This window comes from Collinsella aerofaciens, assembly GCF_901212495.1.
GTDB classification, from domain to species: Bacteria; Actinomycetota; Coriobacteriia; order Coriobacteriales; family Coriobacteriaceae; genus Collinsella; species Collinsella aerofaciens_H.
In genome coordinates, this window is record NZ_CAAKNY010000026.1 from 27 (window position 1) to 56,977 (window position 56,951).

54 protein-coding genes and 2 pseudogenes (1 of these 56 only partly in view) are annotated in these 56,951 nt (G+C 59.1%); 50 read left to right on the top strand and 6 right to left on the bottom strand.

Features of this window, described 5'->3' with window-relative positions:
- Positions 1-85 precede the first annotated feature (85 nt).
- The 6 genes from SFLMC1_RS02590 to rpsJ all read left to right on the top strand — a co-directional run bounded on the left by SFLMC1_RS02590 (position 86) and on the right by rpsJ (position 5,692).
- Positions 86-691: an RNA polymerase sigma factor gene (locus SFLMC1_RS02590; protein WP_226814207.1), complete on the top strand. Its 606-nt coding sequence runs from the start codon at positions 86-88 to the stop codon at positions 689-691.
- Positions 642-1,718 carry a DUF4179 domain-containing protein gene (locus SFLMC1_RS02595; protein ID WP_152073473.1) on the top strand — a complete coding sequence of 359 codons (1,077 nt, stop codon included), beginning with the start codon at positions 642-644 and terminating at the stop codon, positions 1,716-1,718. Before SFLMC1_RS02590 ends, SFLMC1_RS02595 begins: the two co-directional genes overlap by 50 nt.
- A 560-nt stretch (positions 1,719-2,278) precedes the next feature.
- Entirely contained in the window at positions 2,279-2,656 is a 378-nt protein-coding gene (gene rpsL, locus SFLMC1_RS02600) for a 30S ribosomal protein S12 (protein WP_006235012.1), read from the top strand.
- Positions 2,657-2,729: 73 nt separating this feature from the next.
- Positions 2,730-3,203 carry a 30S ribosomal protein S7 gene (gene rpsG, locus SFLMC1_RS02605; protein WP_006235013.1) on the top strand — a complete coding sequence of 158 codons (474 nt, stop codon included), beginning with the start codon at positions 2,730-2,732 and terminating at the stop codon, positions 3,201-3,203.
- A 19-nt stretch (positions 3,204-3,222) separates the two neighbouring features.
- Positions 3,223-5,322, top strand: a complete 2,100-nt coding sequence (gene fusA, locus SFLMC1_RS02610) for an elongation factor G (protein WP_152073474.1) — start codon at positions 3,223-3,225, stop codon at positions 5,320-5,322.
- Positions 5,323-5,383: 61 nt separating this feature from the next.
- Positions 5,384-5,692, top strand: a complete 309-nt coding sequence (gene rpsJ, locus SFLMC1_RS02615; RefSeq protein ID WP_022094184.1) for a 30S ribosomal protein S10 — start codon at positions 5,384-5,386, stop codon at positions 5,690-5,692.
- Positions 5,693-5,808: 116 nt separating this feature from the next.
- Here rpsJ and SFLMC1_RS02620 read toward each other — a convergent pair whose 3' ends face one another.
- The gene (locus SFLMC1_RS02620; protein ID WP_187323832.1) at positions 5,809-6,585 is read right to left on the bottom strand and encodes a biotin--[acetyl-CoA-carboxylase] ligase; all 777 of its coding nucleotides are present in this window, start codon (positions 6,583-6,585) and stop codon (positions 5,809-5,811) included.
- 176 nt (positions 6,586-6,761) lie between these two features.
- On the opposite strand from SFLMC1_RS02620, the gene SFLMC1_RS02625 reads away from it, so the two are divergent.
- The 26 genes and pseudogenes from SFLMC1_RS02625 to SFLMC1_RS02750 all read left to right on the top strand — a co-directional run bounded on the left by SFLMC1_RS02625 (position 6,762) and on the right by SFLMC1_RS02750 (position 26,350).
- Positions 6,762-7,721, top strand: a complete 960-nt coding sequence (locus SFLMC1_RS02625) for a 3-oxoacyl-ACP synthase III family protein (RefSeq protein WP_152073476.1) — start codon at positions 6,762-6,764, stop codon at positions 7,719-7,721.
- A gap of 52 nt (positions 7,722-7,773) precedes the next feature.
- A complete protein-coding gene (locus SFLMC1_RS02630) occupies positions 7,774-8,010 on the top strand; it encodes an acyl carrier protein (protein ID WP_055285196.1) in 237 nt (78 codons plus the stop codon).
- A gap of 2 nt (positions 8,011-8,012) precedes the next feature.
- The gene (gene fabK / locus SFLMC1_RS02635; protein WP_152073477.1) at positions 8,013-8,957 is read left to right on the top strand and encodes an enoyl-[acyl-carrier-protein] reductase FabK; all 945 of its coding nucleotides are present in this window, start codon (positions 8,013-8,015) and stop codon (positions 8,955-8,957) included.
- Positions 8,945-9,871, top strand: coding sequence for an ACP S-malonyltransferase (locus SFLMC1_RS02640; protein WP_152073478.1), 927 nt, complete (start codon positions 8,945-8,947; stop codon positions 9,869-9,871). Before fabK ends, SFLMC1_RS02640 begins: the two co-directional genes overlap by 13 nt.
- A 30-nt stretch (positions 9,872-9,901) precedes the next feature.
- Positions 9,902-10,675 carry a 3-oxoacyl-[acyl-carrier-protein] reductase gene (gene fabG, locus SFLMC1_RS02645; RefSeq protein WP_152073479.1) on the top strand — a complete coding sequence of 258 codons (774 nt, stop codon included), beginning with the start codon at positions 9,902-9,904 and terminating at the stop codon, positions 10,673-10,675.
- Positions 10,676-10,714: 39 nt separating this feature from the next.
- Entirely contained in the window at positions 10,715-11,962 is a 1,248-nt protein-coding gene (gene fabF, locus SFLMC1_RS02650) for a beta-ketoacyl-ACP synthase II (RefSeq protein ID WP_152073480.1), read from the top strand.
- 3 nt (positions 11,963-11,965) lie between these two features.
- Positions 11,966-12,439 (top strand): acetyl-CoA carboxylase biotin carboxyl carrier protein, encoded by a 474-nt coding sequence (gene accB, locus SFLMC1_RS02655; RefSeq protein WP_152073481.1) that lies wholly within the window; start codon positions 11,966-11,968, stop codon positions 12,437-12,439.
- A gap of 9 nt (positions 12,440-12,448) precedes the next feature.
- A complete protein-coding gene (gene fabZ / locus SFLMC1_RS02660; protein WP_152073482.1) occupies positions 12,449-12,871 on the top strand; it encodes a 3-hydroxyacyl-ACP dehydratase FabZ in 423 nt (140 codons plus the stop codon).
- 10 nt (positions 12,872-12,881) lie between these two features.
- Positions 12,882-14,225, top strand: a complete 1,344-nt coding sequence (locus SFLMC1_RS02665; RefSeq protein ID WP_152073483.1) for an acetyl/propionyl/methylcrotonyl-CoA carboxylase subunit alpha — start codon at positions 12,882-12,884, stop codon at positions 14,223-14,225.
- Positions 14,212-15,936 (top strand): acetyl-CoA carboxylase, carboxyltransferase subunit beta, encoded by a 1,725-nt coding sequence (accD, locus tag SFLMC1_RS02670; RefSeq protein WP_152073484.1) that lies wholly within the window; start codon positions 14,212-14,214, stop codon positions 15,934-15,936. Before SFLMC1_RS02665 ends, accD begins: the two co-directional genes overlap by 14 nt.
- A 141-nt stretch (positions 15,937-16,077) precedes the next feature.
- On the top strand, positions 16,078-17,232 hold the full coding sequence (locus SFLMC1_RS02675) for a cation diffusion facilitator family transporter (protein WP_187323835.1): 1,155 nt from the start codon (positions 16,078-16,080) through the stop codon (positions 17,230-17,232).
- Positions 17,233-17,271: 39 nt separating this feature from the next.
- A complete protein-coding gene (locus tag SFLMC1_RS02680) occupies positions 17,272-17,898 on the top strand; it encodes a histidine phosphatase family protein (RefSeq protein ID WP_152073486.1) in 627 nt (208 codons plus the stop codon).
- 436 nt (positions 17,899-18,334) lie between these two features.
- On the top strand, positions 18,335-18,955 hold the full coding sequence (gene rplC, locus SFLMC1_RS02685; protein ID WP_035137484.1) for a 50S ribosomal protein L3: 621 nt from the start codon (positions 18,335-18,337) through the stop codon (positions 18,953-18,955).
- A gap of 46 nt (positions 18,956-19,001) precedes the next feature.
- On the top strand, positions 19,002-19,628 hold the full coding sequence (gene rplD / locus SFLMC1_RS02690; RefSeq protein ID WP_117820811.1) for a 50S ribosomal protein L4: 627 nt from the start codon (positions 19,002-19,004) through the stop codon (positions 19,626-19,628).
- Entirely contained in the window at positions 19,629-19,916 is a 288-nt protein-coding gene (gene rplW / locus SFLMC1_RS02695; RefSeq protein WP_006235033.1) for a 50S ribosomal protein L23, read from the top strand.
- Between the two features lie 179 nt (positions 19,917-20,095).
- On the top strand, positions 20,096-20,926 hold the full coding sequence (rplB, locus tag SFLMC1_RS02700; protein ID WP_117583062.1) for a 50S ribosomal protein L2: 831 nt from the start codon (positions 20,096-20,098) through the stop codon (positions 20,924-20,926).
- Positions 20,927-20,958: 32 nt separating this feature from the next.
- A complete protein-coding gene (rpsS, locus tag SFLMC1_RS02705; RefSeq protein WP_006235035.1) occupies positions 20,959-21,219 on the top strand; it encodes a 30S ribosomal protein S19 in 261 nt (86 codons plus the stop codon).
- A gap of 14 nt (positions 21,220-21,233) precedes the next feature.
- On the top strand, positions 21,234-21,605 hold the full coding sequence (gene rplV / locus SFLMC1_RS02710; RefSeq protein ID WP_152073487.1) for a 50S ribosomal protein L22: 372 nt from the start codon (positions 21,234-21,236) through the stop codon (positions 21,603-21,605).
- Positions 21,606-21,611: 6 nt separating this feature from the next.
- Complete coding sequence (rpsC, locus tag SFLMC1_RS02715; protein WP_006235037.1) at positions 21,612-22,322, top strand: 30S ribosomal protein S3; 711 nt, start codon at positions 21,612-21,614, stop codon at positions 22,320-22,322.
- Positions 22,322-22,717, top strand: a pseudogene (gene rplP, locus SFLMC1_RS02720) (50S ribosomal protein L16); the annotation flags it as partial. The gene rpsC and the pseudogene rplP, both read left to right, overlap by 1 nt.
- Positions 22,718-22,824: 107 nt before the next feature.
- The gene (gene rpmC / locus SFLMC1_RS02725) at positions 22,825-23,040 is read left to right on the top strand and encodes a 50S ribosomal protein L29 (RefSeq protein WP_006235039.1); all 216 of its coding nucleotides are present in this window, start codon (positions 22,825-22,827) and stop codon (positions 23,038-23,040) included.
- Positions 23,041-23,056: 16 nt separating this feature from the next.
- Complete coding sequence (gene rpsQ / locus SFLMC1_RS02730; RefSeq protein ID WP_152073488.1) at positions 23,057-23,317, top strand: 30S ribosomal protein S17; 261 nt, start codon at positions 23,057-23,059, stop codon at positions 23,315-23,317.
- Positions 23,318-23,434: 117 nt separating this feature from the next.
- Positions 23,435-23,803 (top strand): 50S ribosomal protein L14, encoded by a 369-nt coding sequence (gene rplN, locus SFLMC1_RS02735; protein WP_006235041.1) that lies wholly within the window; start codon positions 23,435-23,437, stop codon positions 23,801-23,803.
- A gap of 13 nt (positions 23,804-23,816) precedes the next feature.
- Positions 23,817-24,122: a 50S ribosomal protein L24 gene (gene rplX / locus SFLMC1_RS02740; protein ID WP_099432059.1), complete on the top strand. Its 306-nt coding sequence runs from the start codon at positions 23,817-23,819 to the stop codon at positions 24,120-24,122.
- Positions 24,123-24,520: 398 nt separating this feature from the next.
- A complete protein-coding gene (locus SFLMC1_RS02745; protein WP_152073489.1) occupies positions 24,521-25,600 on the top strand; it encodes a Gfo/Idh/MocA family protein in 1,080 nt (359 codons plus the stop codon).
- A gap of 3 nt (positions 25,601-25,603) precedes the next feature.
- Positions 25,604-26,350 (top strand): DeoR/GlpR family DNA-binding transcription regulator, encoded by a 747-nt coding sequence (locus SFLMC1_RS02750; protein ID WP_152073490.1) that lies wholly within the window; start codon positions 25,604-25,606, stop codon positions 26,348-26,350.
- A gap of 419 nt (positions 26,351-26,769) precedes the next feature.
- Here the strand turns inward: SFLMC1_RS02750 and SFLMC1_RS02755 are convergent, their stop codons facing one another.
- Positions 26,770-27,429, bottom strand: a complete 660-nt coding sequence (locus tag SFLMC1_RS02755; protein ID WP_226814208.1) for an RluA family pseudouridine synthase — start codon at positions 27,427-27,429, stop codon at positions 26,770-26,772.
- Positions 27,430-27,444: 15 nt separating this feature from the next.
- Positions 27,445-29,946: a U32 family peptidase gene (locus tag SFLMC1_RS02760; RefSeq protein ID WP_152073491.1), complete on the bottom strand. Its 2,502-nt coding sequence runs from the start codon at positions 29,944-29,946 to the stop codon at positions 27,445-27,447.
- A 210-nt stretch (positions 29,947-30,156) separates the two neighbouring features.
- Here SFLMC1_RS02760 and SFLMC1_RS11405 point away from each other — a divergent pair.
- From SFLMC1_RS11405 to SFLMC1_RS02810, 10 genes and pseudogenes are all read left to right on the top strand, one after another.
- Positions 30,157-30,285, top strand: a pseudogene (locus SFLMC1_RS11405) (Rid family hydrolase); the annotation flags it as partial.
- Between the two features lie 88 nt (positions 30,286-30,373).
- Positions 30,374-31,351 (top strand): uracil-xanthine permease family protein, encoded by a 978-nt coding sequence (locus tag SFLMC1_RS02770; RefSeq protein ID WP_226814223.1) that lies wholly within the window; start codon positions 30,374-30,376, stop codon positions 31,349-31,351.
- Between the two features lie 144 nt (positions 31,352-31,495).
- Positions 31,496-31,633: a hypothetical protein gene (locus SFLMC1_RS02775; RefSeq protein ID WP_156064337.1), complete on the top strand. Its 138-nt coding sequence runs from the start codon at positions 31,496-31,498 to the stop codon at positions 31,631-31,633.
- Between the two features lie 485 nt (positions 31,634-32,118).
- On the top strand, positions 32,119-33,462 hold the full coding sequence (locus SFLMC1_RS02780; RefSeq protein ID WP_152073493.1) for an ABC transporter substrate-binding protein: 1,344 nt from the start codon (positions 32,119-32,121) through the stop codon (positions 33,460-33,462).
- Positions 33,463-33,464: 2 nt separating this feature from the next.
- Positions 33,465-34,925 (top strand): CehA/McbA family metallohydrolase, encoded by a 1,461-nt coding sequence (locus SFLMC1_RS02785; protein ID WP_152073494.1) that lies wholly within the window; start codon positions 33,465-33,467, stop codon positions 34,923-34,925.
- A complete protein-coding gene (locus tag SFLMC1_RS02790; RefSeq protein WP_152073495.1) occupies positions 34,912-35,628 on the top strand; it encodes an HAD family hydrolase in 717 nt (238 codons plus the stop codon). The genes SFLMC1_RS02785 and SFLMC1_RS02790 overlap by 14 nt, the downstream gene beginning before the upstream one ends.
- Positions 35,625-36,722, top strand: coding sequence for an ABC transporter ATP-binding protein (locus SFLMC1_RS02795; RefSeq protein WP_152073496.1), 1,098 nt, complete (start codon positions 35,625-35,627; stop codon positions 36,720-36,722). Before SFLMC1_RS02790 ends, SFLMC1_RS02795 begins: the two co-directional genes overlap by 4 nt.
- A 251-nt stretch (positions 36,723-36,973) precedes the next feature.
- Positions 36,974-37,855, top strand: a complete 882-nt coding sequence (locus SFLMC1_RS02800) for a carbohydrate ABC transporter permease (RefSeq protein ID WP_152073497.1) — start codon at positions 36,974-36,976, stop codon at positions 37,853-37,855.
- 124 nt (positions 37,856-37,979) lie between these two features.
- Positions 37,980-38,693, top strand: a complete 714-nt coding sequence (locus SFLMC1_RS02805; protein WP_222838017.1) for a carbohydrate ABC transporter permease — start codon at positions 37,980-37,982, stop codon at positions 38,691-38,693.
- A gap of 475 nt (positions 38,694-39,168) precedes the next feature.
- A complete protein-coding gene (locus tag SFLMC1_RS02810) occupies positions 39,169-39,546 on the top strand; it encodes a RidA family protein (protein WP_089572469.1) in 378 nt (125 codons plus the stop codon).
- A gap of 213 nt (positions 39,547-39,759) precedes the next feature.
- Here SFLMC1_RS02810 and SFLMC1_RS02815 read toward each other — a convergent pair whose 3' ends face one another.
- Positions 39,760-40,416 carry a transcriptional regulator gene (locus tag SFLMC1_RS02815; protein ID WP_226814209.1) on the bottom strand — a complete coding sequence of 219 codons (657 nt, stop codon included), beginning with the start codon at positions 40,414-40,416 and terminating at the stop codon, positions 39,760-39,762.
- A gap of 351 nt (positions 40,417-40,767) precedes the next feature.
- On the opposite strand from SFLMC1_RS02815, the gene SFLMC1_RS02820 reads away from it, so the two are divergent.
- From SFLMC1_RS02820 to xdh, 5 genes are all read left to right on the top strand, one after another.
- Positions 40,768-42,162, top strand: coding sequence for a uracil-xanthine permease family protein (locus SFLMC1_RS02820; protein ID WP_152073499.1), 1,395 nt, complete (start codon positions 40,768-40,770; stop codon positions 42,160-42,162).
- A 196-nt stretch (positions 42,163-42,358) separates the two neighbouring features.
- Complete coding sequence (gene ssnA / locus SFLMC1_RS02825; protein ID WP_152073500.1) at positions 42,359-43,714, top strand: putative aminohydrolase SsnA; 1,356 nt, start codon at positions 42,359-42,361, stop codon at positions 43,712-43,714.
- A gap of 149 nt (positions 43,715-43,863) precedes the next feature.
- Positions 43,864-46,863, top strand: coding sequence for a putative selenate reductase subunit YgfK (ygfK, locus tag SFLMC1_RS02830; RefSeq protein ID WP_152073501.1), 3,000 nt, complete (start codon positions 43,864-43,866; stop codon positions 46,861-46,863).
- Between the two features lie 10 nt (positions 46,864-46,873).
- Positions 46,874-47,353, top strand: coding sequence for a 4Fe-4S binding protein (locus SFLMC1_RS02835; protein ID WP_152073502.1), 480 nt, complete (start codon positions 46,874-46,876; stop codon positions 47,351-47,353).
- A 12-nt stretch (positions 47,354-47,365) separates the two neighbouring features.
- Entirely contained in the window at positions 47,366-50,143 is a 2,778-nt protein-coding gene (gene xdh / locus SFLMC1_RS02840) for a selenium-dependent xanthine dehydrogenase (protein WP_152073503.1), read from the top strand.
- Between the two features lie 345 nt (positions 50,144-50,488).
- Here the strand turns inward: xdh and SFLMC1_RS02845 are convergent, their stop codons facing one another.
- Complete coding sequence (locus SFLMC1_RS02845) at positions 50,489-51,487, bottom strand: hypothetical protein (protein WP_152073504.1); 999 nt, start codon at positions 51,485-51,487, stop codon at positions 50,489-50,491.
- Positions 51,488-52,204: 717 nt separating this feature from the next.
- Between SFLMC1_RS02845 and SFLMC1_RS02850 the strand changes: the two genes are divergently transcribed.
- Positions 52,205-53,584 carry an ATP-binding protein gene (locus SFLMC1_RS02850; protein WP_152073505.1) on the top strand — a complete coding sequence of 460 codons (1,380 nt, stop codon included), beginning with the start codon at positions 52,205-52,207 and terminating at the stop codon, positions 53,582-53,584.
- A gap of 512 nt (positions 53,585-54,096) precedes the next feature.
- Here the strand turns inward: SFLMC1_RS02850 and SFLMC1_RS11230 are convergent.
- Entirely contained in the window at positions 54,097-54,222 is a 126-nt protein-coding gene (locus SFLMC1_RS11230) for a hypothetical protein (protein ID WP_255412934.1), read from the bottom strand.
- 462 nt (positions 54,223-54,684) lie between these two features.
- Here SFLMC1_RS11230 and SFLMC1_RS02855 point away from each other — a divergent pair, with 462 nt between their 5' ends.
- The gene (locus SFLMC1_RS02855; RefSeq protein WP_152073506.1) at positions 54,685-55,452 is read left to right on the top strand and encodes a 3'-5' exonuclease; all 768 of its coding nucleotides are present in this window, start codon (positions 54,685-54,687) and stop codon (positions 55,450-55,452) included.
- Positions 55,453-55,770: 318 nt separating this feature from the next.
- Positions 55,771-56,951, top strand: partial view of a DEAD/DEAH box helicase family protein gene (locus SFLMC1_RS02860; RefSeq protein ID WP_152073507.1) — the start only. It continues 1,582 nt past the right edge of the window; the window shows 1,181 of its 2,763 coding nt (coding positions 1-1,181); its start codon is at positions 55,771-55,773; its stop codon lies beyond the right edge, outside the window.

Genomic DNA, 56,951 nt, shown 5'->3' on the forward strand with positions numbered 1-56,951 from the left:
GCCCGGGCAGGAAATCCGCCCTTGTTCACAGGAAGTAATTCCTTTCGTGTCAAAAAGTGACAGGTAAATTGATTGGCGGGTTTTCATGCTGAATTTGAAACAATTCATTCGGTCAAAGCGTATCTATGATGAGGGCCTCATCGAGAACCATTACCGTCACCGGGAGGTGATTATGGAAGAACAAGCTTTTAGACAGGCGGTCGAAGATCACCGGGATGTCGTGTTTCGGATCGCATTGACGTATCTGCGCGATCGCGCCGATGCCGACGATGTCGCTCAAGACGTCTTTCTTAAGTTGCTTAAAAGCGATGGACACTTTGAAAGTTGGGAACATCTTCGTCGCTGGCTTATCCGGGTCACGATCAATGAATGCAAATCGCTCTTTCGAAAGCCGTGGAGACGCGTGGAAGATATTGAGAATCTGACCGATTCACTTTCGACAGCGCAGGATGAGACCAAGGCCGTCCTGTCAGATGTCATGCGGCTTCCGGAGCGATTCCGTGTTCCTATCGTGCTCTATTACTATCTGGGTTTTTCGACCTCAGAGATTGCCGAGTTACTGCATGTGCCAGCCTCGACCGTTCGAACGCGTTTAGCTCGCGGTCGATCGAAGCTCAAGTTCATCCTAGAGGAGGGCGACCGTGAAATCCAACCAAATCAAGCAGGCCTTCGAGTCCGTCCAAGCCGATAGCGATCTTGCCGACCGTGTTATTGATGCCGCTGCTGGTGAGCCGCTTCGCCGAAGGGGTCACGCGAAGCCTCTGTATGTTGCCGTGATCGGATGCCTTGCCGGAGTGCTGGCGACCGGAGGGGTCGCCTACGCCGTCGTCAATTCCAGTTATTTTGCCTCTGCCTGGGGAAACCATGGTAATGGAGAGTCCATTACCTGGACTCAAGGTGGCTCGGCGGGGACTAAATATACCTACACCAGAGAGTTTGGTGACGGTATCGCGCCCCAAAGCTTGGAGGGTTCAGTACAGAAGGTCAATCTGTCCGTCGAGGGCAACGGCTATACACTCGACATTCATGATATGGCTATCGATAAAAACGGTTGCGGTGCCGTGACGTTTACGTTGTCCAATCCAAATGGTGTTAACTACTACAAGCCGGCAGCAGAGACTGGCGAACTTGTTCTCTATGGTGAAGAAGAACAAGGCATCGGCACGCCCAGCATGAACTTCGGCGAGGAATGGGCTGACACGCGCTGCACAATCGATAAGGACACATCAAGCGACACGGTCATTAATGGCACGATGTACTTTGCCTCAGGGGATCGCAATCGAGATTTGCAACATGCTGTCACCTGGAATATCCAGTGGACCGAGGGCGAAGGCGAGGATGCGAAACTGTTCGAGGCGTCGACGCCCGAGTTTAGCGTCGGAGAGCACGTCGAGACTAAGGAACTTCACTCTGATGACTCGTCTCTCGAGATCAGTCCGTTTTCCATCCAGACGCACATCGATGATCTGGGCTATGAAGCAGTTGATCATAAACTGACCGTCAGCTACAAGGATGGATCGGAACAGGTTATCAAAGATGACGCCGCAGGGGCGTACAATTTCTATGTTTCGATGGCACGCAATAGCGGAGAGAACATTTGGGTGCCAACGAAGTTGATTGATGTCGACCAAGTGGTTTCAGTAACGCTCGAAGGCACACGCTGCACTTCAACAGGGGGCGCTGAAACGTCGGAACCCTTTACCATCGTCTATTCGTAAGATTTGGGGCCGTTTCCTACGAGGGGAAGCGGCCCATTTTGTGTTAAATGGAGGGCTGAATAGGACGCTATTCGTCTGATTATCGGAAGTGCGGTGAAAAACTCAGAACTTGCGACCACACTCATAATCTAACCCCCTACTGAACTGCGGTTTTGTTGTCAATAATGTCGGTCTGCTTAGAGGTTTACGATTTTTCCCCGCACTTCCGAACACGTTGTTGATCCACATGCTGCAAAAGGAAGCAGATCATCGTGAAGGGTGACGTTTCCCCAGATAAAACCGACCAAAATAAACCTGTCCCTTTTTAGTAGGTAACGTTGCCCCGACGAGCACGTCGGATTCCCAGACCGGGCCGCCCTCGCGCACAGGAGGGGATTCCTTTTGTGTAGGCTTTGCGGAAATGTGCCCATTTTGGGATACGCCCGGCGGCGTGGTCTGTTGACGGCACAGCTAACGCCACGTATCCTATCGAACTGCGTGTTTCGTAGGGGGATGCTGACCCCTCGATTCAAGCCGTTGCACTTTACAGAAAGCTGGAATCACTCGAGAAGGAGTACGCTTTGCCTACTATTAACCAGCTGGTTCGCCAGGGCCGTCGTTCCGTGCCCAAGAAGTCCAAGAACGCTGCTCTGCAGCACAACTCCCAGAAGCGCGGCGTGTGCACCCGCGTCTTCACCACGAGCCCCAAGAAGCCGAACTCGGCTCTTCGTAAGGTTGCCCGTGTTCGCCTCGTCAACGGCATCGAAGTTACTGCTTACATCCCGGGTGAGGGCCACAACCTGCAGGAGCACTCCATCGTGCTCGTCCGCGGCGGTCGTGTCCGTGACCTCCCTGGTGTCCGTTATCACGTCATCCGTGGCGCCTACGACGCTGCTCCGGTCCAGAACCGTATGCAGGCCCGTTCCAAGTACGGTGCTAAGCGCCCCAAGGCTAAATAAGCCAGATAACGTTTTGATACTTTCGCCGTGTGCCGCCTAAGCGCCGCACGGTAGACACTTAAGGAGATTTCACATGCCGCGTCGTGCAGCAGCTAATCGTCGTGAGGTTCAGCCTGACGCCGTTTACAACAACCGCCTGGTGACTCAGCTCATCAACAAGGTCCTTCTTGACGGCAAGAAGGCCACCGCTGAGCGCATCGTTTACACCGCTTTCGAGATCGTTGCCGAGAAGTCCGAGGGTGGCGACGCTCTCGCTACCTTCAAGAAGGCTATGGACAACGTCAAGCCCACGCTCGAGGTTAAGCCCAAGCGTGTCGGTGGCGCTACCTATCAGGTCCCGATGGAGGTCAACTCCCGTCGTTCCACCGCTCTGGGCATCCGCTGGATCGTCAACTTCTCCCGCGCTCGCAAGGAGAAGACCATGGCCGAGCGTCTCGCCAACGAGATCCTCGACGCTTCCAACGGCCTGGGCGCTTCCGTCAAGAAGCGTGAGGACGTCTTCAAGATGGCCGAGGCCAACCGCGCGTTCTCTCACTATCGTTGGTAAGTTAAGGTAAGGAACTAACATGGCTAAGCCTAAGTACAAGCTTTCCGATACCCGTAACATCGGCATCATGGCCCACATCGATGCCGGTAAGACCACCACGACCGAGCGTATTCTTTACTACACCGGTAAGACCCACAAGATCGGTGAGGTCCATGAGGGCGCTGCCACCATGGACTGGATGGTTCAGGAGCAGGAGCGCGGCGTAACCATTACCTCCGCTGCTACCACGTGCTTTTGGAAGAAGGACGGTAAGGACTACCGCATCCAGATCATCGACACCCCGGGCCACGTTGACTTCACCGCCGAGGTCGAGCGCTGCCTGCGCGTCCTCGATGGTGCTGTCGCCGTCTTCGACGCCGTTGCCGGCGTTCAGCCGCAGTCTGAGACCGTTTGGCGTCAGGCTTCTACCTTCAACGTTCCCCGCATCGCCTTCATCAACAAGTATGACCGCGTGGGCGCTGACTTCTTCAACGCTATCGAGACCATGAAGGATCGTCTCGACGCTAACGCCGTGGCCGCTCAGGTCCCGATGGGCGCCGAGGACAACTTCTGGGGCGTCATCGACCTCGTCACCATGACTGCATGGGACTTCAAGGCCGACGAGAAGGGCATGACCTACCCCGAGCCGATGGACGAGATCCCGGCTGAGTTTGCCGACATCGCTGCCACCAAGCGCGAGGAGCTCCTCGACGCTGCTGCCAGCTTTGACGACGAGCTCATGGAGAAGATCCTCATGGAGGAGGACTTCACCGTCGAGGAGCTCAAGGCTGCTCTGCGCAAGGGCGTTCTGGCCAACGAGCTCAACCTCGTCTTCGTGGGCTCCGCCTACAAGAACAAGGGCGTTCAGGAGCTGCTCGACGCTGTCGTCGACTACCTGCCCAGCCCGATTGACGTCGAGGCCGTCACCGGTACCGATCCGGACACCGGCGAGGAGATCGAGCGTCATCCTTCCTTCGACGAGCCCTTCTCCGGCCTGGTCTTCAAGATCATGACCGACCCGTTCGTCGGTAAGCTCACCTACGTCCGCGTTTACTCCGGCCGTGCCGAGTCCGGCTCCTACGTGATCAACGCTTCCAACGGTCAGCGCGAGCGCCTCGGCCGCATCCTCGAGATGAACGCAGCCGAGCGTATCGACCGTGACGACGCTGCCGCCGGCGACATCGTCGCTTGCGTCGGTTTCAAGAACTCCACCACCGGTGACACCCTGTGCACCGAGGGCAAGGAGATCGTCCTCGAGAAGATCGAGTTCGCTAAGCCCGTTATCGACGTTGCCATCGAGCCCAAGACCAAGGCCGAGCAGGACAAGATGTCCCTGGCTCTGACCAAGCTCGCCGAGGAGGACCCGACCTTCACGGTGTCCACCAACCACGAGACTGGCCAGACCATCATCGCCGGCATGGGCGAGCTGCACCTCGAGATTATCGTCGACCGTCTGCTCCGCGAGTTCAAGGTTGACGCTAACGTTGGTAAGCCCCAGGTTGCCTACCGCGAGACCGCTGGTCACGACGTCGAGAAGGCTGAGGGCAAGTTCGTCCGTCAGTCCGGCGGTCGCGGTCAGTACGGCCACGCCGTCATTAAGCTCGAGAAGATGGAGGAGGGCTTCGGCTACGAGTTCGTCAACGCTATCGTCGGCGGCGTCGTGCCCAAGGAGTACATCCCGTCCATCGACAAGGGCATCCAGGAGGCCCTGAACACCGGTGTTATCGCCGGCTTCCCGGTCCTCGACGTTAAGGTCACCCTGTTCGACGGTTCTTACCACGAGGTCGACTCCTCCGAGGCCGCCTTTAAGATCGCCGGTTCCATGGCTATCAAGGACGCCCTCAAGAAGTCCGATCCGCAGCTGCTCGAGCCGATCATGGCTGTCGAGGTCGAGACCCCCGAGCAGTACATGGGCGACGTTATGGGCAACCTCTCCGGTCGCCGCGGCAAGATCGAGGGCATGGAGGATCGCAAGAACAGCAAGCTCATCCGTGCCAAGGTGCCGCTGGGCGAGATGTTCGGTTACGCTACCGACCTTCGCTCCCAGACCCAGGGCCGTGCATCCTACACGATGCAGTTCGACTCTTATGAGCCCGCGCCCAAGTCCATCGTGGACGAGGTCATGAGCAAGAACGCCTAAGTTCGAGCTCCCTGTTACGTAATCCTGCGAGAACATCTCTCGCACTCTTTGGAGGTTTAAGTTGGCTACCCAGAAGATCCGCATTCGCCTCAAGGGCTATGATCACGAGGTCGTCGATCAGTCCGCGAAGCTCATCGTCGAGACCGCTCAGAAGACCGGTGCTCGCGTTTCCGGCCCTGTCCCCCTGCCCACCGAGCGCAACCTGTACACGGTTATCCGCTCGCCGCACGTGAACAAGGACTCCCGTGAGCAGTTCGAGATGCGCACCCACAAGCGCCTCATCGACATTCTCGACCCCACCTCGGGCACCGTTGATTCGCTCATGCGTCTCGACCTCCCCGCTGGCGTCGACATCGACATCAAGCTCTAAGCGATACCGCTCATAGCTTACAGAGCCCCGCTGCCATTACGGTAGCGGGGCTCTTTTGTTTTGCATGATGGCCTTGGAGGACCGGCTAATACTGTCGAGCGGGTGGCTGTGGCGCCTTATGTGCCCAAGGGGCGCAGGGATGCCTCCTCAAAATGGAAGGATCGCAAGCCGTCTTCCGTCTCGATGCACGCGCGACCACAGTCATCGACGGTTTGAAAGATGCCTCGCGCCAGTTCGTCTCCAGCGGGGGAGCGGGCGATAACGTGCTCCCCAATCCAATTGAGGTGAGCGACATATTCGCCGTGGGCGGGCGCGAGCGCCCCGGCATTTTCTTCCATGGCGTTGAGGCGTTCTGCCCAGGCATCTACAGCGCCTATAACGGCGTGATAGACCTCCTTGAGCAGCACATCGACGGCGGGAACATTCTCGTTGAGGTCTGAGAGGCCAATTGCCGCCAAGCCGCCATCGGGCACCTCTTGGGGCGTGTAGTTTACATTGACGCCAATGCCGCAGACGGCGAAGGGCTCGCCCTCGTTGTCGCGCGCCGCTTCGACCAGAATGCCGCCGAGCTTATGTCCCCGCGCGACGAGGTCGTTGGGCCATTTGAGGCCGATCTCGTTCGCAAGACCTTGCGCCCCGAGCGCCTCGAGCACCGCTAGGCCGCTGACGGCGGCAAGACCAGAGTACTTGGCGGGATCAACACGTGGACGTAGGACAATCGAGAGCAACAGGTTGCCGGCGGTTGAGTCCCACTTGTGGCCGCGTCGGCCGCGTCCTGCCGTTTGGGCTCGAGCGGCAAGTCCTGTGCCGTGCGGCGCACCCTGTTTTCCTGCTTCGAGCAGGTCATCATTGGTCGATCCGGTTACGTCGACTATCGTTAATTGGGCATCCATAGCGGCTGCTACCTCCTTAATGAATAAGTGAATGACGCAATGGTGTCGAGAGATAGACACAATGTGAAGCCTTTGTCGCATTTAGACAATTTAATGTTAACACGTCAACAAAGCGCAGAATGCGCTATCCTCTCTTGGTCGATGTAAACACATCAACAACTCAAAGGAGGCTAGTGATGGGTTTCACGATACTGGGAACGGGCTCGGCACTTCCTGAGCGCAGCGTTTCCAACGACGAGCTGTCCGAGTTCCTGGACACCTCGGATGAGTGGATTTTTACCCGCACGGGGATCAAGAGCCGCCATGTGTGCACCACCGAGTCGCTCGACGACCTTGCCGTGGCAGCGAGCGAGCAAGCGCTCCAGACGTCTGGAATCCATGCGAGCCAGCTGGATCTTATCGTCTGTTCGACGACGACGGGCGATCATCTCGTCCCCGCCGAAGCGTGCGCCGTTGCTGAGCGTCTGGGCGCCATATGTCCTGCCTTCGACGTTTCGGCGGCTTGTGCCGGTTTCGTATTTGCACTCGATGTCGCCGAGGGCTATATCGCCCGCGGTCGCGCCAAGCACGTGCTGGTCGTTGCCGCCGAGCAGATGACGCGGGCGCTCGATTGGACCGACCGTGCCACGTGCGTGCTCTTTGGCGATGGCGCGGGTGCTGCGGTCATAGAGGCTGGGGGAGAGAATCCCCTTGCTGTTGAGCTTTCGACGTCGCCTGACGTCGAAACACTGCGCGTCCCCGGAGTGGCAGGCTCCTCGCCGTATAAGACGGCGCAGGACCGCGAAAGCGTGCTTTCTATGAACGGCCGTCGCGTCTTCAAGTTTGGCGTCAATGCCATCTGCGACACGGTCAACAAGCTCGTCTGCGACGCGAGCATCGCGGTCGAGGACATCGACCACTTTGTATTCCATCAGGCTAACGAACGAATCTTGAGCCAGGCGGTCAAGCGCTTAGGTGTGCCGGACGACCGTGTGGTCCGAACGTTGCGTGAAACCGGCAACATCTCGAGCGCCTGCATTCCGCTTGCTCTCGATCGACTGGCAAATACCGGCGCGCTGCACGCGGGCGACACCATCGCCCTGGTCGGATTCGGCGCCGGCTTGGATGTAGGTGGCTATCTACTTCGCTGGAAGTAGTTGCACATAGGAAATGAAAACGCCCCCGGGGCACTAACAAAGGAGAACAACCATGGCAGATCAGAAGACCTTCGAGCGCGTTTGCGACGTTATCCGCGAAACCGCCGGCCTTGACGATGTCGAGATGAAGCCCGAGTCCACGCTCGAGGAGATTGGCCTCGACAGCCTGGGTACCGTCGAGATCCTCGTTGCCGTCGAGGACGAGTTTGGCATTGAGCTCGATACCGAGGAGAACCCCAAGACGGTCGGCGAGTTCGTCGATACGGTCGAGGCGGCATTGGAGAAGTAGTGATGCTCAAGTCTCCTCTCTGCGATCTGCTCGGTATCGAAAAGCCCGTGTTCCAGGGTGGCATGGCCTGGATTGCCGACGCCTCGCTGGCATCGGCCGTGTCCGAGGCAGGCGGCTTAGGCATTATCGCGGCCATGAATGCCGATGCCAACTGGCTGCGCGATCAGATTCACGAGCTGCGCGCCAAGACGGATAGGCCCTTTGGCGTCAACGTTATGCTCATGAGCCCGTTTGTCGACGAGGTCGCACAAGTGGTGATTGATGAGCGGGTGCCCGTTGTGGTGACCGGCGCCGGCAATCCCACCAAGTACATGAAGGCGTGGAACGAGGCGGGTATCAAGGTCATCCCGGTCGTTGCCTCGGTGGCGCTGGCGCGTCTCGTGGCGCGTCGCGGAGCCACTGCCGTGGTTGCCGAGGGCACCGAATCAGGCGGCCATATTGGCGAGACCTCGACGATGGCGCTGGTCCCGCAGGTTGTCGATGCGGTCGATATCCCCGTGGTGGCGGCCGGCGGCATCGCCGATGGTCGCGGCGTGGCGGCGGCCTTTATGCTCGGTGCCGCCGGCGTCCAGGTGGGTACACGCTTCCTCGTTGCAAACGAATGCACCGTTTCCGAGCAGTACAAGGAGCTGGTGCTCAAGGCAGGCGACACGTCGACGCGCGCGACTGGCCGTTCGACGGGACATCCGGTTCGCGCCCTCAAGAGCCCCTTCACTAACGCGTATGCCAAGAATGAGGCGGCGGGCGCAAGCCCCGAGGAGCTCGGGGCCATGGGCACGGGCGCACTTCGCAAGGCCGCAAAAGACGGTAATTACGAAGAGGGTTCGTATTTGTGCGGACAGATTGCCGGCATGGTCAACGAACGCCAGAGCGCACGCGAAATCGTCGACGATCTGGTCGATGGCGCCGAGCATATCCTGAAGGGTGCGTCCGCATGGGTAGCGTAGCGTTTCTGTTTGCCGGTCAGGGTGCCCAGCATCCCACGATGGGCGTCGACCTCATCGAAGCATCGCCGGCGGCTGCCGAGGTGTTCGCCATTGCCGATGAGGTGCGCCCGGGGACGAGCAGACAGTGCCGGAGCGCCTCCAAGGAGGAGCTCTCGCAGACCGAGAACACGCAGCCCTGCGTGTTCGTGCACGACTTGGCTGTCGCCGTCGCCCTGCGCGAGCGCGGCGTGGTGCCTGCCGCCTGTGCGGGATTCTCGCTGGGCGAGGTCGCTGCACTCACCTTTGCGGGGGCATTCGATACGCGAGCGGGTTTTGAGCTCGTATGTGAGCGCGCGGCATTGATGGCCGCGGCGGCCGAGCGTCACCCCGGCGGCATGCGTGCCGTCATGAAACTCGATGCGGCGCAGGTCGAGGGCTTGGCAAAACAGGCCGGCGAGGACTGCTGGCCGGTCAATTACAACAGCCCCCAGCAGACAGTCGTGGCCGGAGCACCCGAAGCGTTGCGGACCCTCGACGTCCTGGTGAAAGAGCCTGGCGGTCGCGCCATGAAGGTCGCGGTGTCGGGTGCATTCCATAGCCCCTATATGGCTGAGGCGACCTGTGGCCTTGCTGCATATATCGAGGCCTGTCACGCGCCGTCCCCGTTGTTCATTCCTGTTATGGCAAACATGACAGCGGCGCCCTATCCGGCCGACCCGCAGGCGGCATCGGAGGTGCTGGCCAACCAGGTGAGTCATGCCGTGCGCTGGGTCGACACGCTGCATGCTCTGCAGGATCAAGGCATCGACACGTTTATTGAGGTCGGCCCCGGCAAAACGCTGTCCGGCTTGGTCAAGCGTACGTTGAGCAACATCCGCGTGTATTCGTGCGAAACGGCCGAGCAGGTCGTAGCTATTGCCAACGAGCTCGCATAGCCCACAGGGCTGTAACCCGAAAGGAACGACATGGGCAATTTGAACAACGGCGCGCTCGAGCGCAACGACTCACGTCGCGCGGCGCTGGTCACGGGCGCCTCGCGCGGCATCGGTCGTGCTTGTGCCGTGGGCCTGGCGGAGGATGGCTACGATATCGCCGTCGTCTATGCCGGCAGCGTCGATGCGGCGCGCGAGACGTGCGAAGCCTGCGAGGCGGCTGGCGCCACGGCGCGCGCATATCAATGTGACGTGGCCGACCCCGATGCCGTCAACGCGTGCGTGGAGACGATCCTCAACGACTTCGGCTCGATCTGGGCGCTCGTCAACAATGCCGGCATCACCCGCGATGGCTTGCTCATGCGCATGGGCGACGATGCCTTCGACCGCGTGCTCGATGTCAATCTCAAGGGCACGTTCAATATGACGCGCGCGCTCACCAAGGCCTTTATGCGCCAGCGCGGTGGTTGCGTCGTCAACATGAGCTCGGTTGTGGGCCTGATGGGCAACGCCGGGCAGGCCAACTACGCTGCCTCCAAGGCGGGCGTGATAGGGCTTACCAAGGCGGTGGCGCGCGAGCTTGCGCCCCGCGGCGTACGAGTGAACGCGGTCGCCCCCGGGTTTGTCGAGACCGATATGACGGCAAAGCTATCGGATAAGGTACGCACGGCGTGCGAGGAGCAGATTCCCCTGAGGCGCATGGCGCGCCCCGAGGAAGTGGCCGGCGTGGTGCGCTTTTTGGCGAGCGATGCGGCTGCTTACATTACGGGTGAGGTCGTGCGCGTCGACGGCGGAATGGCGATGTAGAAACCAGGGCCGAAGAACGGCTTGAATGAGGAGACCAAGATGGAACAGAGAGTTGCAATCACCGGCATCGGTGCCGTATCGCCGCTCGGCAACACGGCGCTTGCCACCTGGGCGGCCATGTGTGCCGGGACCTGTGGCATCGGCCCGATTACGCACTTCGATACGGATGCATTCGCCGTTAAGGTGGCGGCCGAGGTCAAGGGCTTTGACGGCAACGACTACTTTGGCAAGCATGACGCCAAGCACCTGGACCCCTGCGTTCAGTTTGCGATGGCGGCTTCGGACGAGGCCATGCACGATGCGGGCTTTGATGTCGAAGGCGCCATCGATCGCGAGCGCCTGGGCGTTTACGTGGGTTCAGGCGTGGGCGGCATGCAGACACTCGTCGACAACGTCCACACGATCGCCGATCGGGGGCCTCGCCGTGCATCGCCCTATATGATTGCGATGATGATCCCCAATATGGCTTCGGGCAATATCGCGATCCGCCACAAGGCAAAGGGCCCGACCCTGCCCGTGGTGACCGCGTGCGCGACCTCGGCCCATGCCGTGGGCGAGGCGTTCCGCGCCATCAAGCATGGCTATGCCGATGCGATTCTCGCCGGCGGTGCCGAGGCGGCCATTATCCCCGATGCCGTTGCGGGCTTTACGTCCTGCCGTGCACTCACCACTAATCCTGACCCGTCGACGGCATGCCGTCCGTTCGATGCGAATCGCGACGGCTTTGTGATGGGCGAGGGCGCCTGCGTGCTGGTACTCGAGAGCATGGAACATGCGCAGGCGCGCGGTGCGCACATTTATGCCGAGGTCGTGGGCTACGGCAACACCGATGATGCCTATCACATCACGAGCCCCGATCCCGAGGCTGCCGGCATTGCCCGCGCGATATCGCTGGCGGTGGCCGAGGGCGACGTCAAGCCTTCCGAGGGCCTCTACATCAACGCTCACGGCACCTCGACTAAACTCAACGATTCGTCCGAGACGGCGGGCATTAAGCGGGCACTCGGCGAGGATGCGGCGCGCGCCGCACACGTCTCGTCGACCAAGTCGATGACCGGCCATATGATCGGCGCCACGGGTGCCATCGAGGTCATGGCCTGTGCCATGGCGCTCGAGCAGGGCGTGGTGCCGCCGACCATTAACTACCACACGCCCGATCCCGCCTGCGATCTTGATTACACGCCTAATCGCGCGGTTCGCGCCGACCTTACCTGGGCGCTTTCGACCAACCTGGGCTTTGGCGGGCACAACGCCGCCATCGCGCTGCGTAGATATGCAAGGAGCTAGAGCATGGATTCCAAAAGACTTGCCGAGATAGCCGATGTGATGGAGGACCGCGGCCTTACGCGCGTGCGTGTTGAGGAGCCCGATGGCACCGCGGTCGAACTCGAGCGCGCGAGCACCGCACAGCCGGTTGCCGTGCCCATGCCCATGCCGAGTGCCATGGCCGCTCAGGTTACGGCTCCCACAGTCGCGCCTGCCGCACCGGAACCCGCCACGCAGACACCTGACGCCGCGCCGGAGCCCAAGGGCACCGAGGTGACCGCTCCCATGGTCGGCGTTTTCTATGCTGCCCCGGCGCCGGGCGACGAGCCGTTTGTGCACGTGGGCTCCAAGGTCAAAGCCGGCGAGACCCTCTGCATCATCGAGGCCATGAAGGTTCTCAACGAGGTGACGGCAGAGGCGGATGGCGAGGTGCTCGAGATCTGCGTGGCCGACGGCGACCTCGTGGAGTTCGGCAGCTGCCTCATGAGGATCGAATAGGTGACATCCATGAACAAAGAAGAGCTTAAAGAACTGTTACCGCATCGCGAGCCGATGCTTTTGCTCGACGAAGCCGAGCTGGTGGGCGACGAGGCCCACGGCAATATCACGATTACGGGCGACGAGTACTTTTTGCAGGGGCATTTTCCGGGAAACCCGGTCGTTCCCGGCGTGATTCAGTGCGAAATGCTCGCCCAGAACTGCTGCGTGCTGCTGATGGGCGATGAGGAGGCGCGCGGCGCGACACCGTTCTACACGAGTCTGGGCAAGGTGCGCTTTAAGCGTCCGGTGCGCCCGGGCGACACGGTGGATCTGGTGTGCTCCATCACGCGTGCGCGCGGGCCGTTCCGCTTTGCGACGGGCACCGCGAGCGTCAACGGTGAGGTGTGCTGCCGCGCCGATATGTCCTTTGCACTCGTGCACGAAAGTTAAGGAAGGCTTCATGTTCGACAAAGTGCTCATCGCCAACCGCGGCGAGGTCGCGGTCCGTGTTATCCGCGCGTGCCGCGATATGGGCATCAAGACCGTCGCCGTCTACTCCACGGCCGATGCGGACGCGCTGCATGTGCAGCTTGCCGACGAGGCGTATTGCATCGGCGGCCCGCGTCTTGCCGAGAGCTACCTCAACGACGATGCCGTGCTCACCTGTGCCGTGAAGTCGGGGGCAAAGGCGATCCATCCTGGCTACGGTTTCTTTTCCGAGAAGGCGAGCTTCGTGCGCGACTGCAAAAAGTACGGTCTGGCGTTTGTCGGTCCCTCGGCCGAGGTCATCGACAGCATGGGCGACAAGGACGCCGCGCGCCGAACGGCTGCCGCGGCGGGCGTGCCCATCGTGCCGGGCTGCGATTTGCTCAAAAGCCCCGAGGAGGCGACGGCCGAGGCCGAGCGCATCGGCTGCCCCGTGCTCATCAAGGCGCGCGCGGGCGGCGGCGGTCGCGGTATTCGTAAGGTCGAGCGCGTGGAAGACGCGGCAAAGGCCTTTATTGAAGCACGTGCCGAGGGCGAGGCCGTTTTTGGCGACGGCGAGTGCTACATGGAGAAGTTCGTCGCGCCGGCGCACCACGTCGAGGTGCAGATTATGGCCGATAAGCAGGGCCATGTGTTTTCGCTCGGCGAGCGTGAGTGCTCGGTGCAGCGCCGCAACCAAAAGCTGATCGAGGAGAGCCCCGCGCCGTGCCTCGACGGACGGGATGATATTCGCGCGCGCATGCACAAGGCCGCGCGCGACTTGGCTCGTGCCGTTGGCTATGAGGGCGCCGGCACCATTGAGTTTCTGTACTCAGATGACGGCAATTATTACTTTATGGAAATGAACACGCGCCTGCAGGTGGAGCATCCGGTTACGGAGTTTGTGACCGATACCGACTTGGTCAAGTGGCAGCTGCGCGTGGCAGCTGGCCAGCCTCTGCCCTTTGAGCAGGAGGACATGCCGGTCCGCAATCACGCCATGGAGTGCCGCATCAATGCCGAAACGCCGGACTTTCTGCCGTCATGCGGAACGGTCACCGCGTTGCGTGTGCCGGGCGGTCCGCGCGTGCGTTGGGATTCCGCCATGTTTACCGGCGCGAACGTTCCGCCGTACTACGACTCTATGCTCGGCAAGCTCATCGTGTGTGCGCCCACGCGTGACGGCGCCATTCGCAAGATGCGCTCGGCTCTGGGCGAGCTCGTGATCGAGGGCGTGAGCGAGAACAGCGAGCTTCAGCTCGACGTACTGGCAAACGACGAGTTCTTGTCGGGCATGTATCACACCGATCTGATGGGGCATCTCTATGCTGATGAATAGAAAAGCGAAGGCGGTCAATGTTCTTGAGGGGCCGATGACCGAGTCGTGCGCCGAGTTTCCCGCGCGCCACGTGTTTATCAAGTGTCCGGAGTGCCGCCGTGTGATCGATGAGGCGCGTCTGCACGACAACCTCGAGGTGTGCCCCCGTTGCGGCAAACACTTTCGCGTGAGCGGTCGCGCGCGCATGCGCATGACGGTCGACGAGGGCACGTTTGAGGAATGGGATGCCAATCTGGCGTCGGAGGACTTCCTCTCGTTTCCCGGCTATGCCGATAAGCTCAAGGGCGCGGTCGAGCGTTCGGGCGAGCGCGATGCCGTTGTGTGCGGCAGGGGCAAGATCTGCGGTTGTGATTCGGCACTCTTCTTTATGGACGCCAACTTTATGATGGGCTCGATGGGTTCCGTGGTGGGCGAGAAGATCTGTCGCACATTTGAGCGTGCGACCGAGCTGGGATTGCCGGTTGTCGGCTTTACCGTTTCGGGTGGCGCGCGCATGCAAGAGGGCGTGACATCGCTGATGCAGATGGCCAAGATTTCTGCGGCGGTTAGGCGCCACAGCGAGGCGGGCGGTCTGTATATCACGGTGCTCACCGATCCCACGACCGGAGGTGTAACCGCGAGCTTTGCCATGGAGGGCGACATTATCCTGGCCGAGCCCGATGCCCTGACGGCATTTGCCGGCCCGCGCGTGATCGAGCAGAACATGCACAAGCGCCTGCCCAAGGGATTCCAGCGCTCCGAGTTTTTGCTGGAGCACGGCTTTTGCGATGCCGTTGTTCCGCGTGGCGAGATTGCGCTCACGGTAGGCGAGCTGCTGGCGCTGCACGAAGGGCACGCGCCCGGCCTGGGGGCACCGCATGAGATCGTGCATATGGGTCGCCGCGGCAAAAAGCTGGGACACTTGTTTAAGCGCTCGTCGGCACCAAAAACTGCGCTCGAGATTGTCAGGCAGACCCGCTCGGCAGATCGCGCCACGGCGGGCGAGATGATCTCGCTGGGCCTGGATGGATTTGTAGAGCTGCACGGCGACCGTTACTTTGGCGACGACGCCGCCGTGGTGGGTGGCATTGGTTGGAAAGACGGACGCCCCGTAACGGTCATCGCCATCGAGCGCGGCACCACGACCAAAGAGCGTATGCGCCGCAACTTTGGCATGGCGCATCCCGAGGGCTACCGCAAAGCGCGTCGCCTGATGCGCCAGGCCGAAAAGTTTGGTCGACCGGTTCTGTGCCTGGTCGATACTTCGGGCGCGTTTTGCGGCATCGGTGCCGAGGAGCGCGGCCAGGGCGAGGCGATTGCCCAGAACCTCATGGAGATGAGCGGCCTTAAGACGCCGATTGTCTCGGTGGTGACAGGCGAGGGCGGCTCCGGTGGCGCGCTGGCGCTGTCCGTGGCCGACCGCATCCTGATGCTCTCGAGCTCGGCCTATTCGGTCGTGAGCCCCGAGGCCTGTGCGTCGATCCTGTGGAAGGATACGGAGCGCGCGGATGAGGCCGCCGAGGCGCTGAAGCTCACGGCTCCCGATCTGTTGGCGCTCGGCATCATCGACGGCATTGTCGATGATAGGGGCCTGTCGCATGAGGAGATTGCCGGTGCCGTCATGTCCTCGGCATTTGATGCCTTCGATACGCTTGGGCAGCTCGACGACGCTGCCCTCACAAACCTCCGCTACGAAAAATACCGCGTAATCGGTCGGTACCGCACGATGTGACAAGGGGACAGTTCCGCATGGCACACTCCAAGGTCGTGGCCCGTGTGGGTTGCGGCCTTTTTGTATCTGGAGGACAAAGTGGCTACACTACAATCCGTTTGAGCAATAGATATATAGGTAGCACCGTGGGGGCTGATGAAGATGGTCGAGTGGATCGTTCGTCGTGCACAGGGCGACCGTGCGCGCGTGGGCACGTTGACGGGCGTGGTGTGTATTCTCGCCAATGTGGCACTATGCGCTGCGAAGGGTGCAATTGGCGTGCTGTCGGGATCGGTTTCGATCGTGGCGGACGCCATGAACAACCTGTCCGACGCAAGCTCAAACATCGTGAGCGTGCTTGGCTTTAAGCTGGCGAGCAAGCCGGCAGACCCCGAACATCCATACGGACATGGCCGCTACGAGTGTCTCTCGGGTCTGGTCGTGGCGGCGCTCGTGCTGCTGATCGGCCTTGAGCTTATCAAGTCCTCGGTTGAGCGCGTCATCCACCCCGAGCCTGTCGATTTCTCGCTTGCCCTGGTGGCGGTCCTTTCGCTTTCGATGGTCGTTAAGCTGTGGATGGCGGCCCTCAACCAAAAGCTCGGCGATCGCATTGAGTCCGAGACGATGCATGCGACCGCGCAGGATTCCAAGAATGATGTCCTTGCCACGGGTGCTGTGCTGGCGTGCGCGATTGTTTCCCAGGTGGCGCATGTCAATCTTGACGCTTGGGTTGGACTTGCCGTTGGCGCCTATATTGGCTGGAGCGGTTTTGAACTCATCCAAGATACGGTGAGCCCGCTTTTGGGCCAGGCGCCCGATCCTAAGCTGGTCAAGCACATTCGAGACAAGATCATGAGCTACCCCGGCGTTTTGGGCGTTCACGATTTGATGGTTCACGACTACGGCCCGGGCAGGAAGTTCGCAAGCGCTCACGCCGAGATGGCAGCCGAGACCAGCCCGCTGGATAGCCACGACACGCTTGACAACATTGAAAAGGCATTTAGGGACGACGATGGCATGATCGTCACGCTCCATTACGATCCCATCGTGACCGACGATCCAAAGGTGGCGAGCATGCGCCTGCGCATCAACGCAATGGCTCAACAGATCGATGGCCGCCTTTCGATTCACGATTTGCGTTGCGTGCCGGGCCCTACGCACACCAATGTGATTTTTGACTGCGTTCGACCCTCGGATTTGGCGATGAGCGCCGAGGATCTAAAGCGCGCGTTGGCGAAACGTGTCGAATCCGAATATCCCAAGTCAATTGCCAAGATCACGATCGACGAAGACTACGTAGGCCATACCCACGAGTAGGGCTGCGCCGGTACAGCAAGTTATACAGAAGGGGAGAGCATGAAACGTCTATATCTACTCCGCCACGGTCAGACAGAATTCAACGTAAAAAAGCTGGTCCAGGGTCGCTGCGATTCACCGTTGACCGACCTGGGCCGCCAGCAGGCGCGGGCAGCAGCTGCATGGCTCAAAGCCCACGGCGTCGTTCCCGACAAGGTGGTCTCTTCGCCCTTAGGCCGCGCCATGGACACGGCAAGTCTCGTCGCATGCGAGCTCCTCGGCCCGGACGCAGCAGTCGAGCCCTGCGAGGGCATCATCGAGCGCAGCTACGGCACCTTCGAAGAAGGCCCCCACGATGCCCTGCCCACCGACGTCTGGGATCCAGGCGAGGACTTAATCCCATTCGGAGGAGAAGGAAGCCACGCGCTACAAGAGCGCATGGTGGCCACCCTCACCAATCTCATGAGCGCTAAGGACACCGAAACCCTCCTAGCAGTAAGCCACGGCAGCGCCAGCCGCCAATTCATCAAGGCTGCAGCCCCAGAGGGCTTCGAGCTCCCAACAAAGCTTCCTAACTGCGCCATCATGATCTTCGATTTCGATGAGCAAAAGCCACAAGCAGAAGGCGAGCCAATGCAATGCAAGTTCACCCTTCAGCAAATAGTGGACCCCCAGCAAAGTAATTAGCTGAGCGAGCAGAGTTAAGCAGACATCAACGTGTCGTCTCCCGAGCCTGGCAGAGGGGCGGCGAAATATATTAAGTTTGTCGCGAGTTCCGCACGCAAAGGAAAGCACTTAATGTGCTTTCCGTCTTGCGCAGGACTGTAGAGCAGGGACCTTAGGGCGTAGGCCCGCTCCGAGACCGTCCCCACACTTTACCTGCGTAAACAATGTGAGTGAAATATGAATCTCGATGGATACGCCCGCAGCCGTGTATACTAAACAGCTGTGTGAAACCAGGGGAGTATTCTGGCTGGACAAAATACCTGCTTAATAGGGTTGTCAGGTAGTCCGGGCGCAATACAAGGCTGGGGAGCACGTCGTGTAAGTAGTGGTCCTCTAGGGGCGTACGCTCGGTGGTGTACGCATTGTCCCAAGACCACGCGAGAGTTGGGATCATATCTTGATCAGCATGATTCTCGGCCGCAAGATTGGCATGACCCAGGTTTGGGACGAGGACGACAACGTCGTTCCCGTCACGGTCATCCAGGCTGGCCCCTGCGCTGTCTCGCAGGTTAAAACTCAGGCAACCGACGGCTATGACGCCGTCCAGATCGGTTTCGGCGACATCAAGGCCAAGAACGTGAACAAGCCCATGGCTGGTCACTTCGCCAAGGCCGGCGTCGAGCCTGTCCGCTTCCTTCGTGAGGTCCGCGTCGAGAACGGCGAGGAGCACAAGGTCGGCGAGGTCGTCACCGTCGCTGATTTCGCTGATGTCGAGAAGGTCGACGTCATCGGTACCTCCAAGGGTAAGGGCTTCCAGGGTCGCATCAAGCGCTGGGGTCAGCGCCGCGGTCCTATGACGCATGGTTCTCACTTCCAGCGTCACCCCGGTTCTATCGGTCAGTGCGCCTATCCTGCGCGCGTCCTCAAGGGCGTCAAGATGGCCGGTCACATGGGTAACGAGCGCGTTACCGTCAAGAACCTTTCCGTTGTCCGCATCGATGCCGAGCAGAACCTCATCTTGGTCAAGGGCGCTGTCCCGGGTGCCAAGAATGGTCTCGTCGCCATCCGTATGGCCTAAGGGCCCAGCCCATTTAGCCCAGCGTCATACCAAGGAGAACACTTAAATGGCAAAGTTTGAAGTAAAGAACAGCGAGGGCAAGAAGGTCGCCGAGACCGAGCTCGCCGCTGAGGTGTACGGCATCGAGCCGAACATCCACGTTATGCACCACATCGTCAAGTGCCAGATGGCCTCTTGGCGTCAGGGCACCCAGTCTGCTAAGGGTCGCTCTGAGGTTTCCGGTGGCGGCAAGAAGCCTTGGCGTCAGAAGGGCACCGGTCGTGCCCGCCAGGGTTCCATCCGTGCTGCCCAGTGGCGTCACGGTGGCGTTGTCTTCGCCCCCAAGCCCCGTTCCTACGCTAAGCGTATGAACAACAAGGAGGTCAAGCTGGCTATGCGCTCCGCGCTGTCCGCCAAGCTGGCCGATGGCGAGCTCGTGCTCGTCGACGACTACGGCTTCGAGAAGCCTTCCACCAAGGCTGCCGTCGCCATGCTTAAGGCTCTCGGCCTTGAGGGCAAGCGTCTGACCATCATCGTTCGCGATGAGGACGTCAACGCCTACCTGTCGTTCCGCAACATTCCCAAGACGTTCATCATCACTGCCGACGAGGCCAACACCTACGATCTCGTCAACAACAACGCCGTGCTGATGCCCGCCGACATCGCCGCTCACTTCGGGGAGGTGCTTGCATAAATGACCGCCCACGAGATCATCATCCGTCCGATCGTGTCCGAGCGTTCCTTCTCCGGCATGGAGCAGAACAAGTACACGTTCGAGGTCGCCAAGGATGCTAACAAGTATCAGATCAAGGACGCTGTCGAGGAGATCTTCGGCGTCAAGGTCGTTCGCGTGAACACCCTGACGGTCAAGCCCAAGACCAAGCGCGTGCGCTATGTCGCCGGCAAGACCCGTTCTTGGAAGAAGGCCATCGTCACGCTGGCCGAGGGCGACACCATCGAGGTCTTTGGCAACCAGGCCTAAGACTCGCTGCTGTTGAGTGAGCTCATGCCTCCCAACTAGGGGAGGCGGGAGCTCAAGGTTTTGGGCGCATAAAATGGACACGCCCGGAACCGTGTATACGTCCGGTGTCATCGCACCCGAGGCAGAACCTCGAATCCCTGTCTGCGATGGCTAACGGATTCCTATTGAAAGGGATTGTAATGGCTGTAAAGCACCTTAAGCCGACCTCCGCTGGTAGGCGTTGGCAGACGATCTCCGATTTCTCCGAGATCACCTGCACCAAGCCCGAGAAGTCTCTTCTCGAGCCCCTGCCCAAGAAGGCCGGTCGTAACAACAACGGCCGCATCACCACCCGCCACCAGGGCGGCGGCGTGAAGCGTCGTTACCGCGTGATCGACTTCAAGCGCAACAAGGACGGCGTGCCCGCCAAGGTTGCCACGATCGAGTACGATCCGAACCGTTCCGCTCGCATCGCTCTGCTGCATTACGCTGACGGTGAGAAGCGCTACATCCTGGCCCCCAAGGGCCTCGAGGTCGGTCAGACCGTCATGTCCGGTTCTGACGCCGACATCAAGCCGGGCAACGCTCTGCCCCTCGCCGACATCCCCGTCGGTACGCTCATCCACGCCGTCGAGTTCCAGCCGGGCAAGGGCGCTGCTATCGCCCGTTCCGCCGGTAACTCCTGCCAGCTGATGGGTAAGGAGGGCAAGTACGCTATCGTCCGTATGCCTTCCTCCGAGATGCGCCGCATCCTCGTTACCTGCCGCGCCACCGTCGGTGAGGTCGGCAACGCCGATCACGCCAACATCGTCATCGGCAAGGCCGGCCGTAAGCGTCACATGAACGTGCGCCCGACCGTCCGCGGTACCGTCATGAACCCTGTCGACCACCCGCACGGCGGTGGCGAGGGCAAGAACCACACCTCTGGTCGTCCCTCTGTTACCCCCTGGGGTAAGCCGACGAAGGGCCTTCGTACGCGCAAGAAGAAGAAGGTCTCGAACCAGCACATCATTCGTCGCCGTAAGAAGTAATTTCGGATACCGAGTTTTAGGAGAAAGCACTTATGAGCAGAAGTCTCAAAAAGGGCCCGTTCGTGGAGACTCGCCTTCTCTCGCGTATCACCGCGATGAACGAGGCTGGCAAGAAGGACGTCGTGAAGACCTGGTCCCGCGCGTCCACCATCTTCCCCGAGATGGTTGGTCACACCATCGCCGTCCACGACGGCCGCAAGCATGTGCCCGTGTATGTTACCGAGTCCATGGTTGGTCACAAGCTCGGCGAGTTCGCGCCGACTCGTACGTTCCGTGGCCACAAGGCCAAATAGGGGGTTAACCGTAAATGGCAACTAAGTCTATTGAAACTGAGGCCACCGAGGTTCGCGCCGTCGCTAAGTACGTGCGTGTTTCCCCCAGCAAGGCCCGCCTGGTGGTCGATCTGATCCGCCGCAAGCCTGTCGCTCAGGCCTTCGACATCCTCCACTTCTGCGACCGCGCCGTCGCCGTGGATGTCGAGAAGGTTCTCCGTTCCGCCGTCGCGAACGCCGAGAACAACAACGGTCTGCGTGCCGACAACCTGGTTGTCGCCGCTGCCTATGTTGACGAGGGTCCGACGCTTAAGCGCATCCGTCCCCGCGCCAAGGGTTCCGCTTCTCGCATTCTGAAGCGTACTGCCCACATCACCGTCGTCGTTGCTCCTCGAAAGGAGGCGTAAAGCTGTATGGGTCAGAAAGTCTACCCCACCGGCTTCCGTCTTGGCATCACCGAGAACTGGCGCTCCCGCTGGTTCGCAGAGAAGGATTACGCTAAGACCCTCGGTAACGATCTCGAGATCCGCAAGTATCTCGAGAAGCGTCTTTCCCGCGCAGCTGTTTCCCGCGTCGAGATCGAGCGCGCTGGCGACAAGGTGAAGGTCATCATCCTCACCGCTCGCCCCGGCGTTGTCATCGGTAAGAAGGGTGCCGAGATCGATACCCTCCGCACCGAGCTCGAGAAGGTCGCTGGCGTCTCCAAGGGCCAGCTCTCCGTCGACGTTGTCGAGATCAAGCGCCCCGAGCTCGACGCCAACCTCGTTGCTCAGTCTATTGCCGAGCAGCTCGAGGGCCGCGTTGCCTTCCGTCGCGCTATGCGCAAGGCTGTCCAGTCTGCCCGCAAGGCCGGCGCTAAGGGCATCCGTATCCAGTGCTCCGGTCGTCTCGGCGGTGCCGAGATGGGCCGTCGTGAGTGGTACCGCGAGGGTCGCGTGCCTCTGCACACCCTCCGTGCCAAGATCGACTACGGCACGGCTGTCGCCAGCACCACCATGGGCGCTTGCGGCGTGAAGGTCTGGATCTACCTGGGTGAGAAGCTCCCGGGCCAGCCTGTTCCCAACCCTGCACTCGAGGGCTCTTCCCGTCCTCGTCGTCGTAACTCCGAGAGGAGGGGTCAGTAGTGCTTGCCCCTAAGCGTATTCTTCACCGCAAGGTGCAGCGTGGCTCCATGAAGGGCCAGGCCAAGGGTAATACCGAGCTGCATTTCGGCGAGTTTGGTATCCAGGCTCTCGAGGCCCATTGGATTACCAACCGTCAGATCGAGGCCGCTCGTATTGCCATGACCCGCTATATGAAGCGTGGCGGTCGTGTCTACATCACGATCTTCCCCGATAAGCCCATCACCAAGAAGCCTGCCGAGACTCGCATGGGTTCTGGTAAGGGTAACCCCGAGGAGTGGGTGGCCGTCGTCAAGCCCGGCCGCATCATGTTCGAGGTCAAGGGCGTGCCCGAGGAGGTAGCTCGCGAGGCTCTGCGTCTTGCTCAGCACAAGCTCCCCATCAAGACCAAGATTGTGGTTGCCAAGAACGCTGAGCAGCGCATCGAGAAGGAAATGGCTGAGGAGGCCGCTCTCGAGGCCAAGTGGGCTGCTGAGGACGCCGCCGCCGCCAAGGAGGAGAACTAATGAAGCCCGCAGAGATTCGTGAGCTCTCGGACGCTCAGCTCGTTGAGAAGCTGAAGGAAATGCGCGCCGAGCTCTTTAACCTTCGTTTCCAGATGGCCACCAGCCAGCTGGACAACACCGCTCGCGTCAACACCGTGAAGAAGGACATCGCTCGCGTCCTCACGGAGCAGCGCGCCCGCGAGATCGCAGCGGAGAAGTCCGCTGTCGCCGAGTAGGACCTAAGGAGAGAACATGACTGATTCGCGTAACTCGCGTAAGGTCCGTACGGGTGTCGTTACCTCCGTCTCCGGTGCCAAGACCATCGTTGTCACCGTCACCGAGCGCAAGCGTCACGCCAAGTACGGCAAGATGATGACCAGCTCCAAGAAGCTGCACGCTCACGACGAGGAGTGCACGGCTGGCGTGGGCGATACCGTCCGCGTTATGGAGACCCGTCCTATGTCCAAGATGAAGCGTTGGCGCCTCATCGAGGTCGTCGAGCGCGCTAAATAAGCAGTCGCTCTTACGACTTGTACGTTTCCGAAGATGTGCGTATGCCTGGCTTGCATACCACGGCCGTATAAAGGCTGCGCACCTCTCTTCGGTTCTTAGTTCGGAGGAACATCTACCATGATTCAGATGCAAACCATGCTGAACGTCGCCGACAACTCCGGCGCTCGCAAGATTCGCTGCATCAAGGTGCTTGGCGGTTCCAAGCGTCGTTATGCAGGCATCGGCGATGTGTTCATCGGTGCTGTCCAGGAGGCTACCCCTGGCGCCAACGTCAAGAAGAAGGACGTTGTCCGTTGCGTCGTCGTTCGCACCGTTAAGGAGATCCGCCGCAAGGATGGCTCCTACATTCGCTTTGATGAGAACGCCTGCGTTGTCATCAACAACGATGGTTCGCCCGTCGGCACCCGTATCTTCGGGCCCGTCGCTCGCGAGCTTCGTGACAAGAAGTACATGAAGATCGTCTCGCTCGCTCCCGAGACCCTGTAGTTAGGGGAGATATATGTATATCAAGAAGGGCGATAAGGTCCAGGTTCTCTCTGGTAAGGATCGCGGCAAGCAGGGCGTTATCCTGCGTGCTCTCCCCGCCGAGAACAAGGTCGTTGTCGAGGGCGTTTCGGTCGTCAAGAAGGCCGTCAAGCCCAACGCTGCCAACCAGCAAGGTGGTATCGTTTCGCAGGAGGCTCCCATCGATGCCTCCAACGTCAATCTCGTTTGCCCCGAGTGCGGTAAGGTTACCCGCGTCGGTCACGAGAAGGACGGTAAGAACAAGCTGCGCGTCTGCAAGAAGTGCGGCCACAAGTTCTAAGCTGCCCGCAACATCAAGTTGCTAGTAAAGGCCCGGATGCCCCCACGGCACCCGGGCCTTTTTCTATCCCCACTCATTGGGGACAGACATAAATGAGTAGTCGTTTGGGACGTTCTTAAACGACTAGCCTATGGGGACAGTCTTTAGATCAAAAATACTCATTGAGGACAGACATAAATGAGTAGCATAAATAATGCGTTGTTCTCCATTAATTGTTTTCGTGCGTATTGATGCGCGTTCTTTTGCGTTTAATTGCTCACTAATACGTATATACGCGTTGAGTGCGTAAAAATGTTGACCATTTGACGGAGGGATACGCAAAAACACGCACATACACGCGTATTTGTGCGAATATAGAGCTGTTAGAAAAAGACTTTTCACGACGCAGGAGGCACATAATGGCAGATTCTAAACAGGCTCCGCTCGACGCCGAAGCAGCCGCTAAGGCGGCGTTTGCCTCGGTCCAGGACAAGCCGTTCCCCGACGATATCTTTACGGCTCCTGAGCTTCGCTGGGCTGTGATCGGTTGCGGCGTTATCGCCAACCAAATGGCCCAGTCCCTCGCTCTGGCCGGCCGCAAGCTTGCGGGCGTCGCCAACCGCACGCTGGCCAAGGCCCAGGCTTTTGCCGAACAGTATGGCGTCGAGAAAGTGTACGAAACGGTCGAGGACCTCTACGCCGACCCAGATATCGACGCCGTCTATATCACAACGCCGCACAACACGCATATCACCTATCTGCGTGCTGCTCTGGTAGCTGGCAAGCACGTGCTCTGCGAGAAAGCCATTACGCTCAACTCCGCCGAACTCGATGAGGCCCGTGCCATTGCCGACGAGCATAACGTGGTCCTCATGGATGCCACTACGGTGCTCCACATGCCCCTGTATCAAGAGCTGCGGCGTCGCATGGATGCGGGTGACTTTGGCCGCATGAACCTCGCCCAGCTCAATTTCGGTAGCTATAAGGAGTACGGCGACCTGACCAACCGCTTCTACAACCGTAGTCTTGCCGGCGGCGCCATGCTCGACATTGGCGTGTATGCCCTGTCCGTCATGCGCCTGTTTATGGCCAGCCAGCCCGCTGAGGCCGTGTCTCTGGGCAATACCTGCGAGACTGGTGTCGACGTTGCGGGCGGTATTGTATGCCGCAATGCCGAGCAGCAGCTGGGTATTGTGAGCCTTACGCTCCACTCCAAGCAGCCCAAGCGCTCGGTCATCAGCTTCGATAAGTGCTATATCGAGGTCAACGAGTATCCGCGTGCCGACCATGCGACCATCGTGTGGACTGAAGACGGTCGCCGCGAGGAGGTTCACGCCGGCAACGAGGCATACGCTTTGTGCTACGAGATGGCCGACCTGGAGAAGGCCGTTGCCGGCGATGATTCGAAGCGCGAGCTTCTGGGCTATGCTTCTGATGTTATGGAGCTGATGACCAAGCTCCGCGCCGATTGGGGAGTCGTGTACCCCGAGGAGGAGTAAGCGATGCTTGCGGAAGATAGGCTCAACGCGATCGTGTCGATGGTGCAGCAGGCCGGTTCGGTTACCGTGCCGGAGCTTGCCGAAGCCTTGGGCGTGACGGCGTCTACCATTCGGCGCGACCTGCAGACGCTCGACCGCGCACACCGTATCGCCAAGGTGCACGGAGGCGCGACGAGTCTGGAGCGCGCGCACGTGACGCGCGACCTGACGATCAGCGAGCGCAGCGATCTCCATAACGACGACAAGGAGCGCATCTGCGCTCGTGCCGCGGCCCTGGTGGAGCCCGATAGCTTTGTGTATATCGATTCGGGCTCCACGACCCTCAAGCTCATCGAGCATCTTCCGCGCCTTGAGGGTGTCACCTATGTGACCGACTCCGTGCTTCACGCTCAGCATCTCGCTTTACGCGGCATGCGCACCGTGGTACTGGGCGGCGAGCTCAAGCCCGAGACCGAGGCACTCGTCGGTCCCGATGCCTTGGCGACCCTGGACCGCTATAACTTCAACTGCGGCTTTTGGGGTTCCAATGGCATCGCCGCCGACCAAGGTCTCACCACACCGGATATCGAGGAAGCGCAGGTTAAGCGTATCTCGATGCGCCATACCGCCAAGCGCTTCGTAATCTCGGACGCCAGTAAATTTGGCATGGTGGCGCCCGTCAAGTTCGCGGACTTTCGCGATGCAACGATCATCACTGCGGGCGAGGTACCCGCCAAGTACCAGTCGATGGACAACGTCATCACGGTCTAGCGACGGGACAAGGCCATAACCACCGTGACGGGGCAGGAACCGTTGCGGTGGATCAATGGAAAAGCGGCAACGTCCATTTCGGGCGTTGCCGCTTTTGTTGTTTACCGGGTTTGTCTAAGTCTGTAACAACTAGACCACTAAAAGTGGGTTAGATGTTATAGATTGAGATACTTCCGAACCGCGCCGTCCCTTTGTCTCGATCTGTAACATCTGGGACCAATTTTGCCGAGTTATTGTTACAGATTGAGATTTTCCCTTGAGGGGGATTTGAATGTCTCGATCTGTAACAGATAGACCGAAAAATGGGTTCTAACTGTTACAGATCGAGACGTTTTGGCGCCGCGGCTGAGCCATCGTGGCGGCTTGACGTTTGCCTAGATAAAACCTACCAAAATAAACCTGTCCCTTATCGGCAGGTTTTAGGGCTCCCAGGGGCAAGGGGCTTCGATGTGGATGTGCTCGCCGGTTACGGGATGCGTGAAGGACACGCTGTGGGCGTGGAGCATCAGGCCGCAGGGACGCGGCGTGCCGTAGAGCTCATCGCCAACCAGGGGATGACGCTCGCTCGCCAGATGCACACGGATTTGGTGCTTGCGGCCGGTGAGCAGCTCCACATCGATATATGAGCGCGTGGGAAGGCCACGGCGGCTCTTAAGACGCTTGAGCACCTTCACGCGCGTTTGAGACGGCTTGCCGCTGGCGCCGACGCGCATCTTTCGGCTGTCGTGACGGTCGCGGGCGATGGGCTTATCGATGAGCTTTTCGTTCCAGTCGATCTTACCCTCGGCGAGCGCCAGGTAGTGCTTTTCGAAAGCGTGGTCGATGACCATCTGGTCAAAGGCGGGCTGCGTCTGCTTGTTTAGCGAGAACAACACCACGCCGGTGGTGTCGCGGTCCAGGCGGTTGAGCGGCTGCATGTCGGTCGCGGCAAAGCCGTCACCCATCGCCAGCAGCAGGTCGCTGGCGTAGTCGGTGAGCGTGCGCTCGCCGGTGCCGTCGCCGTGGACGATCATGCCGGCGGGCTTGTCGATGGCCATGAGCCAGGCGTCGCAGTAGAGGACTTGAGGTTCTTCGTTCACGTGTAAGCCTTTCGGTTAGCTGATTCCCACAAACATGCAGCCCGAGGTCGCCCCCCGTAGGCGGGCGGCGGGCTTGCGGCCGGCCTGCGCGGCCTCGACGGCGCGACGGACACGGGCGACGGCACGGCCCACCTCATCCGTCTCGAGCAGCGTTCCGTCCACCATGAGACGACGCACGCCGGCATCGAGCAGCTGAGGAACCTGTGGCGTGAGATCGATGGGGTAGGCATCGTACAGGCGAGAACGGCCGTGGATGTCGGTACGCACGGGCATGACCTTGCCGTCGATATTCTTGAGCGAGAGCTTGCGGGCACGCAGACGGCAGTTGGCACAATCGTGGATGCAGCCGTTGGCAACCTGCAGAATGCAATGCTCGCTTGTCATGACGCGCGGGCGGCCAAAGACGGTGATGCCCAGAGCCGCGGGTGCGGCGGCGCCGAGCGAGACAATCTCGTCGAGCGTGATTTCGGGCGAGAGCCAAAACGCACCGGCTCCGCGCTCGGCAAGTGCCTCCATGCAGGGCGTGTTGTGCACGGGCAGGCAAGAGCGAACCTCGGCCGTGGCGCCGGCATGCGCGGCTACGGCGAGCTCGGAGATATTGCCGACGGCGACGGTGGCCCCGGCAACAATCCACGGATCGACGCGCTCGTGGTCGACGGCACGGCAGACCTCGTCGAGTACGGGCACGATACCCTGCTCAAACGCATCGGCGGGGGAGAGTCCGACAGCCTCGAGCGCGTCGGTGGTCATGTAGATGCGCGTCGCACCCTCCGCGCGGGCTGCCTCGGTAGCCTCGAGCGTGGTGACAGTGGCGCAGACCTGCGGCTCGTCGCGGTAGTGCTCGGACATGGGGCGGGAATCACTGGTTACAATCGCCGGCAACTCGAGCGTTTTCGTGCGCTCCTCGTACGGCGCAAAAATGGCCTCCTCCAATGCTTTACAGGCGGCGGCGCGCACCTTGTGCACGGCGGAGAAGCCCATACCGCAGCCGGCGTCGAGCGAAACGTCAAAGCTCGCCGCCTCAAAGGGCGAGGAACCCATGCGGCCCACATGCTCAACCAGGTCTGCCGCCTCGACGGCGCGGGTCTTGGCGGCCTCGACGGTAAAGCCCGTGGCGGTGGCGGTGAGCGCGGGGTTGTCACAGCAGGTGAGTGTGACAGTAAACGGCTCGCCCCGGCGCGCCACGACGGACACATCAACAGCTCGGCGGCGCAGCACATCGCGCTTGAGCGCGGCGCCGGCGGCGTCGATGGCACGCTGACTGCGGATCACGCGGACGTGGCAGCCCTCGGGCATGCTGCGGGGCACGCGACATTCGATGATGTCGCCCGCGGCGGCATCATCGGCGGCAATGGTGGTCAGGAACTGGTCAAACTCGTTATCGTGGCGAAGCTCCAGCAGGTCGCCCTTGCCCACGGGCTCAAACAACTCAATGCGGGCGATGGCGGCGCGGCGACGGCGGTCGTCGGGCTTGAGTCCGCGCACATCGCGGTTGGCCGGGCGGCTGCCCAGCACCGTGCCCACGATCTGGCCGCGGTTGTTGGAACGCTCATAGCTCATCATCTCATCGCCCGAGGTGCCGTCCTGATAGGCGTGCGTAAAGTCGCGGTTGAAGCAGCGCTTGAGCTGGCGCTGGCGCGCGGCTTCCTCGTCCTTGGCCACCGTAGCTCCGGCCAGCATGTCGTCAATTTCGCGACGATACACATCAACGATGGAGTACACGTAATCGGGCGCCTTCATGCGGCCCTCGAGTTTGAGCGATGCGGCGCCGGCGTCATACAGACGGCGAACAAGCTGTGAGGTGTTGGTGTCACGCGGGCATAGCGCACGCTCGCGGCCAGCGGGGGAGAGCGCGCGACCGTTCTCGTCGATCAGCTCGTAGGGCAGGCGGCAGGGCTGGGCGCACATGCCACGGTTGGCCGAGCGGCCCGCCATGGCAAAGCTCGAGAGCAGGCACAGGCCCGAGTAGCAAAAGCAGATGGCGCCATGGCTAAAGACCTCGAGGTCCACATCGGGCGCGGCGTCGTGGATGGCGGCGATCTCGTCGATGGAAAGCTCGCGCGAGAGGGTCACGCGGTCGGCGCCCTGCTCGCGGCACCAAAGGGTTCCGCGGTCGTCGTGGATGTTTGCTTGGGTTGAGATGTGCGTCTCGATGGCGGGCATGGTGCGCTTGACCTCAAAGAACAGGCCCCAGTCCTGGATGATGAAGGCGTCGGCGCCCAGCGTGGAGCAGCGGTGGATGAGTTGCAGCGCATCGCCCATCTCGGACTGCTTGATGACGATGTTGACCGTGACGTAGACGCGCGACCCGGCAAGATGTGCGGCGCGGCAGGCTTGCTCAAAGGCCTCGTCGGTAAAGTTGGTGGCCTTGCGGCGGGCGTTGAAGCTGCCCATGCCGCAGTAGATGGCGTCTGCCCCGGCGGCGAGTGCGGCGGCAAAGGGCTCGGGCCCTCCGGCGGGCGCCAAAAGCTCGGGATAGGTGGGTGCGGTGGGGTGCGAGTGGCTGGTTTGCGTCATTATGCCAAATCTTTCGTCGAGGTTCATTTTGAGTATAGCGTGACCGCCTTGTATCTGCGATTTGTTCGAGCTCTGCATAGTACCAAATTATTACCTATAAAAAAGTTTGCATGGCCTTGGAGCGATGGACAGCATGCGGGAAGTTGGCCATAGACCAGAGCCATAATCCGGAGCCTCCAAATAGAAACCCTTTCTTGAATGGAGCCCGGTATGCACAAAGAGACTATTGCTCCCACGAATGCTCCGCCCGCCATCGGCCCGTACTCTCCTAGCATCAAGTTGGGCGACGCGCTGTTTCTCTCCGGTCAGCTTGGTATCGATTCGGCGACGGGCGAGCTTCCCAAGCGCGTTGGGTCCCATCGCAAGCAGCCTCAGAAAATAGCAATTGATAATAATAAATTATTAAAAAATACTCTTCATCAAGTACATTCGCCATCTCTTCCCTGCGGTGGTTACGGGAACCGTCATTTTCACGATTGGCCTTTCCCTGTATCCGATCGCCATTCGCTGGATGGCCGGCGGTATGGGAACGCCGTTGTGGGGCACGCCCGAGGCATGGCTTATCGCCATCATCACCCTTGTCGCAGTGTTCGTGCTTGGTAATTACGGTAAGGGTATTTTGAGCTTGGGCTCGCTTCTGTTCGGCATCGTCATCGGCACGATTGTCTCGCTTCCCTTTGGTATGCTCGATCTTTCCGCTGTGGGCGATTCCGCATGGGTTGCCATGCCCGAGATCATGCACTTCCAGCTTGAGTTCCAGCCTGCAGCCATGGCGACCGTAGCCATTGTCTATGTGGTCAACTGCCTGCAAAACATGGGTGGCGTTGCTATGACCGTCAACGCCGTCGAAGGCCGTATCCCCACTTCCGATGAGTATGCCGGCGGCATCATCTCCCTAGGCATCATGAGTATCCTGGGCGCATTCGTCGGTGCCATACCCCAGTCGACCTACGAGCAGAACACTGGCATCATCATCTCCAATGGCGTAAAGAATCGTTTGGTCTTTACCTTCGCATGCCTGGTCTTTATCGTCGCTGGCTTTCTGCCTAAGTTCGCCGCGGTGCTCACCTGTATTCCCCAGCCCGTCGTGGGCGGCGCCGTTCTCGGTGTCTTTGCAACGATTACGATGAGCGGTCTCGACCTGATCGTTGAGGGTGGCCTCACGGCTCGCAAGAAACTTATCGTCGGCACCGCCATTGCTCTTGGTCTGGGCATCGAGCAGGTTTCCGGCTGCCTTGCCGGCGCCGGTATGCCCGAGTGGGTTGGCACCGTCTTCGGTTCCTCTGCGCTCGTAGTTTCCACCATCACCGCCATTTTGTTGAACATCTGCCTGCCCAAGGGCGAGGAAAATCTCGAAGAAGCGCGTGTCGAGGCCCAGATGTCCGGATCTGTCGGGGAGGATTAAGCGCAACGTTGATTATGAGAAACGGCCATGTCGTTTGTGGCAGAGAAAATCGCCCACAGGTTCGATGGTCATATACGCCTTTCCTTCTCCGCCGGGGTGGATGAGACAAGCGCTAGCAATCTGGTTGAGGCGGGTATCTGATCGGTGACGGTGGCGACTTCGCTGCTTCGTCCGTGCGGCTATGAACATTTTGTCCGCATGGTCAAAATCGATGAGCGCACTGCTTCGACCGGCGAGCGCACGGTGGATGTCGAGGCGATTCATACACTGAATGAGTCATAGCCCGACCATTAGTCTTTCTCTCTTTCGCAAGAGGGCGTCGACTCATTTCGACGCCCTCTCGTTTTGTATACGGGGCTCTTGGTATCAATTGGAATCTTAGACAAGCGCTTCGGCGAGTGTCATGTCGCCCGTCCAATGTGCGGCCGGCACGATAGGAGAAGAGATGACGGCAGCGGTCAAAATGTGGCGGAGACGAGAGCTCCATCGTCTATCGTATTTAAGCGTGTCATCGAGGATCCGACAAGGTCAAGCGATGGGTCTGGCGGAAAGAGGGCGATTGGACGTACCTGTCGAAAGATAGCCCATGGGCGGCGAGACGGACAGCGAATGCGTCGGCGGCTCATAGGGCAATAAGTAGCCCGGGATTTAGTTTACATAGCCTTTAGTTTACGTTACATAGCCTTAAGGTTTCGCAGGCTGGTTTATTAACACCGCGTACATAAGATGATAGCGATATCGGAACTCGTGTCACCAGGAGGATGTACATGCTCAAAAAGATGATAAGCGCTGCGCTTGCGGTCTTATTATGTGCGACCAGCCTATTGAACGCAACGGGCTGCACGGCTACAAATGCCGGCAAGTCTGCACAGGACAGTAAGACGACGCAGACGTCTGCAAATGACGGAAAAAAGACGACCGTAGAATTCTGGTATGCAGGCGGCAAAACAGCCGTGGGCGTCATCCAGGATATTGTCGACAAGTACAATAAATCCCAGGATAAATATGAAGTCAAAACCGTTACCCAAGCGGATTATGACGAGACGTATCAAAAACTCCAAGCTGCCATCGCAGGTAATTCTGCGCCAGATTTGGTGCTATTGAGTCCTTCTGCCGCAAGGACGCTCGACGAGAAGAACCTCTTGGCCGATCTCAACGAGTACACCAAAAAGGATGACACCTTCAACAAGGACGATTTGATTTCTGCCTTTTACAGTCAGGGAACCAACGATAAGGGTGGGCAGTTCGCATTGCCGGCCTACGGAACGACTCAGGTCCTGTATTACAACATCAAGGCGTTTGAGGACGCCGGCGTAGATCCATCGTCCATAAAGACTTGGCAGGATTTGGGTGATGCCGCCAAGAAGATCAAGGCGACCGGAAAGTACGAATATGGATGGGAGCCCATGTGGGGCCCAGACAATATGATCGATGCTGCTCTCAGCAACGGCGCCTCGGTATTCTCGAAGGATGGCAAGAAGGTAACGATCAATTCAAAACAGTGGGTCGAGGTATTTGAGCAATTTCGCAAGTGGATCCATGACGACAAGACGATGGCCATCCACTCTGGCGGACAGGGCTGGGAGTACTGGTACGACACCATCGACGATGTTATCCAAAACAAGGCCGGCGGCTATACGGGTTCTTCGGGAGATCAGGCGGACCTCGATTTCAGTATCGTTCAGGCCATTGAACAGCCTGCTTGGTCCAGTGCTACCGAATCAAAGCCCACGGCGGGGGCACAGACGATGAGCATTCTGAAATCATCGAGCGATGCAGAGAAACAGGGCGCGTACGATTTCCTGAGGTACTTCATGTCTGTCGATTCCCAAGTCGAGTGGAGCACGACCGTCGGATACGTCCCGGTGAATAAAAAGATCATGGAAGACGATACGTACAAGAAATACCTTGAGGACCATCCCCAGGCCGTCGTTCCCTTTAACCAGGCGAAGCACGCTTCCATCTATCCTGTCGATCCGACCAACGGGCAGGTTCACGATGCGCTGAAGGTAGCGGCCGATAAGGTCGAGATCGATAATGTTCCCGCAAAAGAGGCCCTGGACGAAGCGCAGAAGACTGCACAGGCTGCTTTGGATGCGGTAAACAAGTAGCTATGAAAAAGGAACTGAAGTACACGTTCTCACGAGAAGCTGCTGCCATTCAAAAGCAGCAGCTTCTCTTGAATGACGACGAAGATGCAATAACCATTTCGGTCGAGGGGAAACCATCGATACTGGCTTCTGTGGACCTGTTCGTCAAAGACAGCGCAGACAACGTGCTCTTCCACAGGCAATTGGGGACCGGTGGAAATGTCATCACGATCGCGAATGATATAAGAAGAGCATCAAATGGTGCTATACCGTGCATGTTGACGAAGGGGGTGTACACGATCGAGCTCGTGCTATGGCATGATGCGCAATCCCATCTTCTCCACACTGCGCGGGTAGACGTAGTCTGTGAATCTGGATGCGCGGGGCAAGCCGATCCGTGCGGGACCGTTGTCTGGATGGACAGGCGGGGAAAGCTGTCCGGATATGATCCAGATCACATGAAGAGAAATCACACCGGCTGGTATAAGGGAGATTTTCACTGCCACACAGTTCTGTCGGACGGGCATGAGCGTCTTTCCAATCAGATGGCAAAGGCAGACCTCATGGGATTGGATTTTTACTCGGCGACCGAGCACAATCTGGTCCCCGCGACATGGGTCGAAACGGATCTGCTCGTTATCTGCGGGACGGAGATAACAACGATATATGGGCATGCGAATGCCTTCGGTTTAAAAAAACGTCCCGACAATCTGGACCGTGTCTGCGCCGGCGACAGTCGAGAGGCCTTTCTGGACATCCTCGGTCAATTACATGCGGAACGCAGCGTTATCAGCATCAACCACCCATTTTTAGTGCCGTGGCAATGGTCATGTCCAGATTATCCCCTAGATAAAGTTGATTGCCTTGAAATCATAAACGACCCCACCTATCCGAATAACCATGAGGCGAATCAAAAGGCAGTCAGGCTGATCGATGCGATGTGGAATGACGGATGGCAGATCTGCGGTATCGGGGGAAGCGACACGCACGCATTGCTGCATGAGTGGTATACGCCCGAGAGCGGACCGTCCATTGTGGGGGATCCGACCACGCATGTGTATAGCGAGGGGCTGAGCCAAAACAAGATACTCGAGGCACTTCGAAAGTGCCACGTATTCGTTACGAGATACATTGAAGTGAGCTTCTGCATGCGCGAGAACGGGCGCGAAGTGCTTCCGGGTGACGCAATGCCTGAGCCCGGAACCTTCGAAGCCGTCTTCCGATTCGACAATGTGCGCGAGCCGATTCATCTTTTTGTTATCAGGGACGGCGTGAGGGAGAGCCTGCGTCTCGAGTTCGATTTCGAGTACAGGAGGGCGACCGCATCATACCGGGTCAATTGGAGTGCGGACGCATACCATTGGATGCGCTTCGGCGCGGAAGATGAAAAAGGGGACTGCATCTTCTACGCCAATCCCGTGTATTGCTGTGAAAGAGAGCATCAGTTCGATACCTTTGGGGCGGCGATAGATGAAATTGCATGACGTTCGCGGGGTCATCTTCGATAAAGATGGAACCTTGATAGAGTTCCAGCCCTTCTGGATTCCCGTGACATGCCGAGTGCTCTCGAGGCTCCGGGAACTGTACCAGGCGGATGCCATCGAATATCAGGATTGCCTTTCCGCCCTCGGAGTTTCCGAGGGCGGAGAAGTGGATCCGGAGGGCCAATTGGCGGTCGGGACCTATGGAACAATCTCTCGTGCCGTATCGGAGGTGTATGCGCGCGGCGGCGTCGAGGTGGACGGGGCCTCCTTTTTGGGGGACATGACGCGGGCTTTCGAAGAGGAGGCAGCTCGCCAGCCTTGTACCCTGACGGCAGATATGCATGGGCTGCTTGCATTTCTGAAAAAGAAGAGGATTCGGGTCGCCATCGCAACAACCGACAACACGGAAGTCACGCAGGGGTTCCTGCGGGAAAATCGCATAGCGGCGGACATCGTGTCCACATGCGATGGCCCCATTCCAAAAAAACCAGATGCCGAGCTGATCGGCTACTGTGCGCGGGCATGGGATACGACGTGCGAACATGTTCTGATGGTGGGGGACACCCCAAATGATCTTCGGTTTGCCCGAAACGCGGGCGCCCGGACTGTTGGAGTGTTGACCGGTGTCTCTTCCGAACGAACGCTTGCCCCGTATGCCGATCTCGTTCTAGCGAATATAGGAGAATTGAAAAAAGTACTATGACGACTATTCAACTCAAACACGTTAATAAGACATATGAGAACGGCTATGAGGCGGTTCGAGACTTCAATCTCGATATCGAAGGAAAGGAATTCGTGATTCTCGTAGGTCCCTCGGGATGCGGGAAATCTACTACGCTCAGGATGATCGCGGGCCTCGAGAGCATCTCCCAAGGTGACCTGCTGATCGATGGACAAGTCATGAATGAGGTGGAGCCCCAAGACCGCAATATAGCGATGGTCTTCCAAAACTATGCGCTCTACCCCCATATGACCGTAAAGGACAACATCTCCTACTCGCTGAGGATACATAAAGTCCCAAAGGACGAGATCGAGGCCCGCGTAAGTGAAATCGCCTCCATGCTCAACCTGGAGGACCTGCTGGACAGGAGGCCAAATCAACTGTCAGGCGGGCAGAAACAGAGGGTGGCGATGGGCAGGGCCCTGATTCGAAAGCCAAGGGTGTTTCTCATGGACGAGCCGCTCTCGAATCTGGATGCCAAGCTCAGGGCGCAAATGCGCGTCGAGATCGCCTCACTCTATGAAAAACTCGACACGACGTTTATCTATGTGACGCACGACCAGACAGAGGCCATGACGCTGGCGACCAAAATAGTCGCCATGAACAACGGCGTCGTTCAGCAAATCGATACCCCCTACAATATGTTCCACTACCCGGCAAATCGTTTCGTTGCGGGGTTCATCGGCATGCCCGGAATGAATTTCGTTGAGGTCGACCTCGTGGAAAGAGACGGGGACGTCTATGTGCGGGGCACGGATGGCGAACTCAGGGTGAATGAGGAGCGGGCAAGGGAAATCCGTGGCCGATCAAAGCAAAACTCAAGGGTGGTTTTGGGAATTAGGCCAGAGCACGTCATCCCATGCGAAAAGAAGGACTCCTTTTTTTCGGGTCGCATCGATGTCTACGAGATGCTTGGCTATGAGGGGGTACTTCATGTCAAGACAAGCGACGGAGACATCGTTTCGTCGATCGAGGAGAGCAATTCATACAGGCCGGGTCTTGAGGTGCATCTACGCCTCAACGAAGCGCACATCCACTTTTTCGATATCGAAAGCGGAGCGACCATTTGCAATTAGGCCGCAGACGGCTCTCGTCTTCACGTATGCGAGATTAGAGCGCGGCAGCCCCTTTTGGTCGGTCATAGGCCTGCCGTGTCCGATGGATGGCCTGCGGTTCGATATGCACCGCCGATGCCCCTGATTATGTATGGCATATGGGAATCCGTGGACAAGGCTGCTGCGCGCATGCGGACGGAGACCATGTCCTCGTGTTGCGGCCCACGTTCGCCCGACGTCGATGTCCCCGACTCTTCAGAGAGTGATTGGAAATGGAAAAATATAAACTGAAAAAAATAGGGAGTGTTCTCCTGTTTGTGCTGCCCGCGTTTGTCCCGTTGAGCGTGTTTTGGCTCTATCCAATTTGCAAGGCAATATGGATGAGCTTCACCAACTCCGATTTCATGAGTCCGGCGTTCAATTATGTGGCATTCGACAATTATATCGCGGTGTTTCACGATAGCCGTTTTTATGAGGCCCTGTTGAATACCCTCGTTTTTACGGTGGGCACCCTGGTCCCCACGATCGTTCTGGGGTTATTGCTGGCCTTGGCCCTTTCAAGGAAATTCCGCGGGTCAGAGTTTCTGAAATTCATCATATTCTCGCCCTGGGTCACGCCGACGGTCGCCATTTCTATTGTATGGACGTGGATTTTTCAGCCAGACAACGGCCTTGCCAACCAAATACTGAATGTCTTCCATCTTCCCGGATTGCAGTGGATTTCGTCGTCGGATACCGCAATGCTATCCGTCATCATCGTGACGATATGGAAGTCGCTCGGATATGCCATGATTTTCTACCTCTCTGCACTGGAGAAGGTGCCGAGAGATCTGTATGAGGCCAGCTCCATCGACGGGGCCCGTGGAGTCCGCCAATTCTTTGATATCACGCTGCCTTCGATCTCCCCCACGACGTTCTTTTTGACCATCATCACGATGATCAATTCTTTGCAGGCATATGACCAGATTCAGATCTTGACACAGGGAGGCCCTGCCGGCTCCACGAGGACCCTGCTGTATATGTACTATCAGCTGGGATTCCAAGAATTCTCGATGGGAAAGGCGTCGGCGATCGCTGTCATCATGATGATCATCACGGTGGCGCTTTCGATTTTCCAGTTTAGATACTCTAAAAAGTGGGTGAACTATGAGTAATCAGGGTTTAAAAAGGCTGTCCTTCTTGGGACTCCGCGTCTTATTCTTGACGTTTTTCTCTGCCTTGACGGCACTTCCGTTTATATGGATGGTCTGCAGCTCGTTGAAACCGAGCGAGGAGGTCATGAGATCGGTTTCCTTTCTCCCGAGCCATGTTGATTTTGGCAACATCGTCGGCGTTATAACGGCTTCGCCCATTCCGGCCTACATCTTCAACACCACTTGGATTTCGCTGCTGATCGTTGCCTTGCAGGTCTTTACATCCGCCATGCTCGCCTACGCATTGGTGTTCATGGATTTCCGAGGGAAGAACGGCATCTTCATCACTGTCATGGCGACGTATATGCTGCCCGTGGCGGCAACGTATATCCCGTCCTATATTATCCTTTCTCACCTGAATCTCCTGAACACCTTTACGGGGTTGATAATCTCGGGCACGGTATCGACCTTTGGCGTCTTCTTGCTTCGGCAGGGCTTTATGCAGATTCCGAAAAGCCTCGTAGAGGCGGCGCGAATGGACGGATCGAGGCATTGGGAGATCCTGTGGCATATCGTCTGCCCGCTCACAAAGTCCTCTTTCGTCACGCTCGGATTGATGAGCTTCATCTCTGCCTACAACAACTATATGTGGCCGTCCTTGATTACGAACGACCCATCACGCTATCTCGTCTCGCAAGGGTTGAGGGCCTTCTTTATCGAGGGGGGCGCCTATGGTACAAATTGGGGCTTGGTAATGGCAGCCAGCGCAATCGTCGTCGTTCCCCTGCTGGCCCTGTTTGCGTTGACGGAAAAGTGGTTCGTCAACGGCATCGGAGGGGAGACCGGGGTTAAGGGGTGAGCCCGGTGGGATTGAGGCCAGAAGGGGTCTGAACGGGACATATGCCATGGCGAGCATATCTCCAAGCGCTTTTGGAGATTATCTTGGTAGGTGGGCCCATCGAGCCGCCTGACCAGCCGGTGTCTGTCCGACGTGTCGTTGGCCCGCATGGCGTGGGGCGTCCCGACCGCGGCGGTGACGCAGCTCAGACCTCGAGGCCGATATCGGGCGCGGCAGGCGACGCCCGTAATTTAAGCAGGACAAAGTCATCAGCAGGCTTCGCAGCAAAACGGATCGCTCACCAGGTTGTCGGCTGTGCCGTTTGGCGGCCGAGGGGCACCGTTGGTCGATAAAACTTTCTCGCATAATAATAAAATTCTTGCATCACGCGAAAACCTTGAGTACTATCCCAATCAAGCGCGGTGTTCAGACCGAACTGTGCCTCCCGGTGTGAACACCGCGCTCACGCTCTCTATTTGATCGTAAGGAGAAAAACATGAGCAAGACCGTCGTGTCTTCCGATAACGCACCTGCAGCCATCGGTCCGTATTCCCCCGGTATCCAGACCGGCAACATGGTGTTCCTGTCCGGCCAGCTGGGCATCGATCCCGCGACCGGCAAGCTGCCCGAGGGCGTCGAGGCCCAGGCTAAGCAGTCCCTTGCTAACGTCGAGGCCCTGCTGACCGCTGCCGGCGCTACGTTTGCCGATGTCGTCAAGACCACGGTCTACCTGGCCGACATTGCCGACTTTGCCGCCGTGAACGAGATCTATGCCTCCAAGTTCGAGGCTCCGTTCCCCGCACGCAGCGCTTTCCAGGTTGCCGCCCTTCCGGCCGGCGGCCTGGTCGAGATCGAGGTCGTCGCCGCTCTCTAAGACGTTGGCAACAACTCAACATGACATGCAAAAAGACCCTGCAGTGCGAGCTGCAGGGTCTTTTGTCAGGGGCAGTCTTTTTGGGACGGGGCTATTTTAGCTACCCCTACATGCGGGATTGATTTTACTTGCGGCACATCGAAATCGCGGGCAGAGGAAGGGTAGCTAAAATAGCCCCGTCCCAAAAAGACTGCCCGCGCTCCATTTTGCTCGTTAGCCTTCCTTGCGGACTTTTTGCAGGTAGCGGTAGACGCTGGGCTCCGAGATACCCAGCGCGGTGGCGGCGCAGGCCACGGCGCCCTTGAGCATGAACACACCGTTGCCGTTGAGGTGACGAATGACGTCCACGCGGTCGCTCTGACCAAGCGACGCTACATCCATCCCGCGCGCGCTCAGCAACTCGGCAATGTTGCGGTCGATGAGCTCCTGTGTGGACTCCGAAAGGCTTTCGACCTCGATAGACGCGGGCTCCGCCTGCCTAGGCACGGCGTCGAAGCACGCCATGAGCTGCTGTGCCATGGCGTTGATGGAGCGAACGGCCGAAAGATCGGTGTTGACGCAGAGCATACCGACGATCTCGTCATTCTCGCGGATAAAGTACGTCGCTGACTCCAACGTCTTGCCACCGGCACCGCGCCCCTCGTAGCCCGTAATAAACGGCAGGTCGCGATACTTGGGGTCGTGAATGATCTTGAGCGCCAGATCGGTGGCGGGACCGCCGACCTTGCGGCCGCTCACGATGCCGTTGCGAATATCGACGATGGCGTGGTCGATGTCCGAGAAATCGTGCAGGACGATCTCGCTGTTCTTACCGAGTATCTGCTCCAGGAAATCGACCATCGGCAAAAAGCGACGTACGGTCTCGTTCACGGGCAACTCCTTTAGGTGAAATCGGAAGTTTCATAACAATTTTTTCTCATGGTAACACGCTGCTCATCATCTCGTATATCCGCAGGTACATTGCGTAATACAGACGAACGGTAGGAATTTGGCGGCAAGCGGTTGACCAAAAGAAAAGTTAGATGTTATTTTGACCTGACACTTTCTTGACCTGCGGAAATGCATTATCTCAGCTGAAGAATAGTCTGATAACAAATAATTATTATTGAGAATGAGAAAATTCTTTAATACGATATGCAACGAAGGCACAACCTCAACCCCGCACTGCGTCACAATAGGGCGTTAGATGCGAAAACAACTACTTCGAGGATTGGTGGTCAAATGACCCAGGAGACGGTTACGAACGGCACTGAAGCCCTGTTCACTCGCGAAGGCATGCCTCCCGTTAAGGAAATGATCCCGTGTGCCCTCCAGCACGTACTGGCATCGTTTGCCGGCATCATTACCCCAGCGGTCATCATGGCCGGCGTCTACGGCTTTAATAGCCAGCAGAGCACCGACATCATCCAGGTCGCGCTCATTCTTTCGGCGATCGACACGGCCCTTCAGGCCTTCGCCCCCTTCCGTCGCATCGGCGGCGGCCTGCCCATCGTCATGGGCGTTTCGTTCGCGTTCCTGCCGGCCCTGCAGGCCATGGGGGCCTCGGGCTTTAGCTTTGGCGCGCTGTTGGGCGGCGAGATCGTCGGTGGCGCCGTCGCGGTCCTCTTTGGTCTGGCCTACAGCAAGATTAAATGGCTGTTCCCGCCCGTCGTGACCGGTACGGTCATCTTCTCCATCGGCGTTTCGCTGTATCCCACGGCCGTCAAGTATATGGCCGGCGGTATGGGTACGCCGCTGTGGGGCACTCCGCAGGCCTGGTGCGTCGCTCTTATCACCTTCGCCGTGGTCTTCGCACTTGCCAACTTTGGCAAGGGAACGCTCAAGCTGGGATCTGTGTTCTTTGGCATGATCGTTGGCATGATCGTCTCCATCCCCTTTGGCATGATTGACTTCTCCAGCGTCGCCACCGCTCAGGCCTTCGCCCTTCCCAAGCTCATGCCCTACGCGCTCGAGTTTGATCCCGAGGTCTGCATTACCCTCGCCGTCGTGTTCCCCATGGTTGCCATCCAGGTTATCGGTGACGTCTCCGCCGCCTGCCTGGGCTCCATCGACCGCATGCCCACCGAGCGCGAGCTCTCCGGCGCTATCGTGTCCCAGGGCCTCACCTCTATGGTCGGCGGCCTGCTGGGCGGTCTTCCCACCAGCGCCCTTGGCCAGAACGTGGGCATCATCTGCTCCAACAAGGTCGTCAACAAGTGGGTTTTTGTGACCATTGCGGCCGTCTTTGCCATCGCCGGTCTGTTCCCGCAGCTCTCTGCCGTCCTTTCCGCTATCCCGCAGCCCGTCATCGGCGGCGCGACCGTCGGCGTCTTTGGCACCATCACCATGAACGGCGTGCGCATGTTCACCCGCGAGGGCCTCACGCAGCGCACTACCACCATCGTCGGTACCTCTGTCGTCTTTGGCCTGGGTATCTGGATGGCCAGCGGCTGCCTTGCCGGCGAGGGTATGCCCACCTGGGTGTCCACCGTCATCGGCTCCAATGCCGTAACCCCCACCGCCATCATGGCCATCGTGCTCAACCTGATCCTTCCGCAGACGCCGGTCGTGGCTCAGCACATCGATGCCGCCAAGGATGCTGCCGTGGATCTGGTCTTGCCCGAGAGCAAGAAGTAATCAATTCGGTGCTATTCGTCGGCGGGCGCATCGCCTCGTCCGCCGACGTCATGCGGCGCCAAGCCGCACTTCAAAGGGTTTGTCCCTTTGGTGAAGCGTTGACGGGAGAGGGCCCGTTTCCGGTGTAGGCCGGCGCTTCGCACTTCCGCCATGCCAGAGGTGTCAAACCCCGCCCCTGATGTTGAAGGGAGCTTTCATGCTTCTGGTCGCTAACGGTTCCGTCTTTACCCGCAACGCTCAGACCCCGTTCATTCCCAACGGTGCGGTCGCCATTGACGGAGATACGATCGTCGAAGTGGGCCCCGAGTGCGAGCTCAAGGCCAAGTACCCGGATGCCGAGTACGTCGACGCCCGGGGCAACCTCGTCATGCCCGGACTCATCAACTGCCACACCCACATCTACTCGGGTCTGGCCCGCGGCCTTGCCATCAAGGGCTGCAACCCCACCAACTTTTTGGAGAATCTTGAGCAGCAGTGGTGGAAGATCGACGACAACCTGACGCTCGGCGGCACCAAGGCCAGCGCCTATGCCACGATTCTGGACTCCATCCGCGATGGCGTCACCACGATCTTCGATCACCACGCGAGCTTCTGCGAGATCCCGGGCAGCCTCTTTACCATTAAGGACGCCGCGCAGGAGCTGGGCATGCGTTCGTGCCTATGCTACGAGGTCTCCGATCGACGCGGCCAGGAAAAATGCGACCAGGCCATTGCCGAGAACGCGGAGTTTGCCCAGTGGACTGCCAAGGAGCGTCGCGATAACGACAACCACATGATTGCCGCCATGTTTGGCGGACATGCCACCTTTACGCTGTCGGACGAGACCATGGACAAGATGGCCGAGGCCAACAACGGCCTGACCGGCTTCCACATCCACGTATGCGAGGGTATGAATGACGTGTGGGACTCCCGCCTCAATCGCGGTGGCATCAGCCCCGTCGAGCGCCTGCTGCAGCACAACCTGCTGGGTCCCGACACCATGCTCGGCCACTGCATCCACGTGACGCCCGCCGAGATGGACATCGTCAAGGAGTCCGGCACTTGGCTCGTCAACAACCCCGAATCCAATATGGGCAACGCCGTGGGCTGCGCCCCCGTGCTTGAGTTCTTCCGTCGCGGCATCCCCGTGTGCATGGGCACCGACGCCTACACCCACGACATGCTCGAGAGCCTCAAGGTCTTCCTGATCATTCAGCGCCACAACGCCGCCATGCCCAACGTGGGCTGGTGCGAGGCCATGACCATGCTGTTCGAGAACAACGCCAAGATGGCCAGCAAGTACTTCGATCGCAAGCTCGGTGTGCTCGAGGCCGGTGCCGCTGCCGACGTCATCGTTATGGACTACAAGCCCTTTACGCCGCTGAGCGAGGAGAACATCGACGGGCACATGCTCTTTGGCATGATGGGCAAAAACTGCCGCACCACCATCATCGACGGCCGCGTCCTGTACAAGGATCGCGAGTTTGTCGGTATCGATGAGGAAAAGATCAACGCGTGGATCATGGCTGAGTCCAAGAAGCTCTGGAGCACGCTCAACGATCGCACCTACTAATTCACAAGTAGATTCACGCGCGTCGGGTGTTTCGCCGCATCTGACGCGCGCATAGGCGGCCTCCGCGGGGTCGCCGGCGCTGTGCTAGCGCTACACCGTATTTGCGCCCGTCGCGCGGTCTCGCCGGGCGTTACAGAGAGGAGCTCATTATGAGCGACATCATGAGGCCGATCCCGTTTTCGCAGCTGATGAACTGGATCATCGAGGAGCACAAGACCCAGGACGCCATCTTTGGCGTGCGCAAGATGGTCACGACCAACCAGGAGGGTGCGCTTCCCATTTTTGACGAGCGCATCGAGACCCCGTTTGGCCCGGCCGCCGGCCCCAACACGCAGCTTGCCCAGAACATCGTGGCATCCTACGTGGCCGGTTCCCGCTTCTTTGAGCTCAAGACCGTTCAGGTTATGGACGGCGAGGAGCTCTCCAAGTGTGTGAACAAACCCTGCATCGTTGCGCAGGACGAGTGCTACAACTGCGAGTGGTCGACCGAGCTCGAGGTTCCGCAGGCCTTTGCCGAGTACGTGAAGGCATGGTTTGCCTGCCACCTGATCGCTCGCGAGTACGGTCTGGGAAGCCCGGACGGCTTTGTCTTTAACATGTCGGTGGGCTATGACCTGGAGGGCATCAAGAGCCCCAAGGTCGACGCCTACATCGAGGGCATGAAGGACGCCAGCGGCTCCGACGTCTGGAACGAGTGCCGTGCCTGGGCGCTCGCCAACCTGGACAAGTTTGAGCATGTCGACGCTGCGTTTGTCGAGTCCATCCCGGCGCGCGTCTCCAACTCCATCACCGAGTCCACGCTGCATGGCTGCCCGCCGGCGGAGATCGAGCGCATCGCGACCTATCTGATCACCGAGAAGGGCCTCAACACCTACATCAAGTGCAACCCCACGCTGCTGGGCTATGAGTTTGCCCGTCAGCGCCTCAACGAGCTGGGCTTTGACTACATCGTCTTCGACGACACGCATTTCCGCGAGGACCTGCAGTGGGCCGATGCCGTGCCCATGTTCGAGCGCCTGATTGCCCTGTGCGCCGAGCGCGGCCTTGAGTTTGGCGTCAAGCTGACCAACACGTTTCCCGTCGATGTGACGAGAGACGAGCTGCCTTCCACCGAGATGTACATGTCCGGTCGTTCGCTGTTCTCGCTGACCATCGAGGCCGCCCGCCGCATTACCGATCAGTTCGATGGCAAGCTGCGCATCAGCTACTCCGGCGGTGCCACGGTCTACAACATCCGTGCCCTGTATGACGCCGGCATTTGGCCCGTCACCTTGGCGACCGACGTGCTCAAGCCCGGTGGCTACGAGCGCTTTAGCCAGATGGCCGGCGAGTTTGGCGATCTGGACGGCAAGCCGCTCGCGGGCGTCTCGCTCGAGGCCGTGACTGCGATCCAGACCGACTCGCTCACCAACCCGCTCTACAAGAAGCCGCTGCGCCCGCTGCCCGACCGCAAGGTCGCCGGCAAGAGCCCGCTTTCCGACTGCTTTACCACGCCGTGCCGCACGAGCTGCCCCATCCAGCAGGATATTCCCGCCTATCTGGCGGCTGTTGACGAGGGTCGCTACGAGGACGCACTTAACATTATCATCGAGCGCAACGCCCTGCCGTTCATTACCGGCACCATCTGCCCGCATCCCTGCGGTCGTGCCTGCGAGCGTGCATTCTACGAGCCCGAGGGCGCCCAGATCCGCGCCAGCAAGCTCAAGGCCGCCCGCGAGGCCATGACCGCCGTGCTGCCCAAGCTGCGCGCCCAGGCCATCGCCAACGACGGCGAGCGCAACGTTGCCGTTATCGGCGGCGGCCCGGCCGGTCTGGCGGCGGCGTTCTTCCTGACGCGTGCCGGCGTGCCCGTCACTATCTTCGAGGCCCGCGATTCGCTCGGCGGCGTGGTCCGTCACGTGATCCCCGAGTTCCGCATCGCCAGCGACGATATCTCCCACGATGCCGAGCTCTGCCTGGCCTTTGGCGCCAAGGTTCAGCTCAACGCCCGCGTGGAGTCCATTGACGAGCTCAAGGCCCAGGGCTTTACCGACGTGGTCGTTGCCACCGGTGCCTGGATACCCGGCTCTGCGGGCTTGGGCGAGGGTGCCGAGCTCGACGTGCTGGAGTTCCTCGAGGCCGCCAAGAAGGGCGAGAAGCTCGAGCTGGGCGAGGACGTCGTGGTCATCGGCGCTGGCAACACCGCCATGGACGCGGCCCGCGTGGCCAAGCGCCTGGCTGGCGTGAAGAACGTGCGCCTGGTGTATCGCCGTACCAAGAAGCAGATGCCCGCCGACGAGGAAGAGCTCGATCTTGCTCTTGCCGACGGCGTTGAGTTCTGCGAGCTGCTGGCGCCCAAGGCACTCAACGGCGCCGTGCTGACCTGCGATGTTATGGAGCTTGGCGAGCCGGATGCAAGCGGCCGTTGCAGCCCCGTCGCCACGGGCGAGACCGTCGAGCTTTCCGCCACCACGGTGATCTGCGCCGTGGGCGAGGGCATCGATGCCAGCCTGTACGATGCCGCGGGCGTCGAGCGCGACCGTCGCGGCCGTCTTGCCGCCACTTCCACCGGCGTCGAGGGCGTCTGGGCTGCGGGCGACTGTCGCCGCGGTCCCGCCACCGTGGTCGAGGCTATCGCCGACGCCGCCGAGGTCGCCCGTGCCATCGCCGGCGTGGACTTTAACAAGTACGCCGACTGCAACGAGCAGGCCGGTCGCGAGGACACCTGCTACGAGCGCAAGGGGTCGCTGTGCCGTGACAAGCGCAACTGCACCAAGACTCGCTGCCTGGGCTGCGGCTCGGTGTGCGAGGTCTGCTGCGATGTGTGCCCCAACCGCGCCAACGTTGCCATAAAGGTGCCGGGCCTGGCCAAGCATCAGGTCGTCCATGTCGATGGCATGTGCAACGAGTGCGGTAACTGCGCCGTGTTCTGCCCCTACCAGGAGGGTCGTCCCTACAAGGACAAGCTCACCCTGTTCTGGAGCGAGCAGGACATGGAGAACTCCGAGAACGAGGGCTTCCTGGCCGTGGACGAGGATCACTTTAAGGTCCGCGTCGCCGGCACGGTCCGCACCGTCTCGGTCGATGCCGTCAATACCGGTCTGCCCGAGGCCGTCCGCCTGACCATCAAGGCCGTGCGCGACAACTATTCGTATCTCCTTAAGAAATAAGGGACCCCTTATGGCCAAATCCATTCAACATAACGTGGCCTACGTTGCCTGCGGAAGCGGTTGTGCCTCCACAGGCGGCGACGCCCGCTGCAGCGAAGGCTGCATTGGCTGTGGCGCCTGCGTCACGGCCTGCCCCCACGGCGCCATTGCCCTGGTCGATGGCATCGCCCGCGTGGATCGTTCCAAGTGCACGGGCTGTGGCCTGTGCGGTACGGTGTGCCCACAGCGCGTGATTGCCTTCGTCCCCGGCTACCAGAACATCCTGGTGTGCTGCAACAACACCGATAAGGGCGCCATTGCCCGCAAGATCTGCGACACGAGCTGCATCGGTTGCGGCATGTGCGCCAAAAAGTGCCCTGCCGGCGCTATCCGCATCGAGGACAATTGCGCCCATATCGACGGCGCGGATTGTCTGTCGTGCGGCATGTGCGCCGTCGTCTGCCCGCATGGCGCCATCCACGACCGCACCGGCATCGCCGCCGGCGTGTAGAAGGGGGTCACCATGGCACGGGAATTCACTTTTACCGTTAACGGCGTCGAGCGCACGACGACCCAAAACAAACCGTTGCTGCGCTATCTGCGCGACGACCTACACATTCACTCCGCCAAGGATGGCTGCTCCGAGGGCGCCTGCGGCACCTGCACCATCCATGTGGATGGCGCCGCCGTCAAGGCGTGCGTGCTGACCACCGCTCTTGCCGCCGGTCGCAACATCGTGACCGTCGAGGGCCTGCCCGAGGACGTGCGCGAGGCATTTGTGTACGCCTTTGGCGCCGTGGGCGCCGTGCAGTGTGGTTTTTGTATCCCCGGCATGGTCATGGCAGGTGCAGCGCTGATCGCCGAGGATCCCGAGCCCACCGAGGAGCAGATCAAGTACGCCATCCGCGGCAACGTCTGCCGCTGCACTGGCTACAAAAAGATTATCGAAGGCATCTCGCTGGCCGCTGCGGTGCTTCGCGGCGAAAAGCAGATCGACGAGGATCTGGAGCGCGGCGATGACTACGGTGTGGGCAAGCGCGCCTTCCGTATCGACGTGCGCAAGAAGGTGCTCGGCGAGGGCAAGTATCCCGACGACATCGACGAGCTCGATCAGCCGGGTCTGACCTACGCCAGCGCCGTGCGCTCCAAGTATCCGCGCGCCCGTGTGCTCTCCATCGACACCTCTAAAGCCGAGGCCCTGCCCGGCGTGGTGGGCATCCTGCGCGCCGAGGACGTGCCGGTCAACCAGGTCGGCCACCTTATCCAGGACTGGGACGTCATGATCGCCCAGGGCGATATCACCCGCTGCGTGGGTGACGCCATCGTGCTGGTGGTCGCTGAGGACGAGGCGACACTCGAGAAGGCCAAGAAGCTCGTTAAGATCGATTACGAGCCGCTGGAGCCCGTGCGTAACATTGTCGAGGCCAGGGCTGCCGATGCCCCACGCCTGCACGACAGCTTCTTTGCCTTTGGCAACACGGTGGAGCTCAAGGACAACGTGTGCCAGAGTCGCCATGTGACGCGCGGCGACGCCGCCAAGGCGCTGGCGGAGAGCGCATTTACCGTGACGCAACGCTTTACCACGCCCTTTACTGAGCATGCCTTCTTGGAGCCCGAGTGCGCCGTCGCCTTCCCGTACAAGAACGGCGTCAAGGTGCGGTCGACCGACCAGGGTGCCTACGACACGCGCAAAGAGTGCGCCCACATGTTTGGCTGGGATAGCGAACCCGAGCGTGTGGTCGTCGAGACCATGCTTGTGGGCGGCGGCTTTGGCGGCAAGGAGGACGTTTCGGTCCAGCACCTGGCCGCGCTTGCTGCCTATAAGCTCCAGCGTCCTGTGAAGTGCAAGCTCACGCGCGCCGAGTCGCTCGCGTTCCATCCCAAGCGCCACGCCATGGACGGCACCTTTACGCTGGGCTGCGACGCCGAGGGCAACTTTACCGGCCTGGACTGCGAGATCAACTTTGACACCGGCGCCTACGCGTCGCTGTGCGGCCCGGTGCTCGAGCGCGCCTGTACGCACGCCGTCGGTCCCTACAAGTACCAGAACACCGACATTCGCGGTTTTGGCTACTACACCAACAACCCGCCCGCCGGCGCGTACCGTGGCTTTGGCGTTTGCCAGTCCGAGTTTGCGCTCGAGAGTCTGATCGACCTGCTGGCCGAGAAGGTCGGCCTGGATCCGTGGGAGATTCGCTACCGCAATGCCATCGAGCCGGGCGAGGTTTTGCCCAACGGTCAGATTGCCGACTGCTCCACGGCGCTGAAGGAGACGCTGCTCGAGGTCAAGGATGCCTACTATGCGCATCCCGGCCACGCCGGCATTGCCTGCGCCATGAAGAATGCCGGCGTGGGTGTGGGCCTGCCCGATGCCGGCCGCTGCAAGATTCGCATCGAGGATGGCCGTGCCGTGGTCTATGCTGCCACGTCCGACATCGGCCAGGGCTGCAACACCGTCTTTTTGCAGGACGTTGCCGAGGCCTGCGGCCTGCCGCTTTGCTGCATTGCCAATGGCGAGTGCTCCACCGAGAACGCGCCCGACTCGGGTACTACGTCTGGCTCGCGCCAGACGGTCGTGACCGGCGAGGCCGTGCGCGGTGCCGCCTTCCTGCTGCGCGATGCCATGCTTGGCATCGAGGCCGGCAAGCCTGCACCCGATACTCCCGTGAGCGCGCATGGTGACGGCGTCAAGATCGAATACGACGACGGTCGCGCCTATCAGCTGCGCGCACAGGAACTCATCGCCGGCCAGGGAATGCATCCTCAGGATCCCGCGGTCGCCATCAAGGCGCTCGAGGGATGCGAGTTTGGCTACGTGTACCTGGAGCCGACCGACAAGCTGGGTGCGGATGTTCCCAACCCCAAGAGCCACATTTGCTACGGTTTTGCCACGCATGTGGTCATTCTGGATAACGATGGCCGCGTGAGCGAGGTCTATGCCGCGCACGATTCCGGCAAGGTGGTCAATCCCATCTCCATCCAGGGTCAGATCGAAGGCGGCGTGCTCATGGGTATGGGCTATGCGCTTACCGAGGACTGGCCGCTCAAGGACTGCGTACCCCAGGCAAGGTACGGTACGCTCGGGCTGTTCCGTGCGCCCGGGATTCCGGATATCCACGCCATCTACGTGGAGAAGGACGAGCTACTGTCCGTGGCATACGGCGGCAAGGGCATTGGCGAGATCGCAACGATCCCCACGGCGCCCGCCGTGCAGAACGCCTATCGCGCATTCGACGGTAAGCTGCGTCCGGATCTGCCCATGGTGGATACACCGTACAGCCGCGCCCGTCACCGCGGGTAGGGTAGAGCGCGGACAGCCATTGCCGACTGCCGTCCGCGCTCAGCACCAACTGCATATGCTGCACCTTTGGCCCCAACTCCATCGCGATGCCGGGGCCTTTTGTTTGGAGCGGAAATTGCGTCCCGGAATTGGCACTCAGAACGGGATGCAGTTTCCGCTGGGCGTTCAACCGGAAAGCGTGTCCCGTTCTAGGCCTTGATTCCGGGGCACGGTTTCCGCTAGGCATGCCATCTGGAAAGCGCATCCCATTTTGAGCACTCAATCTGAGACATGGTTTCCGCGGGTGCTGCCAACCGGAAAGTGTGTCCCGGTTTGGTAGGCAGACGGGCATAAGCTCAGCAGCCCCTACAGCTCAATATCGTTGAGCCATGTCGGGAGCATGGTCTGGCGGATGCCTGCCGTCTGTAGCTTTTTCGCAAGCATGTCTGCCGAACGGACTTCGTTCATGGTAAAGCGGATGAGCGGATGGCCGTAGAGCGATAGGTGCGCCTCGCGCTGGCGTTCGGCAACGAGCGTCTCGGCGGTGGTGCGTCCGGCCAGCATGGTCTGGTCGGTATATTTGATGAGCCCGTCGAGCTCACCCAGTGTGAGTTCCCGCGCCTGGCGCTCCCAGGCAAAGTCCGTTCGTATGGGCTTGGCCGAATCGAAGGGGTCCGTCAGCTCGTATTGAAGTTGGTCGGGTGCAAAGCCGGTCTCGATCATGACGGCTCGGCCGACCGATTCCCCGCCGCTCTCGGCGCGCGCGTCAGCATATTGGAGCGTGGTGAGGGCCGTGCGCACCGCGCGACCGTTGCGGTCGGTTTCTCGCTTCTCGACCTCCTCCATCAGCTGCTCCCGCGCAAGGCCGAGCTTTGAGATCGCCGAATCGGCAATGGGCATGCCATCGGCAAAACCGATCTGCAGCAGGCAATCCGTTACCGTTTGGATGGGCGGCGTTATCGATACGCCATTTTGATTCACCGCACCGGCCGGCTTGATCTGGTGCCGCTGAATATACGCGCCCGGGCGAGCCGACGGCTTGGTGGCGCTGCAGACATGCACGACGTTCAGGTGCCGCCACGAGACTTCGAGTCCCAGGAGACATGCTGCCGAAAACGAGCAGAACGTCCAATCGGGGCGGATGATCGCAAGGGCGCGAATAATCTCACAATGACGTTGCGCCCGGTTGAGTTCGTCCCAGCGCGTTTTTCGCGCAAACAGCCCCGGCATGGGCGAAGCGGCCGTGACGCCCATGCGCCGAAGGAGCGCTTTTCGGATCGCCGTGCTCGGGGGAATAAGGCATCGTCCCTCTTGCTCGGCTTGAGTGAGCAGTTGATCGATGAGTTGGTCATTGCAATGGGTCATGAGCTACCGCCTCCTTTTGGGTAGCAAAAACGTATCAGCCGGAACTTGCCGCTCAGCTGACCAAAAGCTGACCAAAATCTAACCATGCAGGTAGATGGCCTGCTTTTGGCGACATATTTCTTGTTTGAATCGGTGGGCGGTAATCGGCGACCGTGAATGGTAGCGAGTTATGAAGCCTTGGTAAGTTTCGGGACGTGTACTTTTTAGAAAAAGAGCATTCTATCTGCTGTTTTGTGTTTGTAGACCGCGTGTTTGAAGGCATGTGATATGGGCTGTGGATCGTCGTCTTGTATCTGCGGAAACTGTGTCCCGGAATTGCCGCTCGGAATGGGACGCATTTTCCGGAACAACCCTCAAACGGAAACTGTGTCCCGGAACGAGCTCTCAGAGCGGGATGAACTTTCCCGGCGGGGCTGCAGGCGGAAATTGCGTCCCGGATTCGACGCTCAGAATGGGATTCGTTTTCCGATAGGAGCTTCAGCGGAAAATGCATCCCAGAATTCAGGCTCAGAACGGGACGCGCTTTCCGGATGGCATGCTTGGCGGAAACTACGGCCCAGTTTTTGGCTCCAGAACGGGACGCATTCTCCGGAACGGTTCACGTGCGGTGGTGTACTGCCCCCTTTTGTGTGCGTCGGTCGTCGAATTACGTTATAGCTAGCTATATTATAGGAAGGTATAATATAGCTAGCTATAACGTAAAGGAAGGATGGCCCTATGTTTATCGGAAGAACAGCGGAAATGTCCGAGCTCAATCGACTGTATGGCACGGGCTCATTTGAAATGCCTGTGATTTACGGCCGTCGTCGCGTGGGTAAAACACGCCTTATCACAGAGTTCATCCAAGGCAAGAAGGCTATTTACTTTCAAGCTCGTCGCACCAATGCAGAGGCAAACCTGCACGGCTTTAGCCAGGCGATACTTGCAGGCTCGGTTGGTGCTGCAGGCGTGTCGTTTCGTAGCTTTGACGAGGCGTTCGATGCATTGGCCACCATGGCTCGCACGGAACGTTTGATTGTCGTGATTGACGAGTATCCCTATCTCGCCCAATCAAATCCCGAGATCAGTTCGTTGCTGCAAGACAAGATTGATCACCTGTACAAAGAGACCAGGCTCATGCTGATTCTATGCGGCTCGTCTCTTTCGTTTATGGAGGAACAGGTGTTGGGCTACGAGAGCCCACTATACGGTAGGCGTACGGCCCAGTTTAAGATCATGCCGCTCGATTTTACGACAACCCTCGGCCTGTGGCAGAGCATGAGTCGCGAAGACGCTGCGGTTTGCTATGGCATGACGGGTGGCATTCCCGCATATATCGAGAAAGTCGATCCTGCCGCACCGCTCAAGGACAACATCAAACGTCTTTTTCTTACTCCTACGGGCTATCTCTTTGAGGAGCCGAGTAACCTGCTGTTGCAAGAGTGCCGCAATCCCGAGCAATATGATGCGATCGTGCAAGCAATTGCTCAGGGGCGCTCGAAGATCTCGGAGATTGCGAGCTCTACGGGAATCCCTGCGAGCAACGTAAAGAGCTATGTGGATAAGCTGGCGTCGCTTGGGATTGTCGAGCGCGAGCTGCCCCTAAACGAGACGAGCAATAAGCGGGCCGTGTATCTACTGAGCGACCAGATGTTTAGGTTCTGGTACAAGTTTGTGCCGCAGAACATCGGGCTGATTCAAAACGATATGGCCGAGATGGCATATAAGCGCATTGAGCCGCACATATCGGATTACATGGGCACGGTCTTTGAGCTTATATGCAGGCAATACGTGTACGAACTCGCACGGGCGGGCCAGCTCGATGTGGTTCCGGCGAGCGTCGGGCGCTGGTGGGGGACGGATAATCGCACGCATACGCAGGAAGAAATCGACTTGATTGTTGACGATGGCGAGGGCGCCGCGCTGTTTGCGGAGTGCAAATGGCGCAATGAACCGGCGGGTGAAGACGTGCTGCAAAAGCTCGTGTATCGAAGTGAGCTCTTTAGACGGCAACGAAAAAGCTATGCACTTTTCTCAAAAAGGGGCTTTACGCAGGGATGTCTGGATGCCGCGGAGAGTAGGGGAGACGTCAAGCTGATCTCGTTTGCCGAGATGTGAGGGCGGGGTAGCTCTGCTCGAGGGCAAGAGCCTGTCCTCGAATTGCTGGAATAGGGCCCCTTCTTTTGTCGTGTTGGCTGCCGGCGGAAAGTGTGTCCCAGATTTCGGCCCCAGAGTGGGATGCCGTTTCCGGATCGGCCCTCAGGCGGAAGCTACGACCCGGAATTTGGCTCCAAAACGGGATACGCTTTCCCGGTGGCATCTCTAGCGGAAACTGCATCCCGGAATGAGCTCTCGGAACGGGACACGCTTTCCCATCGGGGCTTCAAACGGAAACCGTGTCCCGGAATCGAGCCTCAGGGTGGGACGCATTTTCCGGTAGAGGCCTGGGACGGAAGGCGTGTCCCAGAATCCGGCTAATCCGATGGCCAGGTGGTTGAGCGAGCGTGCTCCGAGGCTCCATTACTGAAAATTCATTTGTTAAACCTGGCAACCGTGGGTAGAATAAAGTCGACGGCAGCCCAAGGGTGATAGCTGGGCAGCGCCGTTACTTAGTTCAAGGGGTCAATGCCTTAACGGCGTCGACCCCTCTTCTTTTGCTTCGTACGCTGCTTAAGTGCCTCGGAAAGTCCGATAAGCGCCGTGAGGAGCGAGACCAAAGCGGTCAGGAGCTTCACGAAATCAATCAGATCGGTCATGGGCATCACCTCCCGTCGCATGGAGGGCGCTGCCCGGCACATGGAACTGCCGTCAACAACTGCCATTCTATCAAAGCGTGGTCATAAATACGAATATATGTTCGATAATAACAGCAACGTGATTCCTTCGAATAGCAGCCTTTCGTAAGGGCGGCAGAAGACGGCGCTGGGCGATTGGGGATAGACGCGCAGGTCTTCGTCGCCGAAAGCCCGTTTGATTAACCAGCCCTCTGTAGGTACACTGCATATTGATGGGCTCGGGATGACCGCTGATTCAAGTCACCGGGCCTAAATCTTTTTCATGCATTTGAATAGAGCGGGCGACTCTCTTGGGGCGGTCTGCATGGCGTGCGACCGGCGCATGGCGTTGCACCCCGCTTTTGTGTCCGCACGGGCGCCTATCCTTACGGCAATGTAGTCGCTTATGTAACAAGCGGCATTTGACGGAGAAAGGCCCTAACCGTGTCAGCTGAAAAGACGCCGTGCATCTCGGCTATCGATACGACGAACTTTGCGCGCCAGATCGTGCTGGACTTTGAGTTTGCGCCGGTGCCAAAACAGCGCCAGCGCCGTAGACTGCGCAATGAGATTATCGAGGTCGGCGCCGTCAAGCTCGATTACCACGGCAGCGTTATGGGTGAGTTCTCGCAGTTTGTGCAGACGGAATATACCGAAGGCGTTGCGTTTCCCGTCCGCGAGCTCACAGGGATATCGGCCGTGGACACCGCGATGGCCGATCCGCTCTATGTGGTGATCAAAAGGCTCAGCGATTGGATTGGTCGCTACTTCGCCCAGATAGTTTGCTGGAGCGGGACGGATCGTCGACAGCTTTTGACCGAGTGCCAGGCAAAGCACATCGACCTTTCCGCATTTCCTACGGACTGGGCCGACCTGCAGACGTTTTACACCTCGATTATGGACGTGGGCAGCCACGGGCGCGTCTCGCTGGGCGACGCGGTAACGTGGTTTGGCATCGAGTTCGACGAGTCGACGGGCCACGCCCACAGCGCCCTTGCCGATGCGCGCGTGACTGCCAAGCTGCTCAAGCAGATGATGGACGGGGACTACCGCGCGAGTCCGCGCGCCCAGGAAGTCCGCCAACGGTGGGGGATGGGCGCGCGAGCCCAGACGCGCCTCTCCAGCAAGTGCCCCGAGCTGGGCGACCTGCTGCTGAAGCTGAAGGCAGAGGGGTTGGGTAATTTGCTAAGAATGGCTGGTGGACTTGGGTGACTGAAGGCCATTGATAAATTCACTGCTGCCTACTGTACTTCAACTTTCCTTAATTCAATTGATGCGCTTCTCGTGTTTCTTTTGGAAAGACCATCCGTTTGCTTCTAAACATAGAGCGTTTCTCTCTGACTTTCTAGGACATGTGCTGCGTCGCCGATGGGCCCGGGGTCTACCGCGCTTCAGCGACCGTTCCTCCAGAACGCTCGCTGCTTTTGTTCAGAGATAGACGCTGCTGTCTAATGCCTGATAAAATGTTCTTATGTATGTTCTAGGACGCTGGCATATTAGTTTGCGGCATCGAGAAAGGCTGGCGGTTGGGTGAGCCCCGAGGAAAAAGCGCGTCTTGTTATCGATGAAAAGTTGAGCGCTTCTGGATATGTCGTTCAGGACGTTAAAGAGTTCAATCCCGCAGCGGCCTGCGGTGTCGTTGTCCGTGAGTGGCAAACGACTTCTGGGCCATGTGATTACCTTATCTTTGTTGATAGCACCCCCTGCGGGTTAATTGAAGCCAAGGAACACAACAAGGGCGAGAAGCTAACAGCGGTAGCCGAGCAGTCAAAGAAATACGCCGAGAGTGAATTCAAATATGCCACTACGAATATTGACATTCGCTTTGTCTACGAGGCGACCGACGTCCTGGTCCGCTTTTGCGACTACCACGATAAAGACTACCGCTCTCGCGAGATCTTCTCTTTTCATAGACCGGAACAGCTACGTAGTTGGCTGAAGGATTCTGGCACTCTTCGGAATAGACTTAAGTCTTTTCCCGACTTCGAGACCGCCGGCTATCGCAAGTGTCAAGTAAATGCAATTTTAAAACTCGAAAAGACGTTTGAGGAGAATCGCCCGCGCGCGTTAATCCAAATGGCCACTGGTGCTGGCAAGACATATACCGCCATTACCAACGTTTATCGTCTACTCAAATTTGCCAAGGCAAAGCGCATTCTATTCCTTGTTGACACAAAGAACCTGGGGGAACAGGCCGAGGAGGAGTTCCGCAAATACAGGCCTACCGACGATGCGAGGTTGTTTCCTGAGCTTTACAACGTCTGTCGTTTGACCTCTTCGCAGATCCCCAATGGCTCCAACGTATGCATCAGTACTATTCAGCGCATGTACTCCATCCTCAAGGGCAAGGAACTTGATGAGGCGGACGAGGAATCTTCCCCTAGTGAGGGTCGCTTCGTCGGCGGGCCACGCGATGTTGAGTACAACTCGGCTTACCCGCCTGAATACTTCGATTTCATCATCATCGATGAGTGTCACCGTTCTATCTATAACGTCTGGCAGCAGGTCCTCGATTACTTCGATGCTTTTCTCATCGGGCTTACTGCTACGCCTGACAAGCGAACCTATTCTTTTTTCAACCAGAACGTCGTGAGTGAATACACCCATGAGGAGGCAGTCATTGACGGCGTCAATGTCGGCGGCGATACCTACATCATCGAAACTGATGTGAGCAAGAACGGCGCGACGATTACCGAGCGTCTGGTTGAAAA

What these genes read in the sequence shown, in the direction of transcription:
- SFLMC1_RS02590 (WP_226814207.1), top strand. Translation starts at nt 86, where the DNA reads ATGCTGAATTTGAAACAATTCATTCGGTCAAAGCGTATCTATGATGAG.
- rpsG (WP_006235013.1), top strand. Translation starts at nt 2,730, where the DNA reads ATGCCGCGTCGTGCAGCAGCTAATCGTCGTGAGGTTCAGCCTGACGCC.
- fusA (WP_152073474.1), top strand. Translation starts at nt 3,223, where the DNA reads ATGGCTAAGCCTAAGTACAAGCTTTCCGATACCCGTAACATCGGCATC.
- SFLMC1_RS02620 (WP_187323832.1), bottom strand. Translation starts at nt 6,585, where the DNA reads ATGGATGCCCAATTAACGATAGTCGACGTAACCGGATCGACCAATGAT.
- SFLMC1_RS02625 (WP_152073476.1), top strand. Translation starts at nt 6,762, where the DNA reads ATGGGTTTCACGATACTGGGAACGGGCTCGGCACTTCCTGAGCGCAGC.
- SFLMC1_RS02630 (WP_055285196.1), top strand. Translation starts at nt 7,774, where the DNA reads ATGGCAGATCAGAAGACCTTCGAGCGCGTTTGCGACGTTATCCGCGAA.
- fabK (WP_152073477.1), top strand. Translation starts at nt 8,013, where the DNA reads ATGCTCAAGTCTCCTCTCTGCGATCTGCTCGGTATCGAAAAGCCCGTG.
- SFLMC1_RS02640 (WP_152073478.1), top strand. Translation starts at nt 8,945, where the DNA reads ATGGGTAGCGTAGCGTTTCTGTTTGCCGGTCAGGGTGCCCAGCATCCC.
- fabG (WP_152073479.1), top strand. Translation starts at nt 9,902, where the DNA reads ATGGGCAATTTGAACAACGGCGCGCTCGAGCGCAACGACTCACGTCGC.
- fabF (WP_152073480.1), top strand. Translation starts at nt 10,715, where the DNA reads ATGGAACAGAGAGTTGCAATCACCGGCATCGGTGCCGTATCGCCGCTC.
- accB (WP_152073481.1), top strand. Translation starts at nt 11,966, where the DNA reads ATGGATTCCAAAAGACTTGCCGAGATAGCCGATGTGATGGAGGACCGC.
- fabZ (WP_152073482.1), top strand. Translation starts at nt 12,449, where the DNA reads ATGAACAAAGAAGAGCTTAAAGAACTGTTACCGCATCGCGAGCCGATG.
- SFLMC1_RS02665 (WP_152073483.1), top strand. Translation starts at nt 12,882, where the DNA reads ATGTTCGACAAAGTGCTCATCGCCAACCGCGGCGAGGTCGCGGTCCGT.
- accD (WP_152073484.1), top strand. Translation starts at nt 14,212, where the DNA reads ATGCTGATGAATAGAAAAGCGAAGGCGGTCAATGTTCTTGAGGGGCCG.
- SFLMC1_RS02675 (WP_187323835.1), top strand. Translation starts at nt 16,078, where the DNA reads ATGGTCGAGTGGATCGTTCGTCGTGCACAGGGCGACCGTGCGCGCGTG.
- SFLMC1_RS02680 (WP_152073486.1), top strand. Translation starts at nt 17,272, where the DNA reads ATGAAACGTCTATATCTACTCCGCCACGGTCAGACAGAATTCAACGTA.
- rplD (WP_117820811.1), top strand. Translation starts at nt 19,002, where the DNA reads ATGGCAAAGTTTGAAGTAAAGAACAGCGAGGGCAAGAAGGTCGCCGAG.
- rplW (WP_006235033.1), top strand. Translation starts at nt 19,629, where the DNA reads ATGACCGCCCACGAGATCATCATCCGTCCGATCGTGTCCGAGCGTTCC.
- rplB (WP_117583062.1), top strand. Translation starts at nt 20,096, where the DNA reads ATGGCTGTAAAGCACCTTAAGCCGACCTCCGCTGGTAGGCGTTGGCAG.
- rpsS (WP_006235035.1), top strand. Translation starts at nt 20,959, where the DNA reads ATGAGCAGAAGTCTCAAAAAGGGCCCGTTCGTGGAGACTCGCCTTCTC.
- rplV (WP_152073487.1), top strand. Translation starts at nt 21,234, where the DNA reads ATGGCAACTAAGTCTATTGAAACTGAGGCCACCGAGGTTCGCGCCGTC.
- rpsC (WP_006235037.1), top strand. Translation starts at nt 21,612, where the DNA reads ATGGGTCAGAAAGTCTACCCCACCGGCTTCCGTCTTGGCATCACCGAG.
- rpmC (WP_006235039.1), top strand. Translation starts at nt 22,825, where the DNA reads ATGAAGCCCGCAGAGATTCGTGAGCTCTCGGACGCTCAGCTCGTTGAG.
- rpsQ (WP_152073488.1), top strand. Translation starts at nt 23,057, where the DNA reads ATGACTGATTCGCGTAACTCGCGTAAGGTCCGTACGGGTGTCGTTACC.
- rplN (WP_006235041.1), top strand. Translation starts at nt 23,435, where the DNA reads ATGATTCAGATGCAAACCATGCTGAACGTCGCCGACAACTCCGGCGCT.
- rplX (WP_099432059.1), top strand. Translation starts at nt 23,817, where the DNA reads ATGTATATCAAGAAGGGCGATAAGGTCCAGGTTCTCTCTGGTAAGGAT.
- SFLMC1_RS02745 (WP_152073489.1), top strand. Translation starts at nt 24,521, where the DNA reads ATGGCAGATTCTAAACAGGCTCCGCTCGACGCCGAAGCAGCCGCTAAG.
- SFLMC1_RS02750 (WP_152073490.1), top strand. Translation starts at nt 25,604, where the DNA reads ATGCTTGCGGAAGATAGGCTCAACGCGATCGTGTCGATGGTGCAGCAG.
- SFLMC1_RS02760 (WP_152073491.1), bottom strand. Translation starts at nt 29,946, where the DNA reads ATGACGCAAACCAGCCACTCGCACCCCACCGCACCCACCTATCCCGAG.
- SFLMC1_RS02780 (WP_152073493.1), top strand. Translation starts at nt 32,119, where the DNA reads ATGCTCAAAAAGATGATAAGCGCTGCGCTTGCGGTCTTATTATGTGCG.
- SFLMC1_RS02785 (WP_152073494.1), top strand. Translation starts at nt 33,465, where the DNA reads ATGAAAAAGGAACTGAAGTACACGTTCTCACGAGAAGCTGCTGCCATT.
- SFLMC1_RS02790 (WP_152073495.1), top strand. Translation starts at nt 34,912, where the DNA reads ATGAAATTGCATGACGTTCGCGGGGTCATCTTCGATAAAGATGGAACC.
- SFLMC1_RS02795 (WP_152073496.1), top strand. Translation starts at nt 35,625, where the DNA reads ATGACGACTATTCAACTCAAACACGTTAATAAGACATATGAGAACGGC.
- SFLMC1_RS02800 (WP_152073497.1), top strand. Translation starts at nt 36,974, where the DNA reads ATGGAAAAATATAAACTGAAAAAAATAGGGAGTGTTCTCCTGTTTGTG.
- SFLMC1_RS02805 (WP_222838017.1), top strand. Translation starts at nt 37,980, where the DNA reads ATGAGATCGGTTTCCTTTCTCCCGAGCCATGTTGATTTTGGCAACATC.
- SFLMC1_RS02810 (WP_089572469.1), top strand. Translation starts at nt 39,169, where the DNA reads ATGAGCAAGACCGTCGTGTCTTCCGATAACGCACCTGCAGCCATCGGT.
- SFLMC1_RS02820 (WP_152073499.1), top strand. Translation starts at nt 40,768, where the DNA reads ATGACCCAGGAGACGGTTACGAACGGCACTGAAGCCCTGTTCACTCGC.
- ssnA (WP_152073500.1), top strand. Translation starts at nt 42,359, where the DNA reads ATGCTTCTGGTCGCTAACGGTTCCGTCTTTACCCGCAACGCTCAGACC.
- ygfK (WP_152073501.1), top strand. Translation starts at nt 43,864, where the DNA reads ATGAGCGACATCATGAGGCCGATCCCGTTTTCGCAGCTGATGAACTGG.
- SFLMC1_RS02835 (WP_152073502.1), top strand. Translation starts at nt 46,874, where the DNA reads ATGGCCAAATCCATTCAACATAACGTGGCCTACGTTGCCTGCGGAAGC.
- xdh (WP_152073503.1), top strand. Translation starts at nt 47,366, where the DNA reads ATGGCACGGGAATTCACTTTTACCGTTAACGGCGTCGAGCGCACGACG.
- SFLMC1_RS02845 (WP_152073504.1), bottom strand. Translation starts at nt 51,487, where the DNA reads ATGACCCATTGCAATGACCAACTCATCGATCAACTGCTCACTCAAGCC.
- SFLMC1_RS02850 (WP_152073505.1), top strand. Translation starts at nt 52,205, where the DNA reads ATGTTTATCGGAAGAACAGCGGAAATGTCCGAGCTCAATCGACTGTAT.
- SFLMC1_RS11230 (WP_255412934.1), bottom strand. Translation starts at nt 54,222, where the DNA reads ATGACCGATCTGATTGATTTCGTGAAGCTCCTGACCGCTTTGGTCTCG.